The organism is Streptomyces sp. NPDC005722 (assembly GCF_040630935.1).
GTDB lineage: Bacteria > Actinomycetota > Actinomycetes > Streptomycetales > Streptomycetaceae > Actinacidiphila.
This window is the reverse complement of sequence record NZ_JBEXYN010000032.1, coordinates 1-57,671: the sequence shown is the minus strand read 5'-3', so window position 1 is coordinate 57,671 and position 57,671 is coordinate 1. Positions and strand designations below refer to the sequence as shown.

Annotated in this window: 28 protein-coding genes (1 of these 28 running past the window's edge); 12 read left to right on the top strand and 16 right to left on the bottom strand. The window is 73.0% G+C overall.

Going from position 1 to position 57,671, the window contains the following annotated elements; translation table 11 throughout:
- The 7 genes from ABZ479_RS29590 to ABZ479_RS29560 all read right to left on the bottom strand — a co-directional run.
- Positions 1-4,725 carry the 5' end (the start) of a type I polyketide synthase gene (locus tag ABZ479_RS29590; RefSeq protein WP_500464410.1) on the bottom strand. The gene continues 6,450 nt to the left of window position 1, outside the view, so only the first 4,725 of its 11,175 coding nucleotides appear in the window; the start codon lies at positions 4,723-4,725; its stop codon lies beyond the left edge, outside the window.
- A gap of 75 nt (positions 4,726-4,800) precedes the next feature.
- Positions 4,801-28,197, bottom strand: coding sequence for a type I polyketide synthase (locus tag ABZ479_RS29585; protein ID WP_500464409.1), 23,397 nt, complete (start codon positions 28,195-28,197; stop codon positions 4,801-4,803).
- Positions 28,198-28,466: 269 nt separating this feature from the next.
- Positions 28,467-30,086, bottom strand: a complete 1,620-nt coding sequence (locus tag ABZ479_RS29580; protein WP_500464408.1) for a PH domain-containing protein — start codon at positions 30,084-30,086, stop codon at positions 28,467-28,469.
- On the bottom strand, positions 30,083-30,583 hold the full coding sequence (locus ABZ479_RS29575) for a PH domain-containing protein (protein ID WP_500464407.1): 501 nt from the start codon (positions 30,581-30,583) through the stop codon (positions 30,083-30,085). Before ABZ479_RS29575 ends, ABZ479_RS29580 begins: the two co-directional genes overlap by 4 nt.
- Positions 30,584-30,612: 29 nt before the next feature.
- Positions 30,613-33,429, bottom strand: a complete 2,817-nt coding sequence (locus ABZ479_RS29570) for a helix-turn-helix transcriptional regulator (protein WP_500464406.1) — start codon at positions 33,427-33,429, stop codon at positions 30,613-30,615.
- 208 nt (positions 33,430-33,637) lie between these two features.
- Positions 33,638-34,402: a thioesterase II family protein gene (locus ABZ479_RS29565; RefSeq protein ID WP_500464405.1), complete on the bottom strand. Its 765-nt coding sequence runs from the start codon at positions 34,400-34,402 to the stop codon at positions 33,638-33,640.
- A 264-nt stretch (positions 34,403-34,666) separates the two neighbouring features.
- Entirely contained in the window at positions 34,667-35,884 is a 1,218-nt protein-coding gene (locus ABZ479_RS29560) for a serine hydrolase domain-containing protein (RefSeq protein ID WP_500464404.1), read from the bottom strand.
- Positions 35,885-36,296: 412 nt separating this feature from the next.
- On the opposite strand from ABZ479_RS29560, the gene ABZ479_RS29555 reads away from it, so the two are divergent.
- A complete protein-coding gene (locus ABZ479_RS29555) occupies positions 36,297-37,058 on the top strand; it encodes an alpha/beta fold hydrolase (RefSeq protein WP_500464403.1) in 762 nt (253 codons plus the stop codon).
- A 205-nt stretch (positions 37,059-37,263) separates the two neighbouring features.
- Positions 37,264-37,692: a VOC family protein gene (locus ABZ479_RS29550; RefSeq protein WP_500464402.1), complete on the top strand. Its 429-nt coding sequence runs from the start codon at positions 37,264-37,266 to the stop codon at positions 37,690-37,692.
- A gap of 127 nt (positions 37,693-37,819) precedes the next feature.
- On the opposite strand, the gene ABZ479_RS29545 is transcribed toward ABZ479_RS29550, so the two are convergent.
- The 5 genes from ABZ479_RS29545 to ABZ479_RS29525 form a co-directional block, all read right to left on the bottom strand.
- The gene (locus tag ABZ479_RS29545; RefSeq protein WP_500464401.1) at positions 37,820-38,809 is read right to left on the bottom strand and encodes an NAD(P)-dependent alcohol dehydrogenase; all 990 of its coding nucleotides are present in this window, start codon (positions 38,807-38,809) and stop codon (positions 37,820-37,822) included.
- 152 nt (positions 38,810-38,961) lie between these two features.
- The gene (locus ABZ479_RS29540) at positions 38,962-39,648 is read right to left on the bottom strand and encodes a TetR/AcrR family transcriptional regulator (RefSeq protein ID WP_500464400.1); all 687 of its coding nucleotides are present in this window, start codon (positions 39,646-39,648) and stop codon (positions 38,962-38,964) included.
- A gap of 116 nt (positions 39,649-39,764) precedes the next feature.
- Positions 39,765-41,270, bottom strand: coding sequence for a serine/threonine-protein kinase (locus ABZ479_RS29535; protein ID WP_500464399.1), 1,506 nt, complete (start codon positions 41,268-41,270; stop codon positions 39,765-39,767).
- Positions 41,271-41,430: 160 nt separating this feature from the next.
- Positions 41,431-42,165 (bottom strand): hypothetical protein, encoded by a 735-nt coding sequence (locus ABZ479_RS29530; protein ID WP_500464398.1) that lies wholly within the window; start codon positions 42,163-42,165, stop codon positions 41,431-41,433.
- A 305-nt stretch (positions 42,166-42,470) separates the two neighbouring features.
- Positions 42,471-43,511: an aldo/keto reductase gene (locus ABZ479_RS29525; RefSeq protein ID WP_500464397.1), complete on the bottom strand. Its 1,041-nt coding sequence runs from the start codon at positions 43,509-43,511 to the stop codon at positions 42,471-42,473.
- Positions 43,512-43,726: 215 nt separating this feature from the next.
- Between ABZ479_RS29525 and ABZ479_RS29520 the strand changes: the two genes are divergently transcribed.
- The 10 genes from ABZ479_RS29520 to pqqE all read left to right on the top strand — a co-directional run bounded on the left by ABZ479_RS29520 (position 43,727) and on the right by pqqE (position 53,957).
- The gene (locus ABZ479_RS29520; RefSeq protein WP_500464396.1) at positions 43,727-44,347 is read left to right on the top strand and encodes a TetR/AcrR family transcriptional regulator; all 621 of its coding nucleotides are present in this window, start codon (positions 43,727-43,729) and stop codon (positions 44,345-44,347) included.
- A 215-nt stretch (positions 44,348-44,562) separates the two neighbouring features.
- Entirely contained in the window at positions 44,563-45,957 is a 1,395-nt protein-coding gene (locus tag ABZ479_RS29515; protein WP_500464395.1) for a DNA-binding protein, read from the top strand.
- Between the two features lie 33 nt (positions 45,958-45,990).
- Positions 45,991-48,270, top strand: coding sequence for a catalase/peroxidase HPI (gene katG / locus ABZ479_RS29510; RefSeq protein ID WP_500464394.1), 2,280 nt, complete (start codon positions 45,991-45,993; stop codon positions 48,268-48,270).
- A gap of 205 nt (positions 48,271-48,475) precedes the next feature.
- Positions 48,476-48,937 (top strand): MSMEG_3727 family PQQ-associated protein, encoded by a 462-nt coding sequence (locus ABZ479_RS29505; protein ID WP_499601191.1) that lies wholly within the window; start codon positions 48,476-48,478, stop codon positions 48,935-48,937.
- A gap of 23 nt (positions 48,938-48,960) precedes the next feature.
- Complete coding sequence (locus ABZ479_RS29500; RefSeq protein ID WP_500464393.1) at positions 48,961-50,661, top strand: PQQ-dependent dehydrogenase, methanol/ethanol family; 1,701 nt, start codon at positions 48,961-48,963, stop codon at positions 50,659-50,661.
- 45 nt (positions 50,662-50,706) lie between these two features.
- On the top strand, positions 50,707-50,802 hold the full coding sequence (gene pqqA, locus ABZ479_RS29495) for a pyrroloquinoline quinone precursor peptide PqqA (protein WP_499601189.1): 96 nt from the start codon (positions 50,707-50,709) through the stop codon (positions 50,800-50,802).
- A gap of 109 nt (positions 50,803-50,911) precedes the next feature.
- The gene (gene pqqB, locus ABZ479_RS29490; RefSeq protein ID WP_500464392.1) at positions 50,912-51,799 is read left to right on the top strand and encodes a pyrroloquinoline quinone biosynthesis protein PqqB; all 888 of its coding nucleotides are present in this window, start codon (positions 50,912-50,914) and stop codon (positions 51,797-51,799) included.
- Between the two features lie 4 nt (positions 51,800-51,803).
- Positions 51,804-52,514, top strand: coding sequence for a pyrroloquinoline-quinone synthase PqqC (gene pqqC, locus ABZ479_RS29485; RefSeq protein WP_500464391.1), 711 nt, complete (start codon positions 51,804-51,806; stop codon positions 52,512-52,514).
- A 5-nt stretch (positions 52,515-52,519) separates the two neighbouring features.
- Entirely contained in the window at positions 52,520-52,849 is a 330-nt protein-coding gene (gene pqqD, locus ABZ479_RS29480) for a pyrroloquinoline quinone biosynthesis peptide chaperone PqqD (RefSeq protein WP_499601186.1), read from the top strand.
- Positions 52,842-53,957 carry a pyrroloquinoline quinone biosynthesis protein PqqE gene (pqqE, locus tag ABZ479_RS29475; protein WP_500464390.1) on the top strand — a complete coding sequence of 372 codons (1,116 nt, stop codon included), beginning with the start codon at positions 52,842-52,844 and terminating at the stop codon, positions 53,955-53,957. The genes pqqD and pqqE overlap by 8 nt, the downstream gene beginning before the upstream one ends.
- A gap of 127 nt (positions 53,958-54,084) precedes the next feature.
- On the opposite strand, the gene ABZ479_RS29470 is transcribed toward pqqE, so the two are convergent.
- The 4 genes from ABZ479_RS29470 to ABZ479_RS29455 form a co-directional block, all read right to left on the bottom strand.
- Entirely contained in the window at positions 54,085-54,624 is a 540-nt protein-coding gene (locus ABZ479_RS29470) for a manganese efflux pump MntP (protein WP_500464389.1), read from the bottom strand.
- Between the two features lie 188 nt (positions 54,625-54,812).
- Positions 54,813-55,727, bottom strand: coding sequence for a class I SAM-dependent methyltransferase (locus tag ABZ479_RS29465; RefSeq protein WP_500464388.1), 915 nt, complete (start codon positions 55,725-55,727; stop codon positions 54,813-54,815).
- A 93-nt stretch (positions 55,728-55,820) separates the two neighbouring features.
- Positions 55,821-56,408, bottom strand: a complete 588-nt coding sequence (locus tag ABZ479_RS29460; RefSeq protein ID WP_500464387.1) for a helix-turn-helix domain-containing protein — start codon at positions 56,406-56,408, stop codon at positions 55,821-55,823.
- A 129-nt stretch (positions 56,409-56,537) separates the two neighbouring features.
- A partial coding sequence (locus ABZ479_RS29455) for an ABC transporter substrate-binding protein (protein ID WP_500464386.1) occupies positions 56,538-57,671 on the bottom strand: 1,134 nt, incomplete at its 5' end.

Here is a 57,671-nt window from a genome sequence, read left to right as displayed (position 1 = left end):
CCACTTGCCGGGGCTCGCGGTGGCGTACACCTCGGCACCCCAGTGGCGGGCGAGCTGGACGGCGGCCATGCCCACGCCGCCCGCCGCCGCCTGGATGAGAACGGACTCACCGCCGCGCAGTCCCGCAAGGTCGTGCAGCGCGTAGTACGCCGTCATGAAGACGATCGGCACCGACGCCGCCTCGGCGAACGTCCAGCCCTCGGGCATCGGGGCGACCATCCGGCGGTCGACAACGGCCAGCGGGCCGAACGCACCCGGCAGCATGCCCATCACACGGTCGCCGGGGGCGAGATCGGTGACACCCGGACCGGTCTCCACGACCAGGCCCGCACCCTCGACGCCCATCAGGCCCGCGTCACCCGGGTACATGCCCAGGGCGTTCAGGACGTCGCGGAAGTTCAGGCCGGCCGCTCGGACGGCTACCCGCACCTCACCCGGCGCCAGCGCCGCCTCGGACTCCGGGCTCGGGACGAGCACGAGGTTGTCGACCGTACCCCTGTCCCGGATGTCCATGCGCCAGGCGCCGGTGTCCGCCGGCGGGGTCAGCGCCGTCGTGGCGGGGACCCGGGCCAGCCGGGGGGCCTGCACCATGCCGCGGCGAATGGCGAGTTGGGGCTCGCCGCTGGCCAGGGCGGCCGCGAGCGCCTGCGCCGAGGCGGGGTCGTCGTCGAGGTCGACCATCACGAAGCTGTCCGGGTTCTCGGACTGCGCCGAGCGCAGAAGTCCCCGCACCGCGCCGCCCGCGAGATCCGTCACCGCGCCACCGGGCACCGTCGTCACGGCACCCGACGTCAGCCACACCAGCCGCGCGTCCGCGAGGCGCTCGTCCGCGAGCCACTCCTGCACGGTCGCCAGCGCACCCCGCACGGCCGAATGCACCGTATCGGCCACACTGCCGTGTTCCGTCGCCGGCAGGTGGACGAAGACGGAGTCGAAGCTCCGCTCCCCCGCCGTCAACGCCTCGCGGAGCGCGGCAAGATCGGCGTACTCCGCCACCTCCGCACCCGTGGCGGCCAGGCCCGGTTCGTCCCGGCCGAGCACGGCCCAGCGCCGTCCCAGCGGGCCCTCACCACGCCCAACGGTCACAGGCGACCATTCCACGCCGAACAGCGACTCCAGGTGGGCCGCTTCGGCGACGCGTACCTGCTCCGCCGAGACGGTGCGCAGGGCGAGGGCGTCCACGGTGGCGACGGGTGCGCCGGAGGTGTCGGCGATCTCCAGGCGTACGCCGTCCGTGCCCGTGCGCGCGACGTGGACGCGCAGCGCCTCGGCGCCGGCGGCGTGCAGGGTGACCCCGGTCCAGGAGAACGGCAGGCGTCCCACACCCACGGTGCCGCCGAGCCCGCCCAGCGCCAGCGCGTGCAGGCAGGCGTCGAGCAGGGCCGGGTGCAGGCCGAAGTCCCGCGCGGCCGGGGCGGTCCCCTCGGGCAGCGCGACGTCGACGTAGACGCTCTCCCCGTGCCTCCACGCGGCCGTCAGACCGCGGAACACGGGCCCGTAGCCCATGCCGAGCCCGGCCAGCACGTCGTAGAGGTCGTCCGATTCGGCGGGTTCGGCGCCCGCCGGGGGCCACTGGGTGAACTCGAAGTCCGGGCGCGCGGCACCCCGGGCGAGGACGCCCTCGGCGTGCCGCACCCACGGCTCGTCGCCGGCGCCGTCCTGGACGCGGGACGCGAGCGTGAACGTGCGCCGGCCGGTGCCGTCGGCGTCGGGCGCGCCCACGTGGATCTGCACCTGCACGCCGCCGCGCTCGGGCAGCACCAGCGGGGCCTGGAGGGTGAGTTCCTCCAGCACGTCGCACCCGACCTGGTCACCGGCGCGTACGGCAAGTTCCACGACGGCCGCGCCGGGCAGGATCACGGAGCCCCAGACGGTGTGGTCCGCGAGCCAGGGGTGGGTGTCCAGGGAGAGGCGGCCGGTGAGCAGGAACCCTTCGCCGTCGGCGAGGGCGACGGTCGCGCCCAGCAGGGGGTGGTCGACGGCCTCCAGCCCGGCGGCACGCACGTCCCCGACGCCCGGGACCGGCGGCTCGATCCAGTAGCGCTGCCGCCGGAAGGCGTAGGTGGGCAGGTCGACGCGCTGCGCGCCGGTCCCGGCGAGGTACGCCTGCCAGTCGACAGCGACGCCCCGGGTGTGGACGTGGGCGAGCGCGGAGGTGGCGGTCTCGGCCTCGGAACGGTCCCTGCGCAGGACGGGGACAAAGGCGGCGCCCTCGCCGGTCAGGCACTCCTGCGCCATCGCCGACAGCACGCCGTCGGGGCCGAGTTCGACGTACGTGGTGACGCCTGCGGTCTCCAGGGCGCGGACGCCGTCGAGGAAGCGAACGGCTTCGCGGACGTGCCGCACCCAGAAGTCGGGCGAGGTCATCTCGTCGGTGACCAGGGCGCCGGTCAGGTTGGAGACCACGGGGATGCGCGGGGCTGCGAACGTCAGCCCGGACACCACCTCGCGGAAGGCGTCCAGCATGCCGTCCATGTGCGGCGAGTGGAACGCATGGCTGACCGTCACCCGCTTCGACTTCCGGTCCGGGAACGCCTCCACGATCGCGACAGCGGCATCCTCGTCACCCGCGATCACGACCGCCTGCGGCCCGTTGACCGCCGCGATGCTCACCCGGTCGCTGAGCAGCGGCAGGACCTCGTCCTCCGACGCCTGAAGGGCGATCATCACGCCGCCGGCCGGAAGCGCCTGCATCAACCGACCCCGCGCCTCGACCAGCGTGCACGCGTCGTCCAGCGACAGCACCCCGGCCACATGCGCGGCGGCGATCTCGCCCACCGAATGCCCGGACAGGAAGTCCGGCTTCACACCCCAGCTTTCCAGCAGCCGGAACAGCGCCACCTCGACCGCGAACAACGCCGGCTGCGCGAACTCCGTCCGGTCCAGCGCCTCAGCGTCTTCCCCGAACAGCACATCCAGACCCAGCCGTTCACGCACGGCGTCCAGCGCCTGCGCGAACACCGGATAGGCGCCGTACAGCTCCCGCCCCATCCCCAGCCGCTGACTTCCCTGCCCCGTGAACAGGAACGCCACCTTGCCCTCGGCCGGCGACCCCGTCACCACACTGGCGGCCGGGTCGCCCTCGGCCAGCGCGTTCAGCGCGGCCAGCAGGCCCGCGCGGTCCGCGGCCACGACCACCGCACGGTCCTGGAACGCGGCACGTCCCTGCGCCAGCGAGTGGGCGACGTCCACCGCGCGCAGCCCGGTGTGCTCGCCCACGTACGCGGACAGGCGGCGGGCCTGGTCGCGCAGAGCCTCCTGCCCCTTCGCCGACAGCAGCCACGGCACCACGCGCGCCGGTGCGACGGGCTGCGGCTCCGGGACCTCCTCGGGCTCCGGGGCCTGCTCGATGATCGTGTGGGCGTTGGTGCCGCTGACGCCGAAGGCCGACACGGCGGCGCGGCGCGGTGCGCCCGTCCCGGGCCACGGCATCCGCTCGGTGAGCAGGGCGACGTCGCCGGCCGACCAGTCGACGTCGGGGGTGGGCTCGTCGACGTGCAGGGTCTGCGGCAGCACGCCGTGCCGCATCGCCATGACCATCTTGATGACGCCCGCGACACCGGCGGCCGCCTGGGTGTGGCCGAGGTTGGACTTCAGCGAACCGAGGCGCAGCGGGTGGCCCTCGGGGCGGTCCTGGCCGTAGGTGGCCAGCAGGGCCTCCGCCTCGATCGGGTCCCCGAGGCGGGTGCCCGTCCCGTGGGCCTCGACGACGTCGACCTCGGCGGCGGAGAGCTGGGCGTTCTCCAGGGCCTGGCGGATGACGCGCTGCTGCGAGGGCCCGTTGGGGGCGGTGAGACCGTTGCTCGCACCGTCCTGGTTGACGGCCGAACCCCGCACCACCGCCAGCACCGGGTGCCCGTTGCGGAGCGCGTCGGACAGCCGCTCGACGAGCAGCACGCCGACGCCCTCGGACCATCCGGTGCCGTCGGCGGAGGCGGCGAAGGACTTGCAGCGCCCGTCGGGGGCCAGGCCGCGCTGACGGCTGAACTCGACGAACACGTCGGTGTTGGGCATCACGCACACGCCGCCGACCAGGGCGAGCGAGCACTCGCGCTGGCGCAGCGCCTGGGTCGCCAGGTGGAGGGCGACGAGGGAGGACGAGCACGCGGTGTCGACGGTGGCGGCCGGGCCCTCGAGCCCGAAGACGTAACTGACACGGCCGGACAGGACACTGGTGGCGCCGCCCGTCAGCAGCAGCCCTTCCAGCTCCTCCGGGACCTCCCTGAGGTCGGCTCCGTATCCCATCGCGCTGGCACCGACGTAGACGCCGGTACGGCTGCCGCGCACCGTCGAGGGGTCGATGCCGGCGCGCTCGAACGCCTCCCAGGCGACCTCCAGCAACTGGCGCTGCTGCGGGTCCATCGCCAGCGCCTCGCGCGGCGATATCCCGAAGAACGCGGGGTCGAAGAGCGTCGCATCGTCGAGGAATCCACCGCCGGTGTTGTAGAAGGCACCCTTGCGGTCGGGATCGGAATCGGTGAGGGATTCGACGTCCCAGCCGCGGTCGGCGGGGAATCCGGAAATGGCGTCGCCGCCCTCGTCGACCAGTCGCCACAGGTCTTCCGGCGACCTGACCCCGCCGGGGAAGCGGCAGCTCATCGCCACGATGGCGATGGGCTCGGCGGCGTCGGCCTCGATCTCCTGGACGCGGCGGCGGGACCGGCGCAGCTCGGCCGTCATCCACTTCAGGTTTTCGAGAAGCTTCTCTTCGTTCGCGCTGGTCACCGGAACGTCACCCCCTGGGGAATCGCGAAATGCAGCCGTACGGACATCGGTCGGGTCGTCGGATCAGCCATCGGTTCAGGATTTTCCGAATTCTTTGTTGATGAGGTCGAAGAGGTCGTCGGCGGACGCCGACGCGATTTCGACGTCCTCGTCCTCGCCCCCTCCGGTGGCCGCTCGTTCCGCCCGGTTCCACTTCGCCAGGAGGGATTCGAGCCGTGCGGTGACGCGGGCGCGTTCGGTGGTGTCCTCGGGGACGGACGACAGGAGGAACTCGAGCTTGTCGATCTCCGCGAGGGCGGGCAGTGCGGGGGTGGTGTCCTCCCCGACGACCTCGGCCCGGATGTGGGCCGCGAGCGCCGTGGGGGTCGGGTGGTCGAAGACGAGGGCGGCCGGCAGGCGCAGCCCGGTGGCGGTCTGCAACCGGTTGCGCAGTTCGACGGCGGTCAGCGAGTCGAAGCCCAGTTCCTTGAAGGCGCGTCCGGCCTCGACGGACGCCGCGCCCTGGTGACCGAGAACGGCCGCGACCTGCGCGCGGACGAGGTCGAGCACGACCCGTTCCGCCTCGGTCACGGGCAGGCCCTGCAACTGCGCCTGGAGGTCGGGGGCTTCGTCCGTGGACGCAGCGACGCTTTCCTGTCCTGCGGTGAGCGCGCGGCGCACCTCGGGCAGGTCACCGATCAGCGGGCGCGGCCTGGCGGCGGTGAAGGCCGGGGCGAACAGGTGCCAGTCGACGTCGGCCACGATCACGGTGGTCTCGTCCCCGTCCAGGGCACGCTGGAGCGCCGCGATGGACCGGTTCGGCGCCATCGCGGGCAGTCCGCGCCGGCGCAGCTGCTCCTCCGCGCCGTCGTCGGCGACGAGGCCGCCCTCGGCCCAGGGGCCCCAGGCCACCGAGGTCGCCGTCAGCCCGCGGGCCCTGCGGTGCTGTGCCAGGGCGTCGAGGTGGGCGTTGGCGGCGGCGTAGGCGGCCTGGCCGCCGCTGCCCCACACACCCGCGATGGAGGAGAAGAGGACGAAGGCGTCAAGGTCGGCCGTGCCGAGGAGTTCGTCGAGGTGGGCGGCGCCGGTGACCTTGGCGGCGACGACGTCGGCCACGTCGGCGGGGCCTGTCTCGGCCAGCGGCGCGTACTGCCCGGCGCCCGCCGTGTGGAAGACCGCGGTGAGACCCGGCCCGCCCGTTCCGTCGGCCTGCGGTCCGCGCAGCCGCGCCAGCAGGTCGGCGACGGCCTCCCGGTCGGTCACGTCGCAGGCCACGGCCGTGGCCCGGGCGCCCAGGGCGCCGATCTCGGCGACCAGTCCGTCCGCGCCGGGTGCCTGCGGCCCGCGCCGGCTGACCAGCACCAGGTGCTCCGCGCCGTGCGCCGCCAGCCAGCGGGCGACGTGGCCGCCGAGGGCGCCCGTTCCGCCGGTGACGAGGACGGTGCCACGGGGACGCCACGGCGTACGCGCCGCCGCGGGCGCGCGGTAGGGGTCGTGCTGGATGCGGCGGGCCAGCAGGCCACTTGGGCGGATGGCGATCTGGTCCTCGTCCCCGCGGCTCGCGAGGACGCCGAGCAGCCGGTCGAGGACCCGGTCCTCCACGGTGCCGGGCAGGTCCACAAGGCCGCCCCAGCGGTCGGGGTGCTCCAGAGCCACGACCCGGCCGAGGCCCCACACCTGGGCCTGCGCGACGCTCATCAGGCGGTCGGACGTCGAGGTCGCGACGGCCCCCGACGTGACGCACCACAGCGGTGCCGTGATGCCGGTGTCGCCCAGCGCCTGCACCAGCGATCCCGTCAGCAACAGCCCTGCGGGCGCGGCGCCGTGCACGGGATGCGGCTGCTCGGCGAAGGCCAGCAGCGACACGACGCCCGCGACACCACCGGCCCCGCCCGCTCTGGCGATCTCGCGCAGCCGGCCCGCCAGTTCCTCCCGGCCGGCCTCGGCCTCGGTGACGACGAGACTCCGCACGTCCGCCCCGCGCGCCGCCAGGGCGCCGGAGACGCCCGGAAGGCCTCCCTCCCCGTCCTGCGCGGTGCTGACGACGATCCACGTCCCGGACGGGCCGCCGGTGGCGGGAAGGCCCAGTGGCTTCCAGGTGACGCCGTAGCGCCAACCGTCCACGGCGGACTCCTCCTGGCGCTGCCGCCGCCACGCCGACAGCGCGGGCAGCAGTGCGCTCAGCGGCTGGTCCGCGTCGACGCCCAGGGCGCCCGCGAGCGCGGCGGGGTCCGCGTTGTCGACGGCCTCCCAGAACGGTGCGTCGGCCCCGTCCGCCGCACCGAACCGCCCGTCGACGTCGTCGCCGGAGGTCGCGGCGTCGGCCTCCTCCAGCCAGTAGCGCTCGCGCTGGAAGGCGTAGGTGGGCAGGTCGACGCGGCGGGCGCCGGTCCCGGCGAAGAACCGCTCCCAGTCGACGGTGACGCCGCGGGCGTGGGCCCGGGCGAGGGCCGTCACAGCCGTCTCCGGCTCCGGACGGCCCCTGCGCAGGACGGGGAGGAAGGTCGCACCGTCTCCGGTCACACACTCCTGCGCCATCGCGGACAGCACACCGTCCGGGCCGAGCTCCAGGTGGGTCGTGACCCCGGCTTCCTCCAGAGCGCGGACGCCGTCCAGGAAGCGTACGGCCTCACGGACGTGCCGGACCCAGAAGTCGGGCGAGGTCACTTCGTCCGTGACCAGGGCGCCGGTCAGGTTGGAGACGAGCGGCATGCGGGGCGAAGCGTAGGACAGGCCCTCGGCGACCTTCCGGAAGTCCGCCAGCATGCCGTCCATGTGCGGGGAGTGGAAGGCGTGACTGACCGTCAGCCGCTTCGACCTCCGGTCCGCGAACCGCGCCACGATCGCCGTCGCCGCGTCCTCGTCACCGGCGACCACCACCGCTTGCGGACCGTTGACGGCCGCGATGCTCACGCGCTCGTTCAGCAGCGGCAGGACCTCGTCCTCCGCGGCCTGCAGCGCGATCATCACGCCACCACCCGGCAGCGCCTGCATCAACCGGCCCCGCGCCGCCACCAGCGTGCACGCGTCCTCCAGCGACAGCACACCCGCCACATGGGCGGCGGCGATCTCACCGATCGAGTGCCCGGACACGAAGTCCGGCGTCAGGCCCCACGACTCCAGCAGCCGGAACAGCGCCACCTCCACCGCGAACAGCGCCGGCTGCGTGTACCCGGTCCGGTCGAGCAGGTCGCCGTCGTCGCCGAACAGCACATCCTGCAGCGGCACATCGAGATGCGCGTCCATCCGGGCGCAGACCGCGTCCAGGGCGTCCGCGAAGGCCGGGTAGCTGTCGTAGAGCTCCCGTCCCGCCCCCGGCCGCTGACTGCCCTGCCCCGTGAACAGGAACGCGAGCGCGCCGTCAGCGGCTGTCCCGAGGTGGAGGTCGGACGCCTCCTCGCCCGCGGCCACGGCCGTGAGCGCCTCCAGGAACTCCTCCCGCTCCCCCGCCACGACCACCGCACGCCGCTCCAGAGCCGCCCGCGACGTGGCCAGGGTGTAGGCCACGTCGACCGGCTCCAGCAGCGGATCGGCTGCGATACGAGCCCGGAGCCTGTCGGCCTGGAGGGCCAGCGCCGTCCCGTTCTTCGCCGACAGCACCCATGGCGTCACGGCGGGCCGGTCGGACAGGGCCGTCACAGCGATCTCGTCCGGGGCCTGCTCCAGGATGGTGTGGGCGTTGGTGCCGCTGATGCCGAACGACGAGACACCGGCCCGACGCGGACGGCCCGTCTCCGGCCACTCCCGCCCTTCGGTGAGCAGGGCGATCTCGCCGGCCGACCAGTCCACGTGCGGGGTCGGCTCGTCCACGTGGAGCGTCTGCGGCAGCACGCCGTGGCGCATCGCCATGACCATCTTGATGACACCCGCGACACCGGCCGCCGCCTGCGTGTGCCCGAGGTTGGACTTGATCGACCCCAGGAACAGCGGCTGCTCCGGAATCCGGTCCTGACCATAGGTGGCCAGCAACGCCTGGGCCTCGATCGGGTCACCCAGACGGGTACCCGTGCCGTGCGCCTCGACGGCGTCCACGTCCGAGGCCGCCAGCCCGGCGCTCGCCAGGGCCTGGCGGATCACCCGCTGCTGCGACGGGCCGTTCGGCGCCGTCAGACCATTGCTGGCGCCGTCCTGGTTCACCGCCGAACCCCGGACGAGAGCGAGCACCGGGTGACCGTTGCGCCGGGCGTCCGACAGCCGCTCCACCAGCAGCATGCCCACGCCCTCACCCCACCCCGTACCGTCCGCAGCCGCCGCGAAGGCCTTGATCCGGCCGTCCTCGGCGAGCCCGCGCTGCCGGCTGAAGTCGATGAACGTGCCAGGCGACGACATGACGGTCACACCGCCGGCCAGCGCGAGCGAGCACTCACCGCTGCGCAGGGCCTGAGCGGCGAGGTGCAGGGCGACCAAGGACGCGGAGCAGGCCGTGTCGACCGTCATCGCGGGACCTTCGAGCCCGAAGGCGTAGGAGAGCCGGCCGGAGACGATGCTGGCCGCGTTGCCCGTGCCCAGGAATCCTTCGATGCCGTCGGGGATCGACTGGAGTGCCGTCGCGTAGTCCTGGCCGTTGGTGCCGACGAAGACGCCCGCCTGGCTCCCGTACAGAGAGACGGGGTCGATGCCGGCCCGCTCGAACGCCTCCCACGACGTCTCCAGCAGCAGCCGCTGCTGCGGATCCATCGCCAGCGCCTCACGCGGGGAGATCCCGAAGAAGTCCGCGTCGAACTCGGCGGCGTCATAGAGGAACCCACCGCCACGGGCGTAGAACGTCCCCTGACGGTCCGGGTCGGAGCTGTAGAGCCGTTCCAGGTCCCAGCCGCGGTCGACGGGGAACTCCCCCACCGCGTCCGTCCCCGTCACCAGCAGGTGCCAGAGGTCTTCCGGAGTCCGCACGCCGCCCGGGAAGCGGCAGCTCATCGCCACGATCGCGATCGGGTCGTCATCGGTGGCGACCGCCGCGGGCAGATCGGCATCCGCGACCCGCACCGTCCCCAGCAGCTCACCCCGCAGGTACTCCGCCAGCGCCGCGGACGTCGGGTAGTCGTAGACCAGCGTCGCCGGCAACCGCAGCTCGGTCGCCGCGCCCAGCCGGTTCCGCAGCTCGACCGCCGTCAGCGAGTCGAAGCCCAGCTCCTTGAACGCCCGCCCGGCCCCCACCGCGTCGACCCCGGCATGACCGAGCACAGCCGCGACCTGGGCACGCACCAGTCCGAGCAGTTCACGCTCCCGCTCAGCCGCGGGAAGGGCCGCCAGTCGCTCAGCCAGAGAGGTCGACGCCGCGACGACCGACGCATCGGGTGCGGTGGCGTCCGCAGGGACAGGCCTTACGTCCACCAGCTCGGCGAGGAGGTTGCTGGGCCGCCCGGCGGTGAACTCGGAGGCGAAGCGCTCCCAGACGAAGTCCGCGATCACGACGGTGGCGTCGGCGGCGCCGACGGCGCGTCCCATCGCCGTGACGGCGGACCCGGCCTTCATGGGCGGGACCCCGCCCCGGCGCATGCGGGCCGCCATCTCCTCGTCGGCGGCCATGCCGCCCTCGGCCCACGGACCCCACGCGATCGACGTCGCCGCCAGACCGTCCGCCCGACGCTGCTCGGCAAGGGCGTCCAGGAAGGCGTTCGCAGCCGCGTAGTTCGCCTGCCCGGACGTGCCGACCGTGCCACTGACCGACGAGAACAGCACGAACGCGTCCAGCACGATGCCGAGCTCGCTCGTCAGCTCGTGCAGGTTCGCCGCCGACGTGGCCTTCGCCCGCAGAACGGTCTCGACACGCTCCGGGGTCAGGGCATCGAGCACACCGTCGTCCAGCACACCAGCCGTGTGCACGACGGCGGTCAACGCATCGGCGTGCTCAGCCAGCACCGCACGCAGGGCCTCCCGGTCGGAGGCATCGCACGCCACGACGGAGACCTCGACGCCCAGCTCCGCCACCAGCTCAGCCGCACCCGGGGCATCCATGCCGCGCCGGCTGGTCAGCACCAGCCGCTCGGCACCGGCACCCGCCAGCCACCGCGCGACACGGCCGCCCAGCGCACCCGTGCCTCCCGTGACCAGCACCGTCCCGGACGGGATCCACGGCTCCGTGTCCGCCGGAAGCGCCGCGCGGACCAGCCGTCGGCCGAAGACACCGGTTGAGCGCACGGCCACCTGGTCCTCACCGGAACCGGCCAGCACACCCACCAGACGGGACTGCGCCCGCTCATCCAGGAGCCCGGGGAGGTCGATCAGGCCACCCCAACGCTCCGGCACCTCCAGCGCGGCGACCCGGCCCAGGCCCCACAGCTGAGCCTGTACCGGCGACACCAGCCGGTCCGACCGGCCGACCGAGACGGCACCCCTCGTCAGACACCACAACCGGGCGTCCACTCGGGCATCGCCCAGGGCCTGCACCAACGCCACCGTGCCGGCGAGGTCCAGCAGCGACACCACACCCGCGTACGCACCGTCGACCAGATCCGCCAGCGCCGCGCGATCCGTGCCCGGGCCGACCACGACCCGGTGGACGTCGGCGCCCCGGCCCGCCAGCGCGCCCACCACTGGTGCGTCGTCCGCGCGCCCGGCCGGCACGACCACCAGCCAGGACCCGGACAACCGCGCGCCAGAAGCCTCGGCGAGCGGTTTCCACACCACCCGGTAGCGCCAGCCGTCCACCTCCGACCGCTCCCGGCCCTGCCGACGCCACGCCGACAACGCCGGCAGCACCTCACCCAGCGGCGCATCACCGGACACGTCCAACTCGGCCAGGAGCGACGTCAGATCCTCCCGCTCCACCACGTCCCAGAAGCGAGCGTCCGAGGCATCGGCGGTGGCACCGGACTGGGACACGCCGATGGGCTCCGGCCAGTACCTCTGCCGCTGGAACGCATAAGTCGGCAAGTCGACGTACCGGTCGCCGGCCCCGGCGAAGAACGTCCGCCAGTCGACCTCCACGCCTCGCACATGTGCCTGCGCCAGAGCCGTGACGGCGGTCTCTGCTTCCGGACGGCCCTTGCGCAGCACCGGAACGAACGCCATGCCCTCGCCCGTCACGCACTCCTGCGCCATCGCCGACAGCACGCCATCCGGACCCAGCTCCACGTACGTGGTGACCCCGACGTCCTCCATGGTGCGGACACCGTCCAGGAAGCGCACGGCCTCACGGACATGCCGCACCCAGAACTCCGCGGACGCCATCTCGTCCGTGACCACGGCACCCGTCAGGTTCGATACGACCGGGATCCGCGGCACCTCGAACGACAGCCCGAACACCACCTCACGGAACGCCTGCAGCATCCCGTCCATGTGCGGCGAGTGGAACGCATGGCTGACCTGCAGCCGCTTCGACTTCCGCCCCGCGAAGGACGCCGCGATCGCCGTGGCGACGTCCTCGTCACCGGCGACCACGACCGACCGCGGGCCGTTGACGGCGGCGATGCTCACCTGGTCGGTGAGCAGCGGCAGGACCTCGTCCTCCGAGGCCTCCAGCGCGATCATCACGCCGCCGGCCGGCAGCCCCTGCATCAACCGGCCCCGCGACGCCACCAGCGCACACGCGTCATCCAGCGAGAAGACCCCCGCCACGTGCGCGGCGGCGATCTCACCGACCGAATGCCCCGACACGAAGTCCGGCCGCACACCCCACGACTCCAGCAGCCGGAACAGCGCCACCTCCACCGCGAACAGCGCGGGCTGGGTGAACTCCGTACGGTCCAGAACCCCCGCATCATCCCCGAACAGCACATCCCTCAGCGGCACATCGAGGTACGCGTCCATCCGGGCGCAGACCGCGTCCAACGCGTCCGCGAAGACGGGGTACGTGTCGTACAGCTCCCGCCCCATCCCCAGCCGCTGGCTGCCCTGCCCCGTGAACAGGAACGCGAGCTTGCCCGCGACCGGAGATCCGGTCACCACACCCGCGGACTCTCCGCCGGCCACGGACGCAAGCCGCTGGAGGAACGCGTCGCGGTCGCCGGCGACGATGACGGCACGATGGTCGAGCGCGGCCCGGCCGGTCGCCAGCGCACGGCCGATGTCCACCGGGCGCAGGCCGGTGTGGGCATCGAGGCGGGCGTGAAGGCGTGCCGCCTGGTCACGCAGGGCATCCTCGGACTTGCCCGACAACACCCATGCCGATGTCGCCGGACGATCGTCGTCCGCCCCGTACGCCTCGTCCGCCACGTCCGTCTGCGCGACCTCGGTGGCCTGCTCGATGATCGTGTGGGCGTTGGTCCCACTGATGCCGAACGACGAGACACCGGCCCGGCGCGGACGGCCCGTCTCGGGCCACTCCCGTGCGTCGGTGAGCAGGGCGATCTCGCCGGCCGACCAGTCGACGTGCGGGGTCGGCTCGTCCACGTGGAGCGTCTGCGGCAGTACCCCGTGCCGCATCGCCATGACCATCTTGATGACGCCCGCGACACCGGCAGCGGCCTGCGTGTGACCGATGTTCGACTTGATCGACCCCAGGAACAGCGGCTGCTCCGGCATCCGGTCCTGACCGTAGGTCGCCAGCAACGCCTGGGCCTCGATCGGGTCACCCAGCCGGGTACCCGTGCCGTGCGCCTCGACCGCGTCCACGTCCGAGGCCGCCAGCCCGGCGCTCGCCAGGGCCTGCCGGATCACCCGCTGCTGCGACGGGCCGTTCGGCGCCGTCAGACCATTGCTCGCACCGTCCTGGTTCACCGCCGAACCCCGGACGAGAGCGAGCACCGGGTGACCGTTGCGCCGCGCGTCCGACAGCCGCTCCACGAGCAGCATGCCGACGCCCTCACCCCACCCCGTGCCATCGGCGGCCGCCGCGAACGCCTTGATCCGGCCGTCCTCCGCCAGACCCCGCTGCCGGCTGAAGTCGACGAAGGTCTCAGGCGTCGACATCACCGTCACACCACCGGCCAGCGCCATGGAGCACTCACCATTGCGCAGCGCCTGCACCGCCCAGTGCAACGCCACCAGCGACGAGGAACACGCCGTGTCCACGGTCACCGCCGGCCCCTCAAGCCCCAGCGCGTACGAAACCCGACCCGACATCACGCTGCCAGCATTGCCCGTCCCGAGGTGACCTTCGAGGCCCTCGGTCTCCCCGGCGAGAAGGGAGAGGTAGTAGTCCTGGCCGTTGGTGCCGACGAACACACCGGTCCGGCTGCCGCGCAGCGAGGAGGGGGCGATACCGGCCCGCTCGAACGCCTCCCAGGACGTCTCCAGCAGCAGCCGCTGCTGCGGGTCCATCGCCAGCGCCTCACGCGGCGAGATCCCGAAGAAGTCCGCGTCGAACTCGGCGGCCCCGTAGAGGAATCCGCCTCCGCGGGCATAGAACGTCCCCTGACGATCAGGGTCGGAGCTGTAGAGCTCCTCCAGGTCCCAGCCGCGGTCGACGGGGAACTCCCCCACCGCGTCCGTCCCCGTCACCAGCAACTGCCACAGTTCTTCGGGAGTCGTGACACCGCCGGGGAAGCGGCAGCTCATCGCCACGATCGCGATCGGATCGTCGTCCGTGGCGACCACCGCGGGGAGGTCGGCATCCGTGACCCGGATCGCCCCCAGCAACTCGTCCCGCAGATACCCGGCGAGCGCAGCGGACGTCGGATAGTCGTAGACCAGCGTCGCCGGCAACCGCAGCTCCGTCGCCGCACCCAACCGGTTGCGCAACTCGACCGCGGTCAGCGAGTCGAAGCCCAGCTCCTTGAACGCCCGACCGGCCCCCACCGCATCGACACCGGCATGGCCCAGGACAGCCGCCACTTGGCTCCTGACCAGCTCCAGCAGCATCCGCTCCTGCTCAGCCCCAGCGACGGTGGACAACCGCTTCGCGAGAGACGTCGGGCCTCCGGCGTCGCCGGCCGCCTCCGCCACCTCTGCCTGCTTCGCGCGCGCCTCAGGGAGCTCGGCGAACAGCGAGCTGCGGCGCACGGTGGTGAATCCCGCGAGGAAGCGGTCCCATTCCACGTCCGCCACGGTGAGCGCGGCCTCACCGGAACCGACCGCCCGCTGCAAGGAGTTGACCGCAAGGTCCACCCGCATCGGCGGCACGCCATCACGGCGCATCCGGGCGGCCATCGTCTCGTCGGCCGCCATGCCGCCCTCGGCCCACGGACCCCATGCGATCGACGTCGCCGCCAGACCATCCGCACGACGCTGCTCCGCCAGGGCGTCCAAGTAGGCGTTCGCAGCCGCGTAATTACCCTGACCCGGCGTACCGACCGTGCCGCTCATCGACGAGAACAACACGAAGGCGTCCAGCTCAACACCGAGCTCGATCGTCAACTCGTGCAGATTCAAGGCCGACGTGGCCTTCGCCCGCACCACACCGTCGATGCGCTCAGGAGTCAGAGCGTCCAGCACACCGTCGTCCAGGACGCCTGCAGTGTGGACGACAGCGGTCAGCGAGTCGGCGTGCTCGGCAAGCAGCGCCCGCAGGGCCTCCCGGTCAGAGGCATCGCACGCGACGACGGAGACGTCAACGCCCAGGTCCGCCACCAGCCCTGCCGCACCCGGCGCGTCCATCCCCCGCCGGCTCGTCAGCACCAGCCGCTCGGCACCAGCCTCGGCCAACCACCGGGCGACACAACCACCCAGCGCACCCGTGCCGCCGGTGACCAGCACCGTGCCCGACGGGATCCACGACTCCGTGTCCTCCGGCAGCACGGCCCGCACCAGCCGTCGCCCGAACACACCGGACGAACGCACCGCGACCTGGTCCTCACCAGAACCAGCCAGAATCCCGACCAGACGCGACAGCGCACGCTCGTCCAGCAGTTCAGGGAGATCGATCAGACCGCCCCAGCGCTCCGGCACCTCCAGCGCGGCGACCCGCCCCAGACCCCACACCTGCGCCTGCACCGGCGAGGTCAGCCGATCCGAACGGCCGACCGACACCGCACCCCGTGTCAGACACCACAACCGGGCACCCACTCGGGCATCGCCCAGAGCCTGCACCAACGCCACCGTGCCGGCGAGGTCCAGCAGCGACACCACACCCGCGTACGCACCGGCAACCAGGCCCGCCAACGCCCCACGATCCGTCCCCGGCCCGACCTCGACCCGGCGTACCTCCGCACCACGCCCCACCAGCGCATCCACCACCGGCCCGGCAACGTCGCTCCCGGCCGGCACCACCATCAGCCACGCACCCGACAGGCGATCGGCGGCAGGAGCGGTCAGCGGCGTCCACGTCACGCGGTAGCGCCAGCCGTCCACCTCCGATCGCTCCCGGCCCTGACGACGCCACGCGGCCAGTCCGGGCAGGACACTGCCCCAGGCGGTCGTGGCCTCGGTATCGAGTGTGGCGGTCAGCGACGCGAGGTCCTCGCGGTCCACCGCATCCCAGAACCGGGCATCCGCGGCATCGGATGCGGTGTCGCGGACGACCTCCGTGGAGGGCTCCGGCCAGAACCGCTGCCGCTGGAACACGTAGGTCGGGAGGTCCACGCGCCGAGCGCCCGAACCGGCGAAGTACGCGTGCCAGTCGATCGCGAGGCCTCTGACATGGGCTCGCGCGAGGGCGTCGCCCAGGCTCTCGGCCTCAGGGCGGGCGGCGCGCAGGACCGGGACGAAGGCGGCGCCCTCGGGGTCGACGCACTCCTGTGCCAGCGCCGACAGCACACCGTCCGGACCCAACTCCACGAACGTGCTGACCCCGGCCGCCTCCAGCGCACGGACACCGTCCAGGAAGCGGACAGCCTCGCGGACGTGCCGCACCCAGAAGTCGGGCGAGGCCATCTCATCAGCGACCACGGCACCGGTCAGGTTGGAGACGACCGGGATGCGCGGAGCCTCGAAGGACAGCCCCGACACCACCTCGCGGAACGCGTCCAGCATCCCGTCCATGTGCGGCGAGTGGAAGGCGTGGCTGACCGTCAGCCGCTTCGACCTCCGGTCCGCGAAAGACCCCGCAATCGCCGTGGCCGCGTCCTCGTCACCCGCGATGACCACCGACGAAGGGCCGTTGACGGCCGCGATGCTCACGCGGTCGTTCAGCAGCGGCAGGACCTCGTCCTCCGCGGCCTGCAGCGCGATCATCACGCCGCCGGCCGGCAGCGCCTGCATCAACCGCCCACGAGCCGCCACCAGAGCACACGCGTCATCCGGCGAGAAGACCCCCGCCACGTGCGCCGCCGCGATCTCACCCACCGAGTGACCCGACACGAAGTCCGGCCGCACACCCCACGACTCGATGAGCCGGAACAGCGCGACCTCGACGGCAAACAGCGCCGGCTGCGCGAACTCCGTACGATCCAGAACCCCCGCATCCTCCCCGAACAGCACATCCCTCAACGGCACATCGAGGTACGCGTCCATCCGGGCACAGACCGCGTCCAACGCGTCCGCGAACACCGGATGGGCCTCGTACAGCTCACGCCCCATCCCCAGCCGCTGGCTGCCCTGCCCCGTGAACAGGAACGCCGTACGCCCGTCTTCCACCGTGCCGGAAGTGATGGCGGGGACGTCGTCACCGGAGGCCAACCGCGCGAGCAGGTCCGCCACCTCGGCCGTGCTGTCCGCCGAGACGACCGCACGATGGTCCAGGTGCGCGCGACCGGTTGCGAGGGAGTAGCCGAGGTCGACGGGCCGCAAGGCGTTGCCATCCGCCGTCCCGGCCTCTGACAGGCGCGCGCTGAGGGCGGCTGCCTGGGCGCGCAGGGCCTCGGGGGACTTGGCCGACAGGAGGTACGGGAGCACGCCGGGCGTACGCGACGGAGACTCGGCGGCATCGGGCACGGGCTCCGGGGCCTGCTCGATGATCGTGTGCGCGTTGGTGCCGCTGATGCCGAACGACGAGACGCCGGCCCGGCGCGGACGCGTGGTGTCGGGCCACTCGACGGACTCGGTCAGCAGGGAGACAGCTCCGGCCGTCCAGTCGACGTGCGGGGTCGGCTCGTCCACGTGGAGCGTCTGCGGCAGCACCCCGTGGCGCATCGCCATGACCATCTTGATGACGCCCGCGACACCGGCCGCCGCCTGCGTGTGACCGATGTTCGACTTGATGGAGCCGAGGAGCAAGGGTCGGCCCTCGACTCGCTCCTGGCCGTAGGTGGCCAGCAGCGCCTGGGCCTCGATCGGGTCACCCAGACGCGTGCCCGTGCCGTGCGCCTCCACCGCGTCCACGTCCGCGGTAGACAGCCCCGCGCTCGCCAGGGCCTGCCGGATCACCCGCTGCTGCGACGGGCCGTTCGGCGCCGTCAGACCATTGCTCGCACCGTCCTGGTTCACCGCCGAACCACGCACCAAAGCCAGCACCGGGTGCCCGTTGCGCCGCGCGTCCGACAGCCGCTCCACCAGCAGCATGCCGACGCCCTCACCCCACCCCGTACCGTCCGCAGCCGCCGCGAACGCCTTGATCCGGCCGTCCTCCGCCAGACCCCGCTGGCGACTGAAGTCGACGAACGCCTCAGGCGTCGACATCACCGTCACACCACCGGCCAGCGCCATGGAGCACTCACCATTGCGCAGCGCCTGCACCGCCCAGTGCAACGCCACCAGCGACGAGGAGCAGGCCGTGTCCACGGTCACCGCCGGCCCCTCAAGCCCCAGTGCATACGACACCCGACCCGACATCACGCTGCCCGCGGTCCCGGTACCGATGTGTCCTTCCAGGCCGTCGGGCTCGCGGGTGACGAGGGAGAGGTAGTCCTGTCCGTTGGTGCCGACGAAGACGCCCGCCTGGCTCCCGCGCAGCGAAGCCGGATCGATCCCGGCCCGCTCGAACGCCTCCCACGACGTCTCCAGCAGCAACCGCTGCTGCGGATCCATCGCCATCGCCTCACGCGGCGAGATCCCGAAGAAGTCCGCGTCGAACTCCGAAGCGCCGTCCACGAAGCCGCCTTCGCGGGTGTACGACGTACCGGCACGGTCCGGGTCGGGGTCGTAGAGCTGTCCCAGGTCCCAGCCGCGGTCGACGGGGAACTCCCCCACCGCGTCCGTCCCCGTCACCAGCAACTGCCACAGGTCCTCGGGGCTCCGCACACCACCCGGGAAACGGCAGCTCATGGCCACGATCGCGATCGGATCGTCGTCCGTGGCGACCACCGCGGGCAGGTCGACGTCTCCGGAGGAGGCCGTCCCCAGCAACTCGTCCCGCAGATACCCGGCGAGCGCAGCGGACGTCGGATAGTCGTAGACCAGCGTCGCCGGCAACCGCAGCTCCGTCGCCCCACCCAACCGGTTCCGCAGCTCGACCGCCGTCAGCGAGTCGAAGCCCAGCTCATTGAACGCCCGCCCTGCCCCCACCGCATCGACACCGGCATGACCAAGAACGGCCGCCACCTGGGTACGCACCAGGTCCAGCAGCATCCGCTCCTGCTCGGCCCCGGCAGCAGAGGCCAGCCTGCCGACGAAGGACCCGGAATTCGCGGCCTCGCCGGTTGCGTCCGCCGAGGCAGTCCGCGTCCTGCCCGCTTCGCGGGCGACCCGCAGTTCGCTGAACAGCTCGCTGTCGCGGACGGCGGTGAATCCTGCGAGGAAGCGGTCCCATTCCACGTCCGCCACGGTGAGCGCGGGCTCACCGGAACCGACCGCCCGCCGCAGGGCGTCGACCGCCAGATCCACCCGCATCGGCGGCACACCATCACGGCGCATCCGGGCAGCCATCGTCTCGTCGGCCGCCATGCCACCCTCGGCCCACGGACCCCACGCGATCGACGTCGCCGCCAGGCCGTCCGCACGGCGCTGCTCCGCCAACGCATCCAGGAAGGCGTTCGCAGCCGCGTAATTACCCTGACCCGGCGTACCGACCGTGCCGCTCATCGAGGAGAACAACACGAAGGCGTCAAGCTCCACACCGAGCTCGATCGTCAGCTCGTGCAGGTGGAGGGCCGAGGTCGCCTTCGCCCGCAGGACGGTCTCGAGACGGTCCGGCGTGAGGGAGTCGAGAACGCCGTCGTCCAGGACGCCCGCCGTGTGAACGACGGCGCTCAGGGAATCGGCGTGCTCGGCAAGTACAGCACTCAACGCATCACGGTCCGAGACATCGCACGCAACGACGGAAACCTCAACGCCAAGCTCGGCAACGAGTTCCGCGGCATCCGGCGCGTCCATCCCCCGCCGGCTGGTCAGCACCAGCCGCTCAGCACCCGCACCCGCAAGCCACCGCGCAACACGACGACCCAGCGCACCCGTACCACCCGTCACCAACACCGTGCCCGACGGCGACCACGACCCCGCACCCTCCGGCAGCACCGCCCGCACCAGACGCCGCCCGAACACACCGGACGACCGAACCGCCACCTGGTCCTCACCAGAACCAGCCAGCACACCCACCAGACGGGACAGCGCCCGCTCATCCAGCAGCTCAGGGAGATCGATCAGGCCACCCCAACGCTCCGGCACCTCCAGCGCAGCCACCCGGCCCAGACCCCACACCTGCGCCTGCACCGGCGACACCAGCCGGTCCGACCGGCCGACCGACACCGCACCCCGCGTCAGACACCACACCCGGGCATCCACTCGGGCATCGCCCAGAGCCTGCACCAACGCCACCGTGCCGGCGAGGTCCAGCAGCGACACCACACCCGCGTACGCACCGGCAACCAGACCCGCCAACGCCCCACGATCCACGCCCGGCTCGAACTCGACCCGGCGCACCTCCGCACCACGCCCCACCAGCGCATCCACCACCGGCCCGGCAACATCGCCACCAGCCGGCACCACGACCAGCCACGCACCCGACAGGCGCGCTCCGGTGGCGGCCTGCAGCGGCTTCCAGCTCGTCCGGTATCGCCACCCGTCGACAAGGGCCTGATCCTGACTGCGCCGGCGCCAGGCCGAGAGAGCCGGGACCATGCTTCCCCAGGCGGCGGTGTCGTCGAGGCCGAGCATGGCCCCGAGGGACGTCAGGTCCTCCTGCTCGATGACGTCCCAGAAGCGCGCGTCGATGGTGTCGACGCTCTTCCCGGCGAGGGTGACGTCGGCCTGACGTGCCTCCGGCCAGTACCGCGTCCGCTGGAAGGCCTGGGTCGGCAGGTCCACCCGTCGCGCACCCGTGCCGGCGAAGAACCCGGCCCAGTCCACCGCCACGCCCCGCACGTACGCCTGCGCCAGAGCCGTGACGGCCGTCTCCACCTCCGCCCGCCCCTTGCGCAGCACCGGAACGAAGACCGCGCCCTCGCCCGTCACGCACTCCTGAGCCATCGCCGACAGCACACCGTCCGGACCCAGCTCCACAAACGTCGTGACGCCCGCGGCCTCCAGGGCACGCACACCGTCCAGGAAGCGAACAGCATCCCGCACATGCCGCACCCAGAAGTCCGCCGACGCCATCCCGTCGGCGACCACGGCACCCGTCAGGTTGGAGACGACCGGGATGCGCGGCGCCTCGAACGAAAGCCCCGCCACCACCTCACGGAAGGCGTCCAGCATCCCGTCCATGTGCGGGGAGTGGAACGCATGACTGACCGTCAGCCGCTTCGACTTCCGGTCCGGGAACGCCTCCACGATCGCGACAGCGGCATCCTCATCACCCGCGATCACCACCGACGAAGGCCCGTTGACGGCAGCGATACTCACCCCGTCACCCAGCAGCGGAAGGACCTCGTCCTCCGAAGCCTCCACCGCAATCATCACGCCACCACCCGGCAGCGCCTGCATCAACCGCCCACGCGCCGCCACCAGAGCACACGCGTCCTCCAGCGACAGCACACCCGCCACGTGCGCCGCCGCGATCTCACCCACCGAATGACCCGACACGAAGTCGGGCCGCACACCCCACGACTCCAACAGCCGGAACAGCGCCACCTCCACCGCGAACAACGCGGGCTGCGCGAACTCCGTACGATCCAGAACCCCCGCATCATCCCCGAACAGCACATCCCTCAACGGCACATCGAGGTACGCGTCCATCCGGGCACAGACCGCGTCCAACGCGTCCGCGAACACCGGATAGGCCTCGTACAACTCACGCCCCATCCCCAGCCGCTGACTGCCCTGCCCTGTGAACAGGAAGGCGAGCGCGCCGGTCGTCGGAGTGCCCTGCACGAGCCCCGGGGGCTGTTCACCGGCGGCGAGGCCGTGGAGGCCCGCGAGCAGCGCGTCGCGGTCCTCGGTGGCGCTGACCAGGATCGCGCGCGTCTCCAGAGCCGCGCGCGCGGTCGCCAGCGTGTAGGCCGTGTCGAGGGTGGACGCCGCGGGGTGCGCCGTCATGTGGGCGCCGAGGCGCGCGGCCTGGGCCCGCAGCCCGGTCGTGTCCCGCGCGGAGAGGAGGACCGGCAGTACCGAGGGCACCGTGCCGTCAACCGCGGGTTCGGCGTCGTCCCCTGTGGCCGCCGCAGCCGGGGCCTGCTCGACGATCGTGTGGGCGTTGGTGCCACTGAGACCGAACGACGAGATGCCGGCCCGCCGGGGCCGTCCGGTCTCCGGCCACTCGACGGACTCGGTCAGCAGGGAGACAGCTCCGGCCGTCCAGTCGACGTGCGGGGTCGGCTCGTCGACGTGCAGGGTCGACGGCAGCACGCCGTGCCGCATCGCCAGCACCATCTTCATGACGCCCGCGACACCGGCCGCGGCCTGCGTGTGACCGATGTTCGACTTGATCGACCCCAACAGCAACGGCTGCTCCGCCGACCGCCCCTGCCCGTACGTCGCCAGCAGCGCCTGCGCTTCGATCGGGTCACCCAGCCGGGTGCCCGTGCCGTGCGCCTCCACCGCGTCCACGTCCGCGGCGGACAACCCCGCACTCGCCAGGGCCTGCCGGATCACCCGCTGCTGCGACGGGCCGTTCGGCGCCGTCAGACCGTTGCTCGCACCGTCCTGGTTGATCGCCGAACCCCGCACCAGCGCCAGCACCGGGTGCCCGTTGCGCCGCGCGTCCGACAGCCGCTCCACCAGCAGCATGCCGACGCCCTCACCCCACCCCGTACCGTCCGCAGCCGCCGCGAACGCCTTGATCCGGCCGTCCTCCGCCAGACCCCGCTGCCGGCTGAAGTCGACGAAGGCCTCAGGCGTCGACATCACCGTCACGCCACCGGCCAGGGCGAGCGAGCACTCGCCCTGCCGCAGTGCCTGGACGGCGAGGTGCAGCGCCACCAGGGAGGACGAGCAGGCCGTGTCGACGGTGATCGCGGGGCCTTCGAGCCCGAAGACGTAGGAGAGCCGTCCGGAGACGACGCTGGCCGCGTTGCCGGTGCCGACGTGGCCTTCGAGGCCGTCCGTCCCGCCCATGACGAGGGACAGGTAGTCCTGTCCGTTGGTGCCGACGAAGACGCCCGCCTGGCTGCCGCGCAGCGAGGAGGGGTCGATGCCGGCCCGCTCGAACGCCTCCCAGGACGTCTCCAGCAGCAACCGCTGCTGCGGGTCCATGGCCAGCGCCTCACGCGGCGAGATCCCGAAGAAGTCCGCGTCGAACTCGGGGGCGTCGTGGAGGAACCCGCCGGCCAGGGTGTACGTGGTCCCGGGACGGTCGGGGTCGGCGCTGTAGAGGCCGGTCAGGTCCCAGCCGCGGTCGGACGGGAAGTCACCGACGGCGTCGGCCCCGTCGGTGAGCAGCGTCCACAGCTCCTCCGGGGTCCGTACCCCGCCGGGGAACCGGCAGCTCATCGCGACGATCGCGATCGGGTCGTCGTCGACCGCCGCCGCCGTGGCGACCGGGTCCGTCTCGGCGGGTCGTAGGCCCCGCAGCTCGCGGCGCAGGAATCCGGCGAGCGCGGTCGAGGTGGGGTAGTCGTAGACGAGGGTGGTGGGCAGTCGCAGGTCGGTGGCCGCGCCGAGGCGGTTGCGCAGTTCGACGGCCGTCAGGGAGTCGAAGCCGAGCTCCTTGAAGGCGCGGTCGACCCCGACGGCGTCGACACCGCCGTGACCGAGCACGGCCGCGACGTGCGTACGGACCAGGGTGAGCAGTTCCCGCTCCTGCTCGGTCTCCGTCAGCCCCGCGAGCCGGCGGGCGGCGGTGGCCGCCACGTCGGCTGCCGTGACGGTCTCCCCGTGCGCGACGAAGTCGCCGATCAGCGGGAGCGGTCGGACGGACGTCATGAAGGGGGCGAAGCGGTCCCAGTCGACGTCCGCGACCATGAGCGACGCCTCGCCCGTGCCGACCGCCGGGGCCAGGGCTGCCATGGCGGGCTCGGGCTGCATGGGGGGCACGCCCTCGTGCCGCATGCGGGCGTCCATCGCCTCGTCGGCGGCCATGCCGCCCTCGGCCCACGGTCCCCACGCGATCGACGTCGCGGCCAGGCCGTCCGCACGGCGCTGCTCCGCCAGGGCGTCCAAGTAGGCGTTGGCAGCGGCGTAGTTGCCCTGCCCGGCGGCGCCGACCGTGCCGCTCATCGACGAGAACAGCACGAAGGCGTCCAGCTCGACGCCGAGCTCGATGGTCAGCTCGTGCAGGTGGAGGGCCGACGTGGCCTTCGCCCGCAGCACACCGTCGATGCGCTCAGGCGTCAGGGCATCCAGCACACCGTCGTCCAGGACGCCGGCGGTGTGGACGACGGCGGTCAGCGAGTCGGCGTGCTCGGCGAGCAGCGCCCGCAGGGCCTCCCGGTCCGAGACATCGCACGCGACGACCGAGACGTCGCCGCCCAGGTCCGCCACCAGCTCAGCCGCACCCGGCGCGTCCATCCCCCGCCGGCTGGTCAGCACCAGCCGCTCGGCACCAGCCTCCGCCAACCACCGGGCGACACGACCACCCAGGGCACCTGTACCGCCCGTCACCAGCACCGTGCCCGAAGGCGACCACGACCCCGCCCTCTCCGGCAGCGCCGCACGAACCAGCCGTCGCCCGAACACCCCGGACGAACGCACAGCCACCTGGTCCTCAAAGGAGCCGGCGAGCAACCCGACCACACGCGACAGCGCACGCTCGTCCAGCACCTCTGGCAGGTCCACCAGACCGCCCCAGCGCTCCGGCACCTCCAGCGCGGCCACCCGGCCCAGACCCCACACCTGCGCCTGCACCGGCGACACCAGCCGGTCCGACCGGCCGACCGACACCGCACCCCGGGTCAGACACCACAACCGGCCGCCCACCCCGGCATCGCCCAACGCCTGCGCCAAAGACACCGTGTCGACGAGCCCGAGCAGCGAGACGACACCCGCGTACGCACCGCCGACCAGCCCCGCCAACTTCGCACGGTCCGTCCCCGGCCCGACCTCGACCCGGCGCACCTCCGCACCCCGCCCCACCAGCGCGCCCACCACCGGCCCGGCAACGTCACTCCCGGCCGGCACGACCACCAGCCACTCGCCCGACAGGCGCGCGCCGGAGGCCTCGCCGAGCGGCTGCCACACGACCCGGTACCGCCGGCCGTCCGCCTCGGACTCCGTACGACGCCGTCGGCGCCACGCCGACAGGGCGGGAATCAGTTCGCCGAGCGGGCGGTCGCCGTCGAGGTCGAGTCCGAGCGCCGTCGCGAGTCCGGCCACGTCCTCCTGCTCGACCGCGTCCCAGAAGGCGGTGTCGGCGGTGTCCGGGCCGTGTGCCACGTGGGCGGCGGCCCCGAGGCCCGCGTCCATCCAGTAGCGCGAGCGCTGGAAGGCGTACGTCGGCAGGTCCACGCGCCGTGCGCCGGTGCCGCCGAAGAGGCGGCTCCAGTCGACGGCCGCGCCACGGACGTGGGCGCGGGCGACGGCGGTGAGCAGGGTGACGTCCTCGGCGCGGCCGGAGCGCAGGGCCGCGGCGAAGGCAGTGCCCTCGGGGTCGACGCACTCCTGCGCCATCGCGGTGAGCACGGCGTCGGGGCCGAGTTCGAGGTACGTGGTGACGCCGCGGCCTTCGAGGGTGCGGACGCCGTCGAGGAAGCGGACGGCCTCGCGGACGTGCCGCACCCAGTGCTCGGGGTCGGCCAGTTCGTCCGGGGTGGCGGCGCGTCCGTTGAGGAGGGAGACCAGCGGGAGCGTCGGGGTGCCGTACTCGATCACCTGCGCCACGCGGCGGAACTCGTCCAGCATGCCGTCCATGTGGGGCGAGTGGAACGCGTGGCTGACGACGAGCCGCTTGGTCTTGCGTCCCCGTGCCGTGAAGTGGGCGGCGACGTCGTTCGCGGCGTCCTCGTCGCCGGCGATGACCACCGACTGGGGGCCGTTGACGGCGGCGACGCTCACGCGTGCGTCGAGCAGCGGCAGGACCTCGTCCTCCGCGGCCTGGACGGCGATCATGACGCCGCCACCCGGCAGAGCCTGCATCAGCCGGCCGCGTGCGGCGACCAGGGCGCACGCGTCCTCCAGCGAGAAGGCGCCCGCCACGTGCGCCGCGGCGATCTCGCCGACCGAGTGGCCGGACACCACGTGCGGCCGCAGTCCCCAGCTCTCCAGCAGCCGGTACAGCGCCACTTCCACCGCGAACAGCGCGGGCTGGGTGTAGGCGGTCTCGTGGAGGAGCGCGGCCTCGGGTGTGCCCTCTTCGGCGAACAGTACGTCGAGGAGGGGGCGTTCGAGCTGGTCCTCGAGGTACCAGCACACGTCGTCGAGGGCGTCGGCGAACTCGGGGTGGGTGTCGTACAGCTGACGGCCCATGCCCAGGCGCTGGCTTCCCTGCCCGGTGAACAGGAAGGCGAGCCGGCCGGTGGCGGGCTCGTCGTGGACGGTGGCGGGGTTCCCGGTGCCGTGGCCGAGGGCGTTCAGCGCTTGCAGGAGCGTCTCGCGGTCGGTGCCCAGCGCCACGGCGCGGTGTTCGAAGACGCCGCGGGTGGTGGCGAGGGAGTGGCCCACGTCGGCCGGGGTGAGGCCGGGGTCGGCGGTGACGCGGTCGGCGAGCCGAAGGGCCTGGGCGCGCAGGGCTTCCGGGGTCTTCGCGGACAGGGCCCAGGGCAGGAGCGGCCGGCTGTCGCCGTCTCCTTCGTCGTGGCCGAGGGTGGCGGCGGCCGGTGCCGTGCCGTATAGGCCGGTGGCGGTGCCGGTGGCGGCTCGCGCGTCCTCGGCCGTGGGTTCCTCGATGATGGCGTGCGCGTTGGTGCCGCTCATGCCGAACGAGGACACGCCGGCGCGGCGCGGCCGTTCGCCCCGGGGCCAGTCGACGGGCTCGGTCAGCAGGGAGACGTCTCCGGCGGACCAGTCGACGTGCGGCGTGGGTTCGTCGACGTGGAGGGTCCGCGGCAGCACGCCGTGCCGCATCGCCATGACCATCTTGATGATGCCGGCGACACCGGCCGCCGCCTGCGTGTGGCCGATGTTCGACTTCAGGGATCCGAGCCACAGGGGGCTGCCCTCGGTCCGGCCCCGGCCGTACGTGGCGAGCAGTGCCTGGGCCTCGATGGGGTCGCCGAGCGTGGTGCCCGTGCCGTGGGCCTCGACCACGTCCACGTCCGCGCTCGACAGGCCGGCGTTGGCCAGTGCCTGACGGATGACGCGCTGCTGCGAGGGGCCGCTCGGGGCCGTCAGGCCGTTGCTGGCGCCGTCCTGGTTGATGGCGGAACCGCGCACCACGGCGAGCACCGGGTGCCCGTTGCGCCGGGCGTCGGAGAGGCGTTCCACCAGCAGCATGCCGGCGCCCTCGCCCCACCCCGTGCCGTCGGCGGCGGCCGCGAACGGCTTGCACCGGCCGTCGGGGGCGAGGCCGCGCTGGCGGCTGAAGGCGATGAAGGAGCCGGGGCTCGCCATGACGGCGACGCCGCCCGCCAGGGCGAGGGAGCACTCCCCGGTGCGCAGGGCCTGGACGGCGAGGTGGAGGGCGGCGAGGGAGGACGAGCAGGCGGTGTCGACGGTTACCGTCGGGCCCTCGAACCCGAAGGTGTAGGCGATGCGGCCGGACGCGACGCTGGCCGCGTTGCCGGTGACGAGGTACCCCTCGAATCCGTCGGTGGCGTCCTGGAGCCGGGGGCCGTATTCCTGGGTTTCCGCGCCGACGAAAACGCCGACCTGGCCACCGCGCAGTCCCTCGGGGTCGACGCCCGCCCGGTCGAAGGCCTCCCAGGACGTCTCCAGCAGCAAACGCTGCTGCGGGTCCATGGCGAGTGCTTCGCGCGGGGATATGCCGAAGAAGCCGGCGTCGAATTGGCCGGCGTCGTGGAGGAATCCGCCTTCGCGGGTGTAACTCGTGCCGGCCCGTCCGGGGTCGGGGTCGTAGAGCGATTCGAGGTCCCAGCCGCGGTCGGTGGGGAATTCGGTCACGGCGTCCGTGCCGGCGGCGACGAGGTCCCAGAGGGCTTCGGGGCTCTGCACCCCGCCGGGGAAACGGCAGCCGATGCCGACGATGGCGATGGGTTCGTCGCTGCTGACGGCGGCGGTGACGGGCGTGCCGGCGGTGTCGTCCAGGCCGAGGAGCGCGGCGCGCAGGTGCCGGGTCAGGGCGTCGGGGGTGGGGTGGTCGAAGGCGAGGGTGACGGGGAGCCGCAGGCCGGTTCCGGCGGTGAGGCGGGCGTGCAGGTCGACGGCGGCCAGGGAGTCGAAGCCGAGTTCCAGGAAGGGCCGCCGGGGGTCGAGCACGGCGGGGGCGGAGTCGCGGAGGGCGGCGGAGACCAGTGAGGCGACCCATTCGAGCAGGGTGGCGTGCTGCTCGGTCTCGGTCAGGGGGGCCAGCCGCTCGGGCCACGGGAGGGGGTCGGGCGCGGATTCGGGAACGGCGTCGATCTCGGTCGGGAAATCGCCGGACTGATTCAGCATCGCACGCTCCATTACCCCCGGACAAGAACCCAAGACCAGGGGTCACTCTCGCATGCGCGGGAAGGGGGAGAAACCCCTAACAATCCCCTACGGGCCCCTAGTCGGGGATCCCGGACTCAAGCGGTCTGACGTGCGACTGCACCAGGATGCGCGGAGTTCGGCGGCAATTGCAAGAAAGAACGGAAAGAACGGCGAGAATTCCCGGACGGCCTTTCCGGCGGTACGCGCAATCGGGCCCGCGAAGTGACGGTCCCCGGCGGCGTTTCCGGTTACGGACGGGCGTCCTTCCGCCCCCCGGGTGCGTTCCGCGCGCCGTGGTCCGTCCCCTCCGCCGGCGCGATCCGTGCCGCTCGTTCGACGAACGGGCCGAGCAGCCCGGGCGTCACCTCCTCCGCGAGGGCGAGCCCGTCGGCGACCGCGACGTCGCGGACCTTGTAGCAGCCGTCGCCCGCGGCGACGACGGCGCCGAGGGTCAGGAGCCCCTTGCGGCGCTGGAAGGCGGTGCGGGTGATCTTCCAGCCGATGACGCCCTCGTGGTGGACCGCGGCGGTGCGGCGGGTGAAGGTGCCCGCGCGGACGACGAGGTAGCGGTCGCGCAGGGCGTGGCCCAGGGCGCGGTAGGCGTCGTGGGCCAGCGCGAGGACGACCGGTGCGCCGACGAGCGCGGTGATCCAGGCCGCGTGCACGGGGACGGGTCCGAGCCACGGTCCCAGTCCCAGCAGGCCGGCGACGAGGGGCGCGAGGGCCAGCAGGCCGCGGTTGATCCGGCGGCGCAGGGCGACCGGTGGGTGCGGCCGCAGGTCCGCCGTCTCCGTCGGGGGCAGCTCTTCCGCGAGGACGTCGGCGGCGACCCGCAGGGCCTCCCGCCGGGGCACGGCGGGGGTGAGCGAGCGCCGGCTGCGGTTCTCCTCGCTGCTGCCGAGGCCGCCCGCGACCGCGTCCAGGCGGGCGGCGCCGGCCCAGCGCAGCGGCATGGGCTCGGCGAGTTCGACGCCGCGCAGGCGGCGGCGTTCCATGGTGACGGACCGGTGGACGAGCAGACCGCGGCGGACCCGGTAGGCGTCGTCCCCCTCCCTCTCCAGCCGGTAGCCGGTCCAGCCCTCCACGAAGGCGGCGGTGGAGAGCGCGGCGCCGACGACGAGGAGGGCGACGACGGTCGTGAGGACGCCGAACCACCAGGGGACGGAGCCGAAGCGGTCCCTGAGGTCCACGACGACGGCGAGGTCCAGGGGGTTGATCTCCATCTCGCCCAGGACCCGCGCGACCGTGCCGACCCCGATGAGGACGGCGCCCAGCCCCCACAGGCTCAACGGCGCGTAGCGGAGCCAGGCCCAGTCCAGTTCGGCGACGGGACCGGGACCCGGACCGTCCCCGTCCGGCCCCGGGGTCCGGGTTCCGGCGCCGGCCCGGCCCTCCCGGTCGAGCAGGAGCCGGCGGATCTCGTCCGCGTGGCCGCGGGTGATGCCTCCCAGCCGCAGTTCGCGGGCGGCGGGCGAACCCTGTCCGCCGGTGCCGATGCGCAGGGAGACGAGGCCGAACAGACGGTGCAGCGGCTTGGCGTGGACGTCGACGCTGCGGATCCGGTCGGCGGGGAGCGAGCGGTCGCTGCGGAAGAGCAGCCCGGAGCGGAGTTCGACGCGGCCGTGCGCGATCCGGAAGCGGGTGGTGAGCAGCCGCATCGTGCCGATCCAGGTGATCACCAGGAAGGTGGTCAGCAGGGAGCCGAGGGAGATCAGCGCCTGCAGATCGGGACCGGTCAGGAGCAGCGTCAGGGCGAACAGCGCGAGCGGACCGGTGAGCATGCCGAGGTTGACCAGCAGCAGACGGGGGCTGAGCCGGCGCCAGCCGGTGTCCTCGGCCCCGGCCGCGCCCGCCCGGCCCCCGCTCATGTGGCGTCTCCCGGTGTGGCCTGGGTGGCCGTCGTGAGGTGTTCGACGAGGTCCCGGGCGGTCCGCTGGTCGATGCCCTTGATCCGCACGGCGCCGGAGGAGGAGGCGGTGGTGACGGTCACCCCGGACAGTCCGAAGAGCTGCTGGAGGGGGCCGCGCAGGGTCTCGACGGTCTGGACACGGGAGAGCGGCACGACGCGCCAGGTCTGCCACAGCCAGCCGGAAGCGGCGTAGACGGCCTCGTCGGTGACCTCCCAGCGGTGGACCCGGTAGCGCCAGGCGGGCATGACGGCCGTGTAGGCGACGCCGGGCACCAGGAAGGCCAGGAACAGCCAGCCGAAGACGAACCGCGCGGGCGGGATGAACAGGTACAGCAGGCCGAACACCAGGGGCAGCGGCAGCGCGAACACCGCCGCCTGCAGCGTCCACCAGGCCGGCGCGCGCCGGTCGACGCGGTGGCGCGGGGGCCGGAGCCCGACGTCGTGCGTGCGTTCCACTGCCGCCTCCTCCACGACCGGCCGCCGGCTCAGGCGACGCCGGTCAGGCTCAGGTCGGACAGCCGGGCCGGCAGGTCCCGGCGCCGCTTCACGTGCAGTTTGCGGTAGATGCGGGTCAGGTGCTGCTCGACCGTCGACACGGTGACGTAGAGCTTGGTCGCGATCTCCCGGTTGGTGTGCCCGCGTGCGGCCAGCAGCGCCACGCGCGCCTCGGCCTCCGACAGGACCTCGGCCTCCTTGGGGAGTTCGGCCTCGCGGCCGGCGCCCTCGGCGGGCTCGGCGCCGGGCTGGCCGCCGGGCATGAACTGCCGGCACAGCGGCTCGGCACCGCAGGACTTGGCGACGTGCCAGGCCTTGCGGACGAGGATCCGGGCGCGGTTGAAGTCGCCCAGCGCGCGGTACCCGCGACCCAGTTCGCCCAGTGCCACGGCGAACTGCAGGCGGTCCTCGCCGCCTTCCAGCAGCTCGACGGCCTCGGTGAGGCGCCCCAGCCGGTACTTGAGGTCGCCTCCGGTGCGGGCGAGCATGAGCAACAGCGCGCCGCGGGAGCGGCTGCCCTCGATTCCGGTGTCGCGCCGGCTCTGCTGTTCCGCGTACTCGCGGGCGCGTCCGGTGTTGCCGAGGGCCAGCCAGGCCTCGGCGGCGTCCAGGCGCCAGGGGACGAGTTCCACGGCGTCCATGTCCCAGGCCTCCATCAGTTCGCCGCACGTGAGGAAGTCGCGCAGCGCGCCGTGGTAGCGGCCGGTCGCCAGGTGGCAGCGGCCCCGCGCCCTGAGGTAGTGGAGCCCGAGGAAGGTGGAGAACATGGCCTCGGGGACGGGCTGTTCGAGCAGGTTCATCGCCTCCTCGTGGTTGCCCATCTGGACCTCGGCCTCGATCAGGATGGACAGCGGCAGGGCGATGCCGACGCCCCAGCTCTGGGTGCAGATCCGGGAGAGCGCCTGGCGGGCCTGGGCCGCCGCGCCGGGCAGGTCGCCCCGGCGCAGGGCGATCTCGGCGCGGACGACGCCGAGGGCGGCGTGCCAGGTGGGGGCGTTGCGCGCGGAGCACTCGCCGAGGAGCCGTTCGCACCACGCGAGCGCGAGGTCGAGGCGGCCCGCGTAGACCAGGGTCAGCAGGGCGACGACGAGGGGCTGTACGGTGCGGTCGCCCAGGTGGTAGCGCTGCAGGACCTCGGTGGCCTCGGCGATGGCGGCGTCGGCCCGTCGTTCGCGCAGGGCCGTCAGGACGGTCCCGGCGGCCTGGACGTAGGCGCAGTCCGCCGCGTCGTAGCCGGCCGTGGCCGGTCCGGCCGCGACGGGAGCGTCCGCGGCGCCGGGCGGCGGGCCGGCGGACGGGGCGGCGTCCGGGAGGAGGGCGGCGAGCGGCGGGCTGATCGTCGTCAGCCAGGTCCGGGCGGTGGCGAGGGTGGCCGGGCCGTACGCCGGTTCCGCTGCGGCCAGTTGGTGCCGCAGTGCGTCGCCCGTGCCCTCGATCTGTCCCATCCACACCAGCGCCGACACGGCCTGGATCACGTCGGGGTCGGAGAGCCGGCCCGCGGCCAGTTCGCGGCAGAGCTGCCGCAGGTGGCTCTCGGCGGCGGCGGGGCTGCTGCGCCACACCAGGCTCACCAGCCGGGACTTGAGAGCGGCGCGCCGCGGGCCCTCGGGGCACGAGGCGACGGCCAGTTCCCAGCAGTGCAGGGCGAGTTGGTCCTGGTCGTCGATGAGGGCGTACTCGGCGGCCTCCTGGAGGACGGGGATCGCCCACTCCTCGACGTGCCGGCGGGCGGCCACGAGGTGGCGGGCCACGTCGAGGCAGGCGGCGCCCTCGTGGTGGAGCAGCTTGGCGGCCCGCAGGTGGAGCGCGGACAGCGCGGCGGGCGGTGCCGCGTCCAGGACGGCTTCGCGGGCGGCGGGGCTGCGGAAGGCGCCCTGGTGGAGCACGCCGCAGCGCTCGAGGTCCTGCAGTGCCTGCTCGGTGGGCTTGACGTGCAGGTCGACGATGTGGCCGAGCTGTACGGCGGAGCAGCCGTCGCCGAGGACGGCGACGCCGCGCGCGACGGTCAGCATCTCGGGGTCGCCGCGGTGCAGGCAGTCGAGGACGGCCTGCCGGAAGGTGTCGCCGGGGCCGGCCGTGGGGCCGTCCTCCAGCAGTGCTTCCAGCAGCAGCGGGTTGCCGCCGGTGGTCTGGTGGATGCCGGCCGAGAGCCGGCGTACCGCCGCCTCGGGCAGCTGGTCGCCGAGGACGCCGGCGGTGCCCTCGGGGGTGAGCAGCCGCAGCCGGATGCCGGTGCAGTTGGGCTGGCGCTGCAGCTCGGCGTGGAAGGCGAGTTGCGCCGGTCGCAGCCGTACGGCCTCGGTGAGCACGATCAGCACGCGGGCCTGGCGTACGCGGCGGGCCAGGCAGAGCAGGAAGTGCAGGGAGAGCTCGTCGCCGTGGTGGACGTCGTCGACGGCGATGACGACGGTCCGGTTCCCGGCGAGCCGCAGCAGGGCGGTCGACAGGTGCGGCATGACGCGCATGCCGGCCTCGGTGCCGTCGGCGGTCTGCGCCGTCTCCTCGGCGGCCGTGTCCAGCAGTTCGGTGGCGTATGCGTGGACCTCGGGCGACAGCTGTCCGGCGCTGTCGAGGATCCTGCGCAGGATGCCGAAGGGCAGGTAGCGCTCGGAGCGGGATCCCGAGGCTTCGAGGACGAGCGCGCCGGCGGAGACGGCCTCGTCGGTGAATTGCTCCAGGAGGCTGGTCTTCCCGCTCGCGACGGCCCCATTGATCACTGCGACCCGCCCCCGGCCGCGCATCGCGCTGCCGAGGAGTTCGTTCAGGGTGCCCAGCTGCTTCTCGCGCTCGAACAGCCTTGCCGACACGGAGTTTCCCCTCCTGGTACCACACGTCTACGGAGGACGTGACGACAGCGGGCCGTGCCGGTGGGCCGGGGCCGTGCCGTCTTGTCACCTGTGCACCGCGGGGCTCGTGCAGACTGCCGGGCCGTTGTGCCGGCCCTGCCCCATGCGGTTGTCCGCCGTGACGTCGATGTCCGGCGGGTTCCGCCCCCGTTGTGCCCGAAGTGCCTGGTCAGAGGGTCCGGGTAGCCGAGGTCAGTCCCTCGGAGACGAGCTTCATGATGTGTTCCTGATGGTTCGCCAAGAAGAAGTGACCCCCGGCGAAACAGTGAATTTCGAACTCGCCGGTCGTGTGCCGCGCCCAGGCCTCGGCCTCTTCACGGCTGGTCCTCGGGTCCGTTTCACCGGTCAGCACCGTGATGGGCGCGCGCACGCCGTCCTCGGGTGCCGCGCGGTAGTTCTCCACGGCGGTGTAGTCGCTGCGGATGGCGGGCAGCACCATGCGGAGGATCTCCTCGTCCCCGAGGATCCGCGCGTCGGTTCCGCTGAGTTCACGCATCTCCGCGACGACGCCGTCGTCGTCGCGCAGGTGGACGGTCTCGTGCCGGTGGCTCGACGGTGCGCGGCGCCCGGAGGCGAAGATCCGCAGCGGGCTCACCCCGTGGTCGCGCTCCAGCCGCCGTGTCACCTCGAAGGCCAGGACGGCGCCCATGCTGTGCCCGAAGAAGGCCAGCGGGCGGTCGGTCCACGGCAGGAGTTCCCTGGTGAGCGCGTCGGCGTAGACGGCCATGTCGGTGATGCCGGGTTCGTCCCTGCGGTCCTGCCGCCCGGGGTACTGCACCGACAGGACGTCCAGGCCGGGGGCGAGCGCCTGCGACATGGGGAAGTAGAACGAGGCCGAGCCACCGGCGTGCGGCAGGCAGACCAGGCGTACCCGGGCCCCCTCCGACGGGTGGTAGCGACGGATCCAGCGGCTGGAGACCAAGTTTTCTGCCACCTGAATGAGACTTTCCACTCAACGTCGGGATGGGATCGCGTGCCCGATGCCCCCGTGGGCATGAACACGTTTCCTTCACAGCGCCATGTCTAGCAGAGCGGCAGAAGTGGGGAGTACCCCTAATCGGCACCCCTACGGGCGGCGAAACACCCCTGGTGGGACGTCCACGGGCCGGGCCCCTACGTCCCGGTCGCGGCGCCGCCGCGCACCGGCCGGGGGGTGTGCCGGTGCGCGGCGGCGGTCCGGGGAACCGGAGTGCGGTGACTACCGGTTGTGGCGGACGACCTGCGGGGCGATGTCCTCGGTGAAGGTCTCGCCCTCGGTGGACTTGAGCGTGGCGGCCTTGGCGGCGGTGGTGCCGCAGAACGCGGCTTCGAGGGTGCCGCCGAGGACGGTGTTGACGGTGCCGTTGTTGGAGGTGTTGGCCATGGACGTCATGCTGCGCTTGCCGTCGGCCGTGGTGAACGCGTACGTGTAGAAGCCCTGCACGGTGCCGGTGTGGCCGTAGACGGTCACGCCGCAGGACAGCTTCCTGGCGCGCAGGCCGAGCCCGTAGGACTGGGTGCCGTCGGCGTTGACCGGGACCATGGTCATCATCTGCTGCAGCTGCGCCGCGGGCACGAGCCTGCCGGAGACCAGGGCGGAGAAGAACCGGTTGAGGTCGGCGGCGTTGGAGATCACCGCGCCGGCGGACTGGGCCCAGGAGACGGTCTGCTCGGTGGAGTCCACCAGCGGCAGCGTGGTGTCGTCCGGGCGCAGGTAGCCGTGGGCGTGGGAGCCGGAGATGGCGGTGTCCGGGTGGACGTAGGAGGTGTTCCTCAGCTTGAGGGGAGTGAAGATCCGCTGCTGGTAGTGGGTCGCCATCGGGACACCGGTGACGTCCTCGATCAGCGCGCCGAGCACCACGAAGTTGGTGTTGGAGTAGCTGTAGGCCGCTCCGGGCTCGTTGGTCGGCTGGTGGGCCGTGGAGAGGTCGATGAGCTCCTGGTAGGTGAAGACCTTGTTCCGTACCGATTCGAAGCCCGGGACGGTGTAGTAGAACATGTCGTTGGTGTAGTCCCACAGGCCGCTGCGGTGGCTGAGCAGGTGCCGCACGGTGATGCGGTCGTCGGGCAGCGGCCGGGCCAGGTAGGCGTTCGCCGGGGCGTCGAGGTCGATGCGGCCCTCGGCGACCAGTTGCATCAGCACCACCGTGGTGAAGCTCTTGCTGACGCTGCCGACCCGGAACCGCCGGTCCGCGTCCATCGCGGTACGGGCGACGGTGTCCGCCTGCCCGGAGGCGATGCGGTAGCTGACGGCTCCCGAGTCGATACGGGTCAGCGCGCCCGGGGCGCCGTTCGCCATCGCCTGCTTCTGGACGGCCAGGACACCGGCGATGTCCGGGGCGGCCGGCGACGGGGTCGCGGCGACGGCCGGCGAGGCGGCAAGGGTGGTGATCACTGCGGTGCTCGCGAGCGTGATGCTCGCAACGGTGAAGCGCATCCGGTTCTCTCTGTCGTCGGTCAAGGAGCGCGGGACGGAGTCACGCGGGCCGAACGCCCGCAGCGCTCCCGGCTCCACGTCAACTGACCGGCCCCGCACCGGTTCTGTGACAGCGACGGTAGCGCCCGACGTGCCGGGCAGAGGGGCGGCACCACCACATCCGGCCACCGCCAAGTCGGCATGAAAACAGGGCACTTGACGCATTCGGCCGGGGGCCGACCGCCCCACCGCTCACCGCTTCACCGCTCGGCGGCTCACGTCGTCCGTACCGGATGCAGGCCGACCAGTTTTGGTTGCCCACAATTAACTTGCACGCGAGGCACTGTCGCGCTAGGTTTCTCGGTGTCGGCAGCGCCCACAACGGCGCACCGGCGAAGGACACGACCCACCACGCCCGAGGAGAACGACCGCCATGAACGACACGACCGCCAACGACACGACCGCCACCCGCCCCGCCCCCCACAAGCCCACGGTCGTCCTGGTGCACGGCGCCTTCGCGGACTCCTCCAGCTGGAACGGTGTCGTCGCGCACCTGCGGGAAGCCGGGTATCCGGTCGTCGCGGCCGCCAACCCGCTGCGGAGCCTCGCCACTGACGCCGCGTACGTCGCGAGCGTGGTGAAGGGCGTGGAAGGCCCCGTCGTCCTCGCGGGGCACTCGTACGGCGGCGCCGTGATCAGCGCGGCGGCCGCCGGGAACGCCGACGTCAAGGCCCTGGTGTACATCGCCGCCTTCATCCCCGAGAAGGGCGAGAGCGCCCTGGAGCTGTCGAACAAGTACCCCGGGAGCACCCTCGGCCCGGCCCTCGACGCGCGGTCCTTCCCCCTGGCCGACGGCGGCACCGGCACGGACCTCTCCATCAGGGCCGAGGTGTTCCACGACCAGTTCGCCGCCGACGTGCCGCACGCCGTGACCGACCTGATGGCCGCCACCCAGCGCCCGGTCGCCGCCGCGGCCCTGGAGGAGCCGGCCACGGCCGCCGCGTGGCGGACGATCCCCTCCTGGAGCCTCGTCGCCACCGCGGACCGCAACATCCCGCCGGCCGCGCAGCGGTTCATGTCCGAGCGCGCCGGAGCCCACACCGTGGAGGTCGACGCCTCCCACGCGGTCTCCGTCTCCCGGCCCGAGGCGGTCGCCCGCCTCATCGAGCAGGCGGCCGCGAACGCCGCCCGTTGACCCCGCCGTTGCCCGGCCGCCCGGCAGCCACTAGATTCTCCCAGGTGACTGCCGGGTCGGCCGCGAGCCATGCACGAACAGGGTCCCCGGCCCCGGCGTGAGCACGGGGCGGGCAAGAGCCCCGCCTCCCCTTCCGAGTCTCTTCGCGGCGCCTCCACACGGCGCCTCTCCCAGCGCACCCGAGACCCGGAGAACGATGCCACCGATGCAGAACGACCAGCGCGGCGCCCACCGGTCCGAGCCGCCACCGGCCCCCGCCCAGCTGAACCACACCGCCGTCTACGCCCGGGACCGGCGGCTGTCGGCCGAGTTCCTCGCCGTGGTCCTGGGCCTGGAGGTCGGCGCCCCCTTCGGGCCGTTCCTCCCGGTGGAGCTCGGCAACGGCGTCACACTCGACTACTACGAGAAGCGCGACGAGCCGGTCCAGTCGCAGCACTACGCGTTCCTCGTGACCGAGGAGCAGTTCGACGCGGTCATCGACCGGTTGAGGGCGGTGGGCGTCACCCACTACGCCGACCCCGGTCACACCGAGCCCGGCCGGATCAACCGCCTCTTCGGCGGCCGCGGCGCGTACTTCGCCGACCCGGACGGCCACAACCTGGAGGTCATGACCCGCCCCTACGCCCGCCCGTAGGTGACGGCCCCGGGGCCGGGCTCCAGGAGCCCGGCCCCCGAGGTCCTTCGGCATCGACCGCGTACGGAGAACCGGCGGTTCAGCGGACCGGCCGTTCAGCGGACCGGCCGTTCAGCGGACCGGCCGTTCAGCCGACGGTGATCACGGTCTTGCCGCGGGCGTGGCCCCGCTCCACGTGGCGCATGCCCTCGGCGGTGTCCTCCAGCGGATGGGTCCGGTCGACGACGGGGGTGAGACGGCCCGCCTCGATGAGCGCGGTGACGGCCAGGAGGTCCTCGTGCGTCGGTCCGGCGGGGGCCGCCGGGAGGATCACGCGCAGCCGCTGCCGGACGAACGCGTTGGCCGCGACCACGCGCAGCGTCGAACCGACCGCCCCGACCACACGGCCGGGCGATCCACCGCCGTTGGCCACCAGGATGCCCGCGGGGGTGAGCGCCCGGCGCAGCCGGCCGGGCGGGTGGTTGCCGACGTTGTCCAGGATGAGGTCGTAGCGCGCGCCGGAGCGCGTGAAGTCCTCCCGGGTGTAGTCGACGACGTGGGCGGCGCCCAGCGAACGCACCAGTTCCGCGTTCCCCGGGCTGCACACCGCGGTGACCTCCGCGTCCAGGGCCGAGGCGATCTGCACCGCGAAGCTGCCCACACCGCCCGCGGCCCCGTTGACCAGGACGCGGTGCCCGGCCTTCGCCTCGCCGACGGTCCGGATGCCGCGCAGCGCGGTCACCGCCCCCATCGGCACCGCGGCGGCCTGCTCGAACGTCAGCCCCTCGGGCTTGCGGACCAGCAGGTCGGCGGTGGTGCGCGCGTACTCGGCGAGGGCACCCGGGCAGAAGCCCAGCACCGCGTCACCGGGCCGGACACCCCGCACCCCGGGGCCGACCGCCTCCACGTGACCGGCCGCGTCGATGCCCGCCACCTCCGTCTTCGGGCGGGTCAGCCCCATGCCGCCCATCAGCCGCGCCACATACGGGTCGCCGCGCATCATGTGCCAGTCGTACGGGTTGAGCGCCGCCGCGCGCACCCGCACCAGCACCTCACCGGCGCCCGCCTCGGGCCGGTCGACGTCCTGCAGCCGCAGGACGTCCGGCGGGCCGAACTTCTTCTGGACGATCGCTCGCATCGAGCCCCCCAATGTCCGAACTCCCTTGCCACGCACCGTAGGTGTACGGCGTACACCCGTCAAGGGGCGCGGGCAGGGAGCTCGTGGCGGAACGTCGTTCGGCGAGGTCGGCGCGCGCCGAAGCGGCGGGCCGGCGCGTTCGTGCGGCCGGGTCAGGCGGCCAGCCGGAGCCGCTCCAGGCCGTCCAGCATCAGGTCGAGGGCGAACTCGAACTCCAGCTGGTCGTCGCAGCCGCCGCCGACGACGGACTCCGGGTCGTGGGCGACCGCCATGGCCAGCTCGGTGACGTGCGGGTAGCGCGCCGCCATCTCCTCGGGCGGCAGGGCGTCCGCATCGGGCTCGCCGCCGGGGGCGTCCTCGAACAACTCCTGGGAGAAGCCCAGGACACGGCTGCCCATGATGTGCATCGCGTGGTGGACCAGGTCCACCGTGAACCCCCCGGCCCTGAAGATCCCGATCATCGAGTCCAGGTAGCCCAGCACCGCCGGGGTCGGGGCCGAACGCGCCTTCATCCGGGCCTCGATCACGCCCGGCGCCCACGGGTGGCGCAACAGCATCCGGCGCGCCGACAGCACGCGCCGCCGCACGACCTGCTGCCAGTCCGACCCGTCGGCGGGCGGATCGATCTCACCGACCAGGGCGTCGATCATGCCGTCCAGCAACTCGTCCTTGTTCGCCACGTGCTTGTACAGCGCCATCGGCACCACACCGAGTGCCGCCGCGATCTTCCGCATGCTCAACGCGGCGACCCCGCCGTCGTCGGCCAGGGCCACCGCGGTGCCCAGGATCCGCTCCCTGCTGAGCGGCTTGCGGGGCCGCGCCGCGGTACCGGACTGCATGGCGATCTCCACCGTCCCTCTCTTCCGACTGCTCGACCGGGCCCGTCGGCGGCGCCGGCGGCGCACCCGCGGGCCCGCCCCATCCTCCCCCACATCCGGGGCGGTTGCGCGGGTGGTCAGCCCTCGTCGCGGCGGCGCGGGTGCCGCACGGCGGCCAGGGCGGTGCAGGCCGCGGCCGCCAGCAGCAGGAACGTCACCCCCTCGCCGTAGTAGCCGGTCGTCCTCGCGACGACCGGCCCGGCGCACAGGATCGCCCCGTAGGACAGGGCCTGGGCGGCCAGGCCCGACCGGTGGAAGACCCCCACCGCGCACGCCGCCGCCAGCAGCGCCAGGATCACGGTGCCGGGCATGTCGTCACGCACCAGCAGCAAGGTGGCCGGCGCCACCGCGGCGAAGGCTCCCGCCAGACCGGGACGCACACAGGTCAGCGCCAGCGCGGTCAGCCACGCGGCGGCGAGCGCCGCCGTGGTCGAGCCGGCGTACGCGTAGGAGTTCCACGTGGAGATCACCACGGGCAGCGCCAGCAGCGTCGCGACCAACGGGGCGAGCCGTTCGCCCCGCCACAGGGAGCCGAACGTCAGTCGGTCCGGCGTCGGCGCGGTGACCGGGGGCGCGGCCCCGTAGGCACCCGCCGGGGCGACCGTCGGAGCCGCCACCGGCTGCGGCGGCAACGGTGGCGCGGCCCGCACGGCGTGGGCCGACGCCGGTACGCCCCGGGCCGGTTCGGGCCCCACAGCCGGCACGGCCGACTGCTCCTGGGCCCCGGCCAGACGGGTGCCGCCCGCCGTGCCCGCCAGGCCGCCGCCGCTGTGCAGGCTCCCCAGCGCGTCGCGCAGGGCACCCATGCCCAGGAACCGCCGCTCGGGCTGTTTGGCCAGCGCCCGCAGCACGACGGAGTCCACGTCGAAGGACAGTTGCGGGCGCAGCGCCGAAGGCGGCACGGGGTCCTTGGCCAGGTGCTGGTTCATCACGGCGAACGGCGAGTCACCGGTGAACGGGGGCCGGCCGGTGAGGAGTTCGTAGAACAGGCACCCCAGCGAGTACTGGTCCGTGCGGGCGTCCACCGCCGCGCCGTGGATCTGTTCCGGGGAGAGGTAGGCCGGCGTGCCCACGGTCATCCCGGTCGCGGTCAGCCGGGTCGCGGTGTCCGCGACGACCTTCGCGATGCCGAAGTCGAGGATCTTGACCTGACCGTCGGCCGTGATCATCACGTTCGAGGGCTTCACGTCGCGGTGGACCAGTCCCTGCGCATGGCTGTGCGCGAGGGCGTCGGCGACGTCCCGCATGATCGCCGCCGAACGCTCCATGGTGAGCGGGCCGTCGCCCAGGACCTCGGCGAGCGTGCGGCCCTCGATGAACTCCATGACGAGGTACGGCACGGCCTCCTCCCCGCCGGTGTCCTCACCGACGTCGTGGAGCACCGCGATCCCCCGGTGGGTGAGGGAGGCGACCGTGCGTGCCTCCCGGCGGAAGCGGGAGCGGAACTCCTCGTGCCGGGTCAGATCCGGGGGCAGCACCTTCACGGCCACCGTCCGGCCGAGTTCGCGGTCGACCCCGCGCCACACCTCGCCCATGCCACCCCGGCCGACGGTCTCCACCAGCTCGTACCGACCCGACAGCACCCGCACCGCGCACCCCCCGCTCGCACACCCCGCCCCGACACATCGCTGTCAGCCTATGGACACACTTGTCGCTTGTGCGGTGCTTTCCATCGGCTTCGCAGGGGCGCACCAGCGCACGTACCGGCGCCCGGGACGCCCGGGCCGCGCAGGTGCCGAGGCGTCACGGCCGCATCAGGCCGAGGTCCTCGCCCCACGCGTCCAGCACCTCGCCGTGTCCGGCCGCGCGGGCGACCGCCTCGACACGGGCGAACAGCCGCCGCTGCGCGGACACGTCGCCGGTCGCCGAGACGCGGTCCACGGCGTCGAGCAGCACGCCGGTGTCCCAGCCCGGCAGCGGGTACCGGGCGAGCTCCCACTCCAGGTACCTGTTGTACGGGCGGGGGCGGCGGTCGAGGGCGAAGAGCAGCTCGAGCAGGAACGCCATGCTGTCGGCGGCGTCGAGCCGGGCGGCGAGGGCCTGCCCGTCGCGGTGGTTCTTGACGGAGCGGTAGAGGGAGTTGGCGTAGGCGTCGAGCCGGCCGGCGGAGACCCGGAACGCCTCGTCGGCACCCAGCCGGGCCTTGTCCGCGAGGGCCCGGGCGATGCCTCCGTCGAGCCGGTCGAGCACGACCCGCGCCCGGGCGAGGGCGTAGCGTTCGAAACCGGGCATCCCGGCCGCGCGGAACTCCGTGAGCCGGAGGACGACGACGTCGAGTTCGGTGGTGCGGTGGCCCGCGAACCGCGTGAGGCCGGTGGTGGCGTCGTCGGCGACGACCACGTACAGGTCGTGGTCGGAGTGCCGGGTGGTCATGCCTTCGTGGGCTCGCGAGCCTTTCAGGACGAGGCCGACCACGGCTGGATCGGCGGCGGCGAGTTCGACGAACGACTCGTAGGTGAGGGGCTGCTGAACGCTCATGGTGCGGCTCTCCGGTGGGGTGACGGCGACGACGGGCATGCCTGCCGGGGCGCCCCCGTCATGGGAGGCGCCCGGCACCGTCCGCGGCTGCGCGAGGCGGCCGCCCGGAAGATCAACGCACGCCTGGACCCTACCGCCTGACGGTCTCCCGGGGCAGGGCGCCCGGTGACGGACCGGGAACCGGCCGTGCGCGGCGCCGCGTCCACGCACGGGCGCCGGAGACGGCCGTGGACGCCGCCCCACGGGCCTTCCCGCTCGGGCACCTCACGCCGGTCGGCGCGGCCGGTGCCCGAGCGGCAGGCCCGTCAGGCCAGGTTGCCGGCCGGGATCCGTACCGGTGCGAAGCCTTGCTGGATCCAGTTCGGATAGGCCGCCGGGGGCCGGCTGACCTCGTCGAGTTCGGCGAGGTCCCGCTCGGTCAGGGTCAGGCCGCCGGCGGCGACGTTGTCCGCGAGCTGCGCCTGCGTGCGGACGCCGACGATGACGCTGGTGACGGCGCGCTGCGCGAGCAGCCAGGCCAGCGAGACCTGCGCCGGGCTCACCCCGTGCCGCGCCGCGACGAGCCGGACGACGTCGAGCACCGCGAAGCCCCGTTCCTCGTCGAACGGCACGAAGTCGTAGCCGTTGCGGGCGCGGCGGGAGTCCGGCTCCGTGGCGACCCCGCCGCGGTCGAACTTGCCGGTGAGGAACCCGCCGGCCAGCGGCTGCCACACGGTCAGGGCCACGCCCGAGTCCTCGGCCTGGGGCACCAGTTCGTGCTCGGCGTCACGCGCCACCAGGGAGTAGTGCGTCTGGTTGGCGACGAACGCCGCCTGGTGGTGCAGTGCGGAGATGCCGAGCGCCTTGCTGATCTGCCAGGCGGCGAGGTTGGAGCAGCCGATGTAGCGGACCTTGCCCTGGCGCACGGCGTCGTCGAGGGCGCTCAGCGTCTCCTCCAGCGGCGTCAGGTGATCGTGGTTGTGGATCTGGTAGAGGTCGATGTGGTCGGTCCCCAGCCGGCGCAGGCTGTCCTCCAGGGCACGCATCACGTGCAGCCGCGACAGCCCCTGGTCGTTGGGTCCCGGCCCGACCGGGGCGAGCAGTTTGGTGGCCAGCACCACGTCCCGCCGGCGCCGGCCGAGCGCCCGGCCGAGCAGTTCCTCGCTCTCGCCGTCGGCGTAGACGTCCGCGGTGTCCATGAAATTGATCCCGGCGTCCAGCGCGGCGCCGACCACCCGGTCGGCCTCCTGCTGTCCCAGCGCCCCGTGGGTGCCGTAGACCGGGTGGTCCTTGCCGCCGAAGGTCATCGCGCCCAGGGATATCTCGGAGACCCAGACCCCGGTGCGTCCCAGCAGTCGATATTTCACCAGTCACTCCTCATGCGCACACGTGCTTGCCCGTGGCGGCGGGGCCCCCGGCTTTCCGGCCGACACGTCCGGACACAACGTCCGGAAATTACGCTACACGATGTCCGGACAGCGTGTAATCTGACGTCCGCCGCCGAGCCCACGGCCCTTCGCGACGACCGGCCCACGACCGACCGCCGACCGACCGACACAGCCACGACCCACAGGACACGGACATGCCCTCGATCACCCGCCGGCGCACCGCGAAGGTCGGCCGCCCCACCTCGGCGGAGACGGACGTGCTGGCCGCGACGCAACGCCTGCTGGCGGGGGGCGCCAACTTCACGGAACTGGGCGTGCAGCGGATCTGCACCGAGGCCGGGGTCGCACGCTCGACCTTCTACAGCCACTTCCGCGACAAGGTCGACCTGCTGCTGCGGCTGGCGAACCAGCTCATGGCCTCCTCGTTCGACGTCACCTCGGCCTGGCAGCCGTCGGCCGGCGTCGAGGGCCTCGAGGCGGTCTTCCTCGACGTGATCCAGGTCTACCGCCGGCACGCCGCCGTCCGGCGGGCGCTCGCGGAGGTCGCGACGTACGACAGCGCCGTGCGCGACCACTTCACGGCCGAGCTCCACCAGTTCACCGACTGGACGGTCACGATCCTCCGCGCCGAGCAGGCGGCCGGCCGCACCCCCGCCGGCCTCGACCCGGCCGGCGCCACGCGGATCATCGTCATCGGAGGCGAACGCGCCCTGACCGACCAGGTCACCACCGCCGACGCCGCGAGCGACCCCGCGTTCGCCCGCGAGCTGGCGCAGACCTGGTGGCACGGCGTCTACCGCCGTCCCGACGCGTAACGTCGCTCCCGGCCTCGGCCGCCGCCCCGCCCCGCGGACGCGGCCCTGCAGGCGTCTGCCCGGCAGCCCGGCGGTACTAAGGTGGGAGGTGGACGGCGAGAGGATCCGCGACGCGGCGACCGGTCCGTGGCGGGCGGGCCGCCACGAGCGGCGGCCGGCACGGATGGTGCCCGCGCCGTCGGGCATCGGGGAGGGACCGGAGGCGGTTCTGAACCATGCGGGACACACATCGGCTGGACCCCACCTCGGCGAACCTCGGCAGCGGCCCCGTGCTCGCCGCGTGGGAACGGTTCGTCCAGGGTGAGGACCATGTCCCCGGCGTCCGGCCGCTGGTGGCGATCTCCTGGCACCGCTGCCGGGAGCGGTACCGGGTCGACCCCCACCTCGCCAGGGCCCCGGTGGCCGCCGCGGAGCGGGAACGCACGCCCGAGGACGACGTCGTCCTCGCCGAGTTGGGCTTCCGCGCCGCCGCCGTGGCGCACGAGGTGGGCGACGTCGGCGGCATCGTCACCGTCGCCGACGCCGGCGGCCGGATCCTCGCCGCGTGGGGTGACCGCACCACGCTCGCCCGGGCCGGCGAACGCAACCTGGCGCCCTGGTTCTGCTGGTCCGAGTGCGCGGTCGGCACGAACGGCACGGGGACGGCGCTCGAGGCGCACGGTCCGGTGCCGATCAGGGGCGCGGAGCACTGGTGCCGGGCCCTGCACGACTGGGTGTGCGCGGGCATCGCGGTGCGTGACGTGGTGACCAGGGAGCCGATCGCGGTCCTCGGCGTCTCCTGCTGGCGCGGCGCACTTCCCGCGGGCGTCGAGACCTGGCTGTCGAGCGCCGTCACCATGACCCGGTACCCGCTGAAGACGCGGGCCCGTGACAGCGGTGCGGAGCTGGTCGCGGCGTACACCCGGGCCCGGGCCACGACGGGGGCGGCGCTCGCCGCCGTGGACACCGCGGGCAAGGTGGTGATCGCCGACGACATGGCGGGCGTGCTCCTGGGCGTCCCCGCGTGCACCCCGGCGATCGACCCCACCCTGCGGTGGAACCCCGGCCTGCCGGAATTCCTCGCGGCCGCCCGGTACGCCGGCAGGCAGGCCGTCCACGACCCCGGCTGGGTCGGGTCGACGCAGATCTTCGCCCACCTCGCCGACGAGCCGACGTCGATCAGCTTCCGGCCCGTCTTCTCCTGCGGCCACCTGATCGGGAACCTGGTGCTGTTCGGGGTCGCCGACGGAGCGCGGCTCCCCCGGGCGGAGGGCTCCGGGCACCCCCGTGTGCCGCCGCGCCGGCTGGTCGCACTGCGCGGGAACCGGATGGTGCTGCTGCGGCTGCCGGAGGTCTCCGTCGCCGAATCGCACGGGAACGACGTGTGGCTCTCGACGGACCAGGGCCGGCTGCGGGCCGCGTCCCTCAGCCTGGACAGGCTCGACGACGACCTCGCGGACGTCGGCTTCCTGCGGGTGCACCGCCGGTACGTGGTCAACCTCAGCCGCGTCCGGGAGGTCGAGCGCGGGCTCAAGGGGGAGCTGTCCCTGGTCATGGACGACCGTGCGCGCGAGATGGTGCCGGTCTCCCGGCGGAACGCGCCGGCCGTGCGGCGCGCGCTGAACCTCTGAACCCCGACGCCTCCGATACGGAAGGAGCTCCCCGTGTCCGAGCATCCGGACGCCGCCACCGGCGGGACGAACGCCGGCGAGGCGGGCGGGCTCGGCCTCTCCGTCCCCGCCGGGCACCACGGCCGCCCGGCCGGCGGCGCGCGCAACCGCGACTGGTGGCCGAACCGGCTCGACCTGGGCATCCTGCGCAAGCACCCCGCCGACGCCGACCCGATGGGCGAGGACTTCGACTACGCCGCGGAGTTCCGCACGCTCGACCTCGACGCCCTGGCGCGCGACGTCGACGAGGTGCTGACCACGTCCCAGGAGTGGTGGCCGGCCGACTTCGGCCACTACGGGCCGCTGGTGATCCGGATGGTGTGGCACTGCGCCGGCACGTACCGCGTCCACGACGGCCGCGGCGGGGCCGGCGCGGGCATGCAGCGTTTCGCGCCGCTGAACAGCTGGCCGGACAACCGCAACCTCGACAAGGCACGCCGGCTGCTGTGGCCGGTGAAGAAGAAGTACGGCCGCAAGGTCTCCTGGGCCGACCTGATGGTCTTCGCGGGCAACCGCGCCCTGGAGACGATGGGTCTGAGGACCTTCGGCTTCGCGGGCGGCCGGGCCGACGTCTGGGAGCCCGGCGAGGACGTCCACTGGGGTCCCGAGCACGCCTGGCTCGGTGACGAACGCCACGGCGGCGTCCGGGAGCTGCAGGAGCCGCTGGCCGCCGACCAGATGGGCCTCATCTACGTCAACCCCGAGGGGCCGAACACGGTCCCGGACCCGCTCACCTCGGCCCGGGACATCCGCGAGACCTTCCGGCGCATGGGGATGAACGACGAGGAGACCGTCGCGTTGATCGCGGGCGGCCACACCTTCGGCAAGACCCACGGCGCGGCCGACCCGGGCACGCACCTCGGCCCGGAGCCCGAGGGCGCTCCCCTCGAACAGCAGGGCCTGGGCTGGAAGTGCGGCTACGGCACCGGGAAGGGCGCGGACACCATCTCCAGCGGGCTCGACGGCACGTGGACCCCCACCCCCACGACGTGGGACAACGGCTTCTTCGAGACGCTGTTCCGCTACGAGTGGGACCTGGAGCTGAGCCCCGCGGGCCTGTGGCAGTGGATCCCGGCCGACGGCGGCGGCGCCGGCACCGTACCGGACGCCCACGACCCGTCGGCGTCACACGCCCCGACCATGCTGACGACGGACCTGGCGCTGCGGCTGGACCCGGTCTACGGGCCGGTCTCACGGCGCTTCCTGGCGGACCCGGAACTGCTCGCGGACGCGTTCGCCCGGGCCTGGTTCAAGCTGACGCACCTCGACATGGGACCGGTCCGGCGCTACCTCGGACCGCTGGTCCCGCGGGAGACGCTGCTCTGGCAGGATCCCGTCCCGGCCGTGGACCACGAACTCGTCGGGCCGGAGGACGTCGCCGCGCTCAAGGAGCGGATCCTCGCGAGCGGGTTGTCGGTCCCCCAGCTCGTCTCGACCGCGTGGGCGTCGGCGTCGACGTTCCGCGTCAGCGACCGGCGCGGCGGGGCGAACGGCGCGCGCGTCCGCCTCGACCCGCAGCGCGGGTGGGAGGTCAACGACCCCGGCACGCTGGCGCGGGTGCTGCGCACCCTGCAGGGGATCAAGGAGTCCTTCGACGCGTCCGGGGCCAGGAGCACGAGGATCTCGCTGGCCGACCTGATCGTGCTCGGCGGGGCCGCCGCCGTCGAGCGGGCCGCCGCGGCGGCCGGCCACGACGTACGGGTCCCCTTCGCGCCGGGGCGGACGGACGCCACGCAGGAGTGGACCGACACGGAGTCCTTCGCGGCCCTCGAACCGGTCGCGGACGGGTTCCGCAACTACCACCGGGGCAAGGGCGGCCGGCTGCCGCCGGAGCACCTGCTGGTCGACCGGGCGAACCTGCTGGACCTGAGCGTGCCCGAGATGACCGTCCTGGTGGGCGGCCTGCGGGTGCTGGGTGCCAACCACCGGCAGTCGCCGCTTGGCGTGTTCACCTCGCGGCCCGGGGCGCTCAGCAACGACTTCTTCGTCAACCTGCTCGACCCGGGCACCGCATGGGAGCCGGCGTCCGCGGCCGGTGACACCTTCGTGGGGCGCGACCGGGCCACCGGCGAGGTCAGGTGGACCGGCAGCCGCGTCGACCTCGTCTTCGGCTCGAACTGCGAACTGCGTGCCGTCGCCGAGGTCTACGCGAGCGACGACGCGCGGGAGAAGTTCGCGGCGGACTTCGTCGCCGCGTGGGACAAGGTCATGAACCTGGACCGGTACGACCTCCCCCGGCGCTCCGAGCGGTGCCGCACAGGGGACGAACGGTAGCCCGTCGCGGACGAACGGCAGGAGCCGTCCAGCCCGGACGGACCTCCCTTGTCGCTGTGATCCGTGCGGCGTAGCGTGATTTTCGGGGGCAGATCGACCGCTTTCCCGTCCGCTCGGTCCGGTGCGGGGCATTCGGCACACGCGGTGCGAGGACGATCCGGACGGACGGCGGAGCGGGATTCGGCATGAGGGGAGTGACGCCCCGATGACGACCATGCAGGAGCGATCCGACCTGCTGGACAAGATCGGGTTGGCCGAACAGAACAAGGCGGCGCTGGGTCAGGTGCTGGGGACCGGGAGCATCGGGTACGCCGTCGAGAAAGCCGACGGCACCATGCAGGCCACCATCCGGATCCACCCGGACGAGCTGGCCTGGGACCCCTCCATCCTGGTCATGCCCCATGGAGGCGACATCGAGCTCGAGCTCCTCAACGACGACCAGAACACGCACTGCGCGCTCCTGCCGAGCAACGGCGACCGGAAGTTCATCTGGCTGGTGAACCACTCGCGCGGCCGGGCGACGCTCAACCTCGACGGACCGGGTTACTACTGGTTCGGCTCGCCCACCGGCAACGACGAGGGCCGGGGGCTGACCGGGGCCATCGTCGTCATGGGGGAAGCTCCGCCGGAGGCCCGCCTCGACCGCCCCGAGCAACCGCGGCCGTAGGCAGAAGCAGGAGGGAGAGGCCGATGACCGTGGACTACGTGGACGCGGGTGAGGCCGTCGACCAGGGCATGCTGAGCGGCAAGGTGGCGGGCGGCGACGTCGCACCGCCCGTGGTGGCCGGCGTCGACTACGAACGCCTTCTCAACGCGCGCCAGGAGCCCCACAACTGGCTCACCTACTACGGCGCCTACGACGGGCAGCGCTACAGCCCGCTGGACCAGATCAACACCGACAGCGTGAAGCGCGTCGTCCCCGCATGGGTCTTCCAGGCCGGCACGACCGGTCTGATCGCGGGCGCGTCGACCTACTCGTTCGAGGCCGCCCCCATCGTCGTCGACGGGGTCATGTTCCTGTCCGGCTGGGACGGCTGGGTCTGGGCGCTCGACGCGAAGACCGGTGTGGAGATCTGGCGGTACAAGCACGCCGTCCCCTTCGACGTGTCCCTGTGCTGCGGGAACGTGAACCGCGGGGTCGCCGTGGCCCAGGGGAAGGTCTTCACCGTCACGCCGAACGCCCGTCTGCTCGCACTCGACGCCACCACCGGAAAGCGGGTCTGGGACCGGACCTACGGCGACGTCCGGGCCGGGGAGAGCGCCACGCTCGCCCCGCTGGTCGTCAAGAACACGGTCGTCGTCGGCAGTTCCGGCGGCGAGTTCGGCGTACGCGGTCACCTCGACGCGTTCGACCTCGGCACCGGCGAGCACCAGTGGCGCTGCTACACGGTGCCCAAGCCCGGGGAACCGGGTTCGCAGACCTGGCCCACCGACGGCGAGGCCTGGGCGCGTGGCGGGGCGAACTGCTGGGTGACCGGCACGTTCGACCCGGAGACCAACCTGCTGTACGTCGGCACCGGCAATCCGGCACCCGACTTCGACGGAGGTGTCCGCGAGGGCGACAACCTCTTCACCGACTGCGTCATCGCCGTCGACGTCGACAGCGGCCGGTTGCGCTGGCACTACCAATGCACCCCGCACGACGTGTGGGACTACGACAGCATCGCCGAGTGCATCCTGTTCGAGCGGGACGGCCGCAAACTGCTCGGGCACTTCGACAAGAACGGCTACTTCTTCGTCCTGGACCGCACGAACGGGGCACGGGTCGGGATCACCCCCTTCGTGGACCGCATCACGTGGGGCGCCATCACGAGGGACGGCCGGGTCACGGCCAAGCTGTACCCGGACAAGGAGGGAGAACCCGTCCACTTCTACCCGGGTCCGGCCGGCGCCAAGGAATGGACCCACGCGGCCTACAGCCCGAAGTCCGGCCTCTTCTACGTCCCCGTCCAGGACACGGGCGCCACGGCCACCCGGCGGCGGCGCGAGTTCAAGGAGAGCATCCCGTACTGGGGCGCGGGCGTTCAGGTGGACATCGAGGACATGGCGGGATCCGTCAGCGCGTTCGACGCCGACGGCGAGGAGAAGTGGCGCTGGCGCAACGAACTGCCGATGTGCGCCTCGGTGCTGGCCACCGGCGGGGACCTGGTGTTCGCCGGAGAGCCCTCCGGGGAGTTCAACGCGCTCGACGCCCGTACCGGGCAGGCGCTGTGGCAGTTCCAGTGCGGGAGCGGCCACCACAGCAGCCCGACCACCTACATGGTCGACGACAGGCAGTACGTCGCCGTACCGGTCGGCTGGGGCGGGTGGGCCGAGGGATTCCTCCCCGGCATGCTCGGCGCGGGGCACGGCAGCGCCCTGATCACCTTCGCACTCCCGGAATGGTCGTAGCCGACGGCCGCTGACCGCCATGTCCGGCGGAGAGGAGGTGAGTCCATGGAATCCCAGCTCATCGTGTGGGAGACGCCCGAGTTCGAGGAGATCCCCGTCGCGGCCGAGGTGACCGCCTACGTCGCCCGGCTGGAGGACTAGAGGGTGCGGGGTGCGCCGGACCGGTTCCGGCGGCCCCCCGGCGGCTCGGGACACCGACATGCGGCCGGGCCCGCGACGGACCCGGTCAGGGGACGAACGGAGGGCCGGCGTGCTGGTGCGGGTGCTGGGCTCGGCGGCGGGAGGCGGGTCCCCGCAGTGGAACTGCGGGTGCACGGTGTGCGCCGCGGTCCGCTCCGGGGCCGGCCCCGCGCGCACGCAGTCCTCGGTCGCCGTCAGCGTCGACCGCCGCCGGTGGTTCCTCCTCAACGCCTCCCCCGACCTGCGCGCCCAGTTCGAGGCCTTCCCGGCCCTGCACCCGCGGGGCGACCGGACGACGCCGCTGGAGGCGGTGCTGCTCACCGACGCCGAACTGGACCACACGCTGGGCCTGCTGCTGTTGCGCGAGGCCCATGCCCTGCGGGTGTACGCCACGCCGGCGGCGCACAAGACGCTGTGCGACGGCTCGGGAATCCTCAGCACGCTGCGGCACTACTGCACCGTCGAGTGGCGGGCGGTGGTGCCCGGCACCGACCTGGCCCTGGCGGACGGGCTGACCTGCCGGGCGTTCGACGTGCCCACCGCCAAACGCGCCCGGTTCGCGGCCGACCAGGACCACGGCCGCGTCGTGGGCTTCCGGCTCACCGACGAGGACGGCGGGGGCACGCTGGTCTACCTGCCGGCGGTGCAGTCGCTGACGCCGGCGCTGCGCACGGAGCTCGAGGACTGCGGATGCCTGCTGTTCGACGGCACCTGCTGGCGCGACGACGAGCTCGTACGGCTCGGCCTGACCGGCCGCACGGCCCGGGAGATGGGCCACCTGCCGATCGGCGGCCCGGACGGCAGCCTGGCGCAGCTCCCGTCGCTGCGCGCGGGACGGACGGTCCTCGTCCACGTCAACAACACCAACCCCGTTCTCCTGGAGGACGCGCCCGAGCGGGGTGCGCTGCGGGAGAACGGCGTCGAAGTGGCCACGGACGGCCTCGAGATCGAGGTGTAGGGCCGTGACGACGACACCCACGAGGACGACCGGGCGCAGCGGCCCCGACGACTTCGTCGAGGCGTTGCGGGCCCACTCGCGGCGCTACCACGACCAGCACCCGTTCCACGTCCGGATGAACGCCGGCGGCCTGAGCCGGCACCAGGTCCGCGGCTGGGTGGCCAACCGCTTCTACTACCAGGAGAACATCCCCCGCAAGGACGCCGCGATCCTCGCCAACTGCCCCGACCTGGAGTTCCGCCGCCGCTGGATCCGGCGGATCACCGAGCACGACGGCACCGCCGCCGGCGAGGGCGGCATCGAGGCGTGGCTGCGCCTCGGCGAGGCCGCCGGGCTGACCCGCGAGGAGGTCCGGGACCACCGGCACCTGGTGCCCGGAGTGCGGTTCGCCGTCGACGCCTACGTGGACTTCGCCCGGACCCGCCCCTGGGTGGAGGCGGTGGCGTCCTCGCTCACGGAACTGTTCGCACCCGACCTGATGGCCGCACGCCTGGCCGCCTTCGAGCGCTGGTACCCGTGGATCGACCCCGCGGGCCTCGCCTACTTCCGGACCCGTCTGGAACAGGCGCCGCGGGACTGCGAGCACGCCCTCCAGGTGGTGACCTCGCACTGCCTCTCCGACGGGTCCCGGGCACGCGCCGTCGCCGCGCTGTCCTTCAAGTGCGACGTCCTGTGGAGCCTGATGGACGCCATCGACCACGCCTACCCGGAGTGACCGCCATGGACCCGACCCCGACCGCAGCGACCCGCACCAGGACCAGGACGGGACCCGGCGTCGAGGTGTGCGGCCCGGACCGGCCCCGGCTGGCACGGCACGTCCGGCTCGGCTTCTGCCGGACCAGGCAACGCCACGTCCTGCTGCACCCCGAGACCGTGGTGGTCCTGAACGGCACCGGCGCGGCGATCCTCGAACTGTGCGACGGGCGGCACACCGTGACCGGGATCGTGACCGAACTGGGCGCCCGCTACCGGACCGTCCCCGAGGACGAGGTACGGCGGTTCCTGACCCGGCTCGTCGCCCGGCGCTGGATGGAGCTCACCGATGGATAGCCCGTTCGGGCTGCTCGCCGAACTCACCTACCGCTGCCCGCTGGCCTGCCCGTACTGCTCCAACCCCCTGGAGATGGCCCGCTACCGGGACGAGCTGACCACGGACGAGTGGCGGCGCGTCCTGGCCGAGGCCGGCGAGCTGGGAGTCCTGCAGTGCCACCTGTCCGGCGGTGAACCACTGCTGCGGCGCGACCTGGTGGAGATCGCGGCGGCCGCCCACGACCTGGGGCTGTACACCAACCTCGTGACCAGCGCGCTGGGCCTGTCCCGTCCGAGGGCCGAGCGGCTGCGAGCCGCCGGGCTCGACCACGTGCAGGTCAGCGTCCAGGCCGCCGAGGCTGCCGCCTCCGACCGGATCGCCGGCACTCCGTCCTTCCGGCGCAAGATCGAGGCGATGCACCTGGTCAAGGAACTGGGCTGGCCCCTGACCGTGAACGTGGTGCTGCACCGGCACAACATCGACCGTGTCGCCGACGTGCTCGGCCTGGCCGAGGAGGTGGGCGCCGACCGGCTGGAGCTGGCCAACACCCAGTACTACGGCTGGGCCTGGCGGAACCGTGCCGCGCTGCTGCCGAGCCGGGCCCAGCTGGAGGCGGCCGAGGCCGTCGTACGGGCCGCCCGTGAACGCCTGCGGGACCGCATGGACGTCGTCTACGTCATCTCCGACTACTACAGCCGCTACCCGAAACCCTGCATGGGCGGGTGGGCGTCCCGGCAACTGACCGTGACGCCCAACGGCGACGTCCTGCCCTGCCCGGCCGCGCAGTCCCTGCCGCTGCCGCGGGCCGGCGTGCGGGAGCACCCACTGGCGTGGATCTGGGCCGAGTCGCCGGTGATGAACGCGTTCCGGGGCACGGACTGGATGCCGGAGCCCTGCCGGAGCTGCTTCCGCCGGGAGGTGGACTTCGGCGGCTGCCGTTGCCAGGCGTTCCTGCTCACCGGCGACGCGGCCCGCACCGACCCGGTCTGCCACCTGTCGCCCGACCACCGCCTGGTGGCCGAGGCGGTCGAGGCCGCCGGCACCGGCTCGCGGACCGGCGCCCCGCGCCTGGTCCCCCGCCCGCACCGCCCCCGCCCCCCGGCCCGCGCCCCGGGAGCACCCGCCTGACGCGTCGACCCTGCGCCCAGAACCCTTGGCGTTCCGGCACATCTCGCCACGGGCTCCCGTGCGGGTCCGGCACCCTCTGCCGTCCGGGCAACGGCCGCCGCGTCCGCAACCTCGCCGGGCGGAACGCCTAGCCACCGAGCCACAGCGGCAGCGCCACCGCGGCGATGATCAGGGTGACCCCGCTCAGCAGCTCCGGGCGGAGGCGGATCAGACGTGCCGCGGCCCGCCCGAGGCGCAGCCCGAGCAGCGACATCACCGCCGTCACGATTCCGAAGACGGCGGCCGAGAACCACGGAGAGAGCCCGAGGAGACCCAGACTCGCCCCGGCGAACAGGTTGTCCAGGCTCAGCGTCAACGGGATGCCGAACAGCGCCCACGGGTGGTCCAACTCCTGGGGCTCGGGGTTCCGCAGGGCCGAGACGACGAGGTAGAGACCGTATCCGCCGAGAGCGGCCGCACCCACGAGGTCGGCGACGTCCCCGACGGAATCCCCGATCCGGCGACCGATCAGCAGCCCGACCAGGGGCATGACCGCGTCCCACAACCCGAAGGTGAGCGCGACCTGCACGGCGCGCCTCAGGCCGAAGGGGACGGTGCCGAGCGCGATCGACACCCGGAAATTGTCGAGGCTGAGCACGAAGCCCAGCACCAGTACTTCCCAGATCATGGCGATGTCGCTGCCCGTCGACGACCGACGGCGGCGGAGCCCGTACGCCCCGTGGACCGGCCGTCGGGTGAGGGACGATGGCCCGTGCCCCGGATGGGCCCGGGAACGCGGCCGCGAACCGGTGTCCGGGGCATGTCCCACACTACTCGCCGGGGCCCGGGTGCCGCTTCCGCCGGCCGAGGAGCGGATCAGGGCCGGCGGGCGGCCCAGACCGTGCGTTCGGTGCGGACCCGCAGGTCGGTGCGGCGCGCGAGGCCGCCGGGGGCGTCGGATTCGAGCAGGCGGTCCAGGGCGGCCAGGTCGTCCGGCGTCAGGGCGTCGGCGACGGCGGCGCGCATCCGGCGCAGGGTGCTGAGGGCGTAGCGGGTGACGGTCTCGGTGGGCGGCGGCGCGATGTCCACGGCCAGGGTGCGTTCGGCTTCGACGGCGAAGCCGGCCCCGGTCAGCTCGGCCCCCCAGTCCGCGCCGCGGTGCGGGAGGTGCACGGCGTGCCGGCGGTCGAGCGCGGCGTGGCAGCGCTCCTCGAGGCCCGGCGCGTCGTCGGGGGCGTCCTCGGGCAGGAAGCGCGGGAACCCGGCCAGTTCGACTGCGGCGAGGAGGCCGCCCGGGGCCAGGAGGTCGTGGACCCGGCGCAGGGTGTTGCCGGGGTCGGCCATGTGGTGCAGGGAGGCCGAGGCCCACACGAGTTCCGGGGTGCCGAGGTCGGGCCAGGCCGTCGCGTCGAGGTCGGCGTGGACGAGGCGTACGCGGTCGGTCACTCCGGCCGCGGCTGCCTTGGCCTGCAGGCGCTGCAGGTGCGGGGCGGAGAAGTCGACGGCCGTCACCTGGGCGTCGGGGAAGCGCCGGAGCAGGGCGAGGGTTCCGGCTCCGGTGCCGCAGCCGAGGTCCACGACGCGGCGGGGGCCGTTCCCGACCGGCAGCCAGGCCGTGATGGACGCGGTGTGCTCGGCGAGCACTTCCGCGTCCAGGTCGAGGATCTCCGCCTGGCCTTCCGTGTCGTGCTCGTGGTCCTGGCCGTGCTGCTGGCCGTGCTCGTGGACGTCGACGTGTGCGTGGACGTGGGGCGCGCCGTGGTGCGCTGCCTGAGGGCGGGGGTCGTTCATGGCGGCCACGCTAACCGGGCGGTGGGCCCGCGGCCCGGTGGCTTCCGGAAGGCGCAAGACGATGGCCGGCTGGGCTGCGGCACGCGCAAACCGTCACGGTGATGACGCCTTCCCGGCGTCCTCGCCCCGCTGGTGCCCGCGCCGGGCGTCGCGGTCGAAGATGCCGAGGATCTCGCACGGTCCGCCCTCGGCCCCGATGGCGTGCGGCAGCATCGTGGGGAACTCCGCCGCCTGGTTGGTCTCGACCCGCAGCCGCCGGTCGCCCAGCAGCAGGACCGCGGTGCCGGACAGGACGACGAGCCATTCCCGGCCGGGGTGGGCGCGCATGCGCGACGGCTGGTCGGGCGGCGGGCTCGTCATGCGCTGCCGTACGACGGTCATGCCCGGTTCCGCCTTGATCGGCCAGCGCAGCTGCCCGCGCGCCCGGTCGGCCGTCGGGTGGGAGACGACGTCCTCCGAAGCGGTCTCGACCAGCTGGTCGAGGGAGGTGTCCAGGGCGCGGGCGAGGATGACGAGCTGGTCGAGCGCGAGCCGGCGCTGCCCGTTCTCGATCCGGGACAGCGTGGACTGGCTGACGTTGGCGCGGGCGGCCAGTTCCTCCAGGGACCAGCCCTGGGCGACGCGCAGGGCGCGGATGCGTTGCCTCACCAGGCCGTCCAGATCACCATCGCCTTGCGCCATGGGCAAGATTCTATGCGCTCACGGCAAGACCGCCCGCTCCGTGGCCGCGCCGCCGGGACGCGGCAGCCGTACGAGGAGCACGGCTGCCGCGTCCGCGCCGACGGTGGTCGACGACCGGTCGCGCGTCGGCTACTGGGACGCGCCCTTCTGGATCTCCCAGAAGCGGAAGACGGTGGAGGGGTCGAGGGTCCATTCCAGGCCGTTGATGTTGTCCTTGGAGACCACGTACTGCTTGCCCTGCCAGAGCGGGATCATCGGCACGTCGTCCGCCACCGCGGACTGCAGGTCCTCGAAGTCGGCGGTGGTGTCGCCGCGGCCGGCCTCGGCGGCGGTGCGCGGGATCAGCTGCCCGGTGATCTTCTTGTTGACGTAGTTGTTGGACAGCACGTTGCCGTCACCGAAGAACGGGGCGGTGAAGTTGTCCGGGTCCGGGTAGTCCGGCACCCAACCGCGCACGTACGCCGCGTACTTGCCCGCCTCGATGTCCTTGGCGTACTGGTCGGCGTCGGTGGTCTTGACGTCCACGTCGAACAGCCCGCTGTCGTTGAGCTGCTTGGCGATCGCCTTCAGCTCCGCCACCGTGCCCGGCCCGAAACGCACCGGCGTCGCCCACAGCGTGAACTTCACCTTCTCGGTGATCCCCGCCTGCGACAGCGCGGACTGCGCGCCCGCCACGTCACCTCCCTCGCCGTACCGGTCGAAGAAGGCCGTGTTGTGACCGGTGATCCCCTGCGGCACGATCGAGTACAACGGCGTCGCCGTGCGCTGGTACACGTCCCGGATGAACGCCTTGCGGTCGATCACGTACGCCACCGCCCGGCGCACCGCCTTGTTGCCCACCACCGGGTCCTCGACGTTGAACACCAGGTGCTGCACCTCGGCACCGGTGCCCTCCACCACCTGGATCCCGGTGTCGCCGGCTATCGAACTGCGCTGCAGGGACGCGATGTCGGCCGAGTCCAGACCACGGTAGGCCAGGTCCACCGACCCGTCCTCGACCGCCGTCTTCAACGCCGGCTCGTCACCGAAGAACTTCATCGTCATACCGGAGTTACGGATCTCCGCCGACCCCTGGTAGCCCTCGTTGACGGTGAACACCGCCTTGTCGCCGGCCTCGTAGGAATCCAGCTTGTACGGGCCCGAACCCGTCGCCCCGCCGTCGGTGCGCAGCTTGTCCGCCGGGTACTGCGTGTGGTCCACGATCGACCCCGCACCCGAGGCGATCTTCATCGGGAACGTGGCGTCGGAGTACTTCAGGTGGAA

Bases quoted from the DNA above. Each gene is read 5' to 3' on its own strand.
- ABZ479_RS29470 (WP_500464389.1), bottom strand. From the start codon at position 54,624: ATGATCTGGGAAGTACTGGTGCTGGGCTTCGTGCTCAGCCTCGACAAT.
- ABZ479_RS29560 (WP_500464404.1), bottom strand. From the start codon at position 35,884: ATGCGCTTCACCGTTGCGAGCATCACGCTCGCGAGCACCGCAGTGATC.
- ABZ479_RS29465 (WP_500464388.1), bottom strand. From the start codon at position 55,727: ATGAACGACCCCCGCCCTCAGGCAGCGCACCACGGCGCGCCCCACGTC.
- ABZ479_RS29555 (WP_500464403.1), top strand. From the start codon at position 36,297: ATGAACGACACGACCGCCAACGACACGACCGCCACCCGCCCCGCCCCC.
- ABZ479_RS29515 (WP_500464395.1), top strand. From the start codon at position 44,563: ATGCGGGACACACATCGGCTGGACCCCACCTCGGCGAACCTCGGCAGC.
- ABZ479_RS29550 (WP_500464402.1), top strand. From the start codon at position 37,264: ATGCAGAACGACCAGCGCGGCGCCCACCGGTCCGAGCCGCCACCGGCC.
- pqqD (WP_499601186.1), top strand. From the start codon at position 52,520: ATGGACCCGACCCCGACCGCAGCGACCCGCACCAGGACCAGGACGGGA.
- pqqA (WP_499601189.1), top strand. From the start codon at position 50,707: ATGGAATCCCAGCTCATCGTGTGGGAGACGCCCGAGTTCGAGGAGATC.
- pqqE (WP_500464390.1), top strand. From the start codon at position 52,842: ATGGATAGCCCGTTCGGGCTGCTCGCCGAACTCACCTACCGCTGCCCG.
- ABZ479_RS29540 (WP_500464400.1), bottom strand. From the start codon at position 39,648: ATGCAGTCCGGTACCGCGGCGCGGCCCCGCAAGCCGCTCAGCAGGGAG.
- ABZ479_RS29500 (WP_500464393.1), top strand. From the start codon at position 48,961: ATGACCGTGGACTACGTGGACGCGGGTGAGGCCGTCGACCAGGGCATG.
- ABZ479_RS29585 (WP_500464409.1), bottom strand. From the start codon at position 28,197: ATGCTGAATCAGTCCGGCGATTTCCCGACCGAGATCGACGCCGTTCCC.
- ABZ479_RS29520 (WP_500464396.1), top strand. From the start codon at position 43,727: ATGCCCTCGATCACCCGCCGGCGCACCGCGAAGGTCGGCCGCCCCACC.
- ABZ479_RS29505 (WP_499601191.1), top strand. From the start codon at position 48,476: ATGACGACCATGCAGGAGCGATCCGACCTGCTGGACAAGATCGGGTTG.
- ABZ479_RS29545 (WP_500464401.1), bottom strand. From the start codon at position 38,809: ATGCGAGCGATCGTCCAGAAGAAGTTCGGCCCGCCGGACGTCCTGCGG.
- ABZ479_RS29460 (WP_500464387.1), bottom strand. From the start codon at position 56,408: ATGGCGCAAGGCGATGGTGATCTGGACGGCCTGGTGAGGCAACGCATC.
- ABZ479_RS29580 (WP_500464408.1), bottom strand. From the start codon at position 30,086: ATGAGCGGGGGCCGGGCGGGCGCGGCCGGGGCCGAGGACACCGGCTGG.
- ABZ479_RS29530 (WP_500464398.1), bottom strand. From the start codon at position 42,165: ATGAGCGTTCAGCAGCCCCTCACCTACGAGTCGTTCGTCGAACTCGCC.